Origin of the sequence: Mucilaginibacter sp. (assembly GCF_041660805.1) — a bacterium.
In the GTDB taxonomy this organism is placed as follows: Bacteria; Bacteroidota; Bacteroidia; order Sphingobacteriales; family Sphingobacteriaceae; genus Mucilaginibacter.
On record NZ_JBAZVP010000010.1, the window covers coordinates 1 to 57,671 of the forward strand.

Below are 57,671 nucleotides of genomic sequence, written 5' to 3' on the forward strand. Positions count from 1 at the left end.
TCCGTTCGGTGTTAAATAACGAACTACGGCGTTTTATACCATGAATTTCGTATCCTTTTAATAATAATAAATCGGCAAGATATGCTCCATCCTGTCCGGTTATACCTGTTATTAGTGCTACTTTTTTGCTCATTTAAAGATTGTGATATGTAAACGATAAACTTTTCACAGCTTGTGAAATTACCAGCTTATGAATATTAATTAATTATTGTATTATGAATAAAGTCTATTAAAAAGCATTCTTATCACCTACCAGTGTTTTCCAAAATGTAAGGAATATAATCCTCAAATCTAATAAAAATGTCCAATTTTCGATATACCAAATATCATAATTCACTCTGCTTTTCATCATTGACGGTTCCGAAGTTTCCCCTCTAAAACCATTAACCTGAGCCCAACCAGTGATACCCGGTTTAACCAAATGCCTTACAAGGTAATTCTCTATTATTTCCTTTGATTCAATATTTAGTGGTGTGGGGTGTGGCCTTGGCCCAACTACAGACATGTTCCCGATAAATACATTTGCAAATTGTGGGAATTCATCAAGACTTGATTTACGTAAAAAGGCGCCTACTTTAGTTATTCTTGCGTCTGATTTTTTAGCTTGCTGATATTTGCCGTTGTTTAAATTAATATCCTTTGAATTCGTATACATAGAACGGAATTTAAAGCATCTTATCTTTTGGTTCTTTCTCCCCCATCGTTCTTGCACAAAAAACACAGGACCGTCAGATGTAAGTTTAATAAGTATAGCAATGATTGGAAATAACCATGAACATATAAATAATAAAACAAATGTGCTAAAGATAATGTCGAACAGCCTTTTAATAGTTCTTAAATGAATATCGTCTAATGGTTCATTTCTAATGGTTATCATGGGAAAACCATTATAAACACCGATATTATATTGTGAACTGATTAGATCATGATAGGCCGGTATAATACGCAGCTTTACGGCATGGTTTCCTACAATATTTGCAATGTGTTTTATTTTATGATGTGCAGTATTTGGAAGGGCAATTACAACTTCATCTACATCCGACATATTATTAGTTATATAATCGTCTATGTGGTCAATTTTACCAAGATATTGTCCATTTAAAGCAGCCTTTTTTTCATCATCTAAAAAACCAACTATTTCGTAACCAAGATGGATATTTTTTTTAATTACGTCTGAAAATTCTAAGCCAATTTTACCAGCACCAACAATTAAGATCTTTTTTTTGTGAACACCGGTATTGTGTAAAAAGAGCATTAGTTTTTTATACAGTATTTTTTCTAATGGTATAAATATTGACAGTAAACCTATATATATAACTAAGAACCGCCTTGTATTATAGGTTTGATGCGCCGAAAAAAAGAATAGTACAACTAGGCAAAACTGAATAAATATACCGTTAGCAGTTTTATATAGGCTCGCTAGGAAAGTTCTTGTATCGAAGTTGTCACTATGATTGCCACTTGATGAAAAATACCAACCAATGATCAAAATAGGTAGCATCCATAAATTAAATAATGCCAGATGAGACTTATAAATGTACTCGAGAATTACACAAGCTAGTCCAAAACTTAATGTTAAAACAAAGGCTTCATTGAAAAATCTGAAAAAATTAAATTGCTTTTTATGCCGTAAATTCATACATAAATACAGAAAATATAAATTTTATGATTTTCATTATAATAGGATAAAGTTACTTATTATTTTAATAAAAAGCACAAGACGTTGACATAATTTTAATTTTTTCGTGTGATATGGCGTCTTTGTCAAATAGTTGTCTAAGTTTATACCCAACAAACGGCTATGATGATCAGATACATTAAGTACATGTAAAATTAATGTTCAAATAAATACTTATTTCTATTGCTAGTATACGATTTACTATATTTGTTTTTGATAGGAAGGATTATATACACGTTTTATTTGCAAGTAATTATTATGAACAACACATTAACACATAAAATTGATATTGCCGGAATTGGAATTAGTAATTTATATTTCAACGAGGCTATTCATGTATTAAACAGTGCAATAAAAGAAAGTAGTAAGATTCGAGTGTGTGTAACACCTGTCAATTGTTTGGTATGGGCACAGGATGATCAAAAGTTAAAAGACCTATATAATACTGCTGATATTGCTTTTTGTGATGGTGTACCTTTGATCTGGATGTCGAAATTTTTGAGTACTCCAATAAAAGAAAGAATTACAGGACTTGACCTTTTGCCTAAGTTTGCTGAAAAGTGTGCAGAAGAAGGCCACTCAATGTTTTTACTTGGGGCAAAGGAGGGGGTAGCAGAAATTCTTAGATCAAAGTTTGAAACAGACTACCCGAGAATCAAAATTGTAGGTGTATATTCTCCGCCTTTTGCTGAAAGATTTTCTGATGAAGAGAATTTAAAGATGATTAATATGATCAATACTGCAAAGCCTAATGTACTTTGGGTTAGCCTTACCGCACCAAAGCAAGATTTTTGGATATTTGAACATTTAGATAAGCTCGATGTTAATATTGCAATAGGCGTGGGTGGAGCATTTGAGGTTTCTGCTGGTTTAATTAGTAGAGCACCTGTTTGGATGCAAAAGCGTGGTTTGGAATGGCTATTTAGATTTATTAACGAACCTAAAAGACTTTTTAGAAGATATTTTATTGAGGCGCCCCTAATCTTTCCACACATTTTGTCACAAAAGTTAAGGTAATTAGAGAAGCACTACACTTCGTAGCATTTAATTTGCTATTTACGTTTTGCCCGTTTAAATAAAATATTCTTTGATCCTTTATCAAAAGAGTATTTATCCGCCCAATTTAACAGATCAAAACCTTTTTCTGAACTTTTCAATATTCGTGTCATTATGTATGTTTTTTTAACTCCGATTGGTTCGCTGTAAGAATTACTGTCTATTGATCCATAAAGTCCTATGTCATCTGCGGTACTTGAAAGTAATAAATTCATCTGCTTTTCTGAGGTTGAAGCCATAGTATTTTTTTTAACAATTATGTTACGAATAGTCCCCCCCGCGGGGTTGTTATCGTGATCCAATATCAATTGAACTTTATTATCATATAGAACATTGTTTGTTATTGTTATATCATGCGCATTATGTATTTTAATTCCATGCCCGGATATATTTGACACCACATTTCCAATAATACTTATAACTGACGTACTATCATCGGCGTAAATGCCCTCAGATGAAAAAGCTGTTTGACTATTTGTGCCGAGTGGAGCACCAACTCCATACGAAATAGTATTATTTATAACTTTTCTATCTTTAAATTGCGGTCTATCTAAATAGATACCTCCTCCATCATCCACCGTCATTGTAAAATAAGAAATGGTATTATTCTTAATCAGTGCATTATTTCCGTTTAATTTTATTCCGTCATATCCGCACTTAGTTATCTTGTTATCAGTGATAATGATGTTGTCACCGTAAAGCTCTACTGCTGAATATCTTGTCCCCATCCCAGGAATCAAACCTATGTTTGATATAATATTGTTTTTAAAAATTCCATTTGGGCAGTTTTTCCCATTTATTCCGATGTTATTGCAGTAGTTAATTTTATTGTTTCTAATCTCTATATGATTCCCATCTTCTATGATTCCATCCTTTCCGGAGTATTTAAGTTCATTACTTGCAATAATTACACTATTTGAATTGTCAATTTTTAAGATGGAAGTATTAGAGCCTTGTAAGGTTAAGTTTTTAATAACAATAAAGCTCCCCTTTACATTTACCAGTTCATCAGTTTCACTAACCTTAACAGCGTAATTTTTTGGATTGTTGATTCCGAAATACATTTGTATCTTCTTTTTAACGGGATTATAACTCCATTCGCCCAATTGATCGAGTGTGCGTGAGTCATTTTGAATGAAATAACCAAAACCATCTCTAAATGGATAATGAAAGAGTGTTGTATAAGTTAATTTATGAGATAATTGTGATAATATTGTTCCTCGATCAAGTATCCAATTTGTTCGTCTTACCACTATTTCGGCGCCCGTCCAGTTAATTGAGTCACTTAGTTCATTATCAATAATTGAATTATTTCCTGCATGCGATTCATAGGTTAAATATCCGCCATTTGCACTGTTTATGTTTGGGTAACGGCCTATAGCTTTTTGACGGTTGTTAACTAAAACCATATTTAATGTAGATCCAACCAAGGGACAGTCTGACTCCCATATACCATCTCCTAATTTTTTCCAATCTGAAATTGGAACGAAACCACTAATAATTGGATTTTTGCCAGATCCATAAGCGCTAAATGTTATGAAGTTATTTACATCCCCGTTAAGTTTGATATTTAAATGTCCATTAAAAGTTTCATTACGTTTAAATAATATTTTATCACCGGGCCTAAAACGGAAGCTATTTACTTTTTCCAGAGTTTTCCAAGGACTAGTTATGTTGTTCCCGCTATTTAAATCGTTACCTAAACTAGCATCTACATAATACGTTGAATTGGTTTGTGCTAACAGATTACAAGGAAAATATGTAATACAAAGAAGGAAAAGCAGGCAGGAAAGTATAATTTCATTACGATGATGAACTCTGCTTTTTTCATTGGTCTTGGCTTTCTTCTGGTCTTTACAAATTGTTTTCATAATAGAACTAACTAAAATGTACTGTTAGTATACAAACTATGAATGGACTTCAAAAATTGTCTTACTTACAATATTTTCGGTGAAATTTCTACAAACATTATTGTATACATCTATTGAAAAAGATGGCCATGATTTATCATTCCATATTTGGAGAACTTTTTTTGCATAAAGTTCAGGATCAAATCGTTCAACAATTAATTGTTTTTCTGAAATTACCGAACTGTTGAATCCAATATCGCTTGCAATAGGTACAACGCCTACACTCATAGCTTCTGTTAAAGAGTTGGAATGACCTTCCCTTTTTTCAACAGTTGGAAAAATAAAAAAATGCTTTTGTTTTAAAATTTCTACTAGTTGTTTGTGTGCAGTAGGGGGAGTGATCTTAATATAGTTTGCTAAATTATAGTTGTCAATTAACTTAATTAAAGAATTTCTATAACCAATTTCTCCGCCACCAATAATCTCTAATGAAAACCCTATATTCTTATTTCTTAATATGTGGCAAATTTCGATTATAAACTCAATATTTTTTGAAGGTGTGATTCTACCAAAATAAACTAATCTTATATCATTTTCCAACTCTCGCAAGTTTGAATTATAATTATCTAAGTCCTCATTTAAAACATAATTGGGATAATAATAGAATTTGTTGACAGTGAGCGTATTCAAAAACGACACATACTCTTTTCCCTGACATAACACCTTATTGGAATTTTTAATAGTAGCCTTAAAAAACATACGATATATGAATGTTCCGGATTTATAAGCTTCAATCATACCGCCAGCCCTTATCTCATATACAGGGTTAACCCGAAGACATCTGGAAAGAATTACCAATAGATATTCAAAATAAATAAGGTAGTTATAAAAGCCAATTATGTGTGAAGATTTTTTCCCCTTCGTTTTTATTAGTAATACGCAAAAGTGTATAATCGATAAAAAAAGTTGGAATGGATAAATTATGTTTCTTAAAACTGGTGTTTTTAAGGGATATGGTTTCTCAACTATTATTACATTAAATTGAAGTTCTTTTAAAATGGCTACTGTTTTCCTATTTCCGGATTCCCCACCACCAATAATATCCTTCTTTTTTGCTCCTATTGAACCATAAAAAATAACCGTGCCGTCATTTGTCTTTTCCAATTTGTTATTTAGTTAATATAAAAAGTAGTATTAATTAGTATTTATGACATTGTATTGATTACCCGAGCCGGATTGCCAACAACTATTGAATGAGGAGGGATATTTTTGACAACCACAGATCCTGCACCTATGGTAACGTAATCCCCTATAGTAATGTCACCTATAATGCACACATTAGCTCCAATCTCAACATTGTTCCCAATAGTGGGGCTTTTTCCATTTTTTTTTGCGTTGCCAATTGTTAAACATTGTCTCATTGTGCAATTGTAACCTATTATTGAATTTTTGTTAACGACAATTGATTGTCCATGATATACAATTAATCCGCTTCCAACTTTTGTATGCCAAGGCAACTCAATCCCTAACAGCCATTCAACAAAAAACCTATAAAAAAGTAGATATGGAAACAATATATATTTTAAGTATTTCTTTGAAGAGATGGTATGTGCTAATCGAAATAAAGAAGTAATAATTTTGCCTTTGGTATTGTTATTATTTCTTTTCCAATCTTGAAAGATATAAGACATATTATTTATTGTAAAATTATTATAACTATTTAGATAAAATTTCGCTAAAGAAGGTATGTATTCTGTTACCATAAATTTTATAATCAAAGTTGTTAATTGCAAATTTGGTGGTATTAGTACATATAGTTTTATATAGATGCACGTTAGTGCTTAAAAGTTTAATTTTTTCGCTTAAACTGTTAAAATCGTCTGGAGTATAATATAGTACGTTATAGTAATCCTCCAAAAGAGATCCAACTTCACCAATTTTAGAGGTCAGTATAGGCTTACCACAAAACATATATGAGGCAACCTTGGTAGGGAATCGAGATTGTGACCGTATGTCATCAGCCAAAGGGACAATATAAAAATGTGCATTTTTACATTGATTCATTAGTTCGTCTTCACTAATATAACCAAGTAAATTTATGTTCTGAAAAGGGTATCCAAATTCGGCAGCATTGTTGATAATTTTATTTAACGAATCTTGATTATAGGGGCCGGATATCGTAAAATTATAATTATAGCCATTTTTGTAGGCTAATCCAAGACCCTTAATTATAAAAAGAATGTCATGTAAATATCCATCAACGAGCCCCATCCAAAAGCAATATTGAGAGATGTTTTCTTTTACAGGTGTTAGCCTATTGAATTTTTCAGCATCTTCTAAAACTGGTATTAAAATAGTAGTATAGTTAGGAACAATGGCCTTAATAGTTCGATCAAGCTTATTAGAAATAACAATTGCGCCATCGGTCCACTTGATGAGGGGACCTTCGTTGATGATTTTTTCAATCTTACGATTTAAAACAACGTGATTCCATTCGTTTATCTCCTCTATAACTTTTATTCTATATAATTTCGATAATAATATCGTTATAACGTTAAAGATTTTGCCTTGGGCACAAATATATATTATATCAATTTTAGGATCAAGCTTGGAAATAACATGATGTAATCTAATAATTCCTTTTAGAAATAAAAGCAATTTCTTAAGGTTACTATTGATTTCTTCAGTATGGCCGTGCAGATATAAAAAGTCAATGCCCTCATATTGGCCTTTAGGTAGTGTATTATACTTGTTAAACAAAAAGCAATTTGTATAGACACAAAAATGATTACCTTGATTAATTAAAGCTTTAGCAATCATCTTAATTCTGTTTGCTGTTGCTGTCCCATGAGGAAAACCGGTAACGCTGGTTATTAAATTAATATTCATCTACTAACTAATCATTAATTGTTTTAATTATCGTGCAAGGATTACCAGCTGCTATTACATTTGAAGGAATGTTTTTAGTAACAACGCTATTTGCGCCAATTACGCTATTTGCACCAATTGTAACTCCTTTAAGTACTATAGCGTTAACACCAAGCCAAACATTATCTTCGATAACTACCTCTTTAATTAGGCCACTTCTTGGATCATCCAAATGCCAGTCAGAATCAGTAATTAAAGTATTGGCGCCGCACTTGACATTATTACCAATCTTAATGTTCTTAAATGATCCTATTACAGTGCCACTCAAACCACAGTTATCTCCAATTGAAATAATTGCCATAGGTGTTAAGGTTGCAAGGGTACATGGCCTATTAATTCCTATTAAATTATAAACCGGTTTAGAGATAAATTTGCAATTGTTTCCTATGCTTATTTGGCTCCCCGGTGTTCGCTTTATTTTTATAAATCCCCGGGTTTTTATATTCTCCCCAACCTTTATACCCCACCAAAATAAGTTCATTTTATTGATAATTGAACTAAACGCCATTTTCAATGATTGTAAAGCTTCATCTATCAAGTGAGGAAGGGCATCCCGATTAATTTTCCATTGCTTCATCTCAAATTATGCAATTATAAATTTTAACTAAATCATCAGTAATACCTATTGGATCATGCCGTTTAAGTGCTCTTGTCCTTGCATTAATGGACATTCTTATTGCGTTCTCATAATTGTCTTTGCATTCTAATATTGCACCAGCTAATGAATAATGATCCCCATCCTGTACTAAAATACCTTCTTTGTTATTTTCTATCAAACTATTTGTTCCGCCCGCAAAAGTTGCTATAATAGGCATACCCAAAATCATAGCTTCACATAAACTGTTTGGGCTATTTTCAATATGGCTTACCTGGCAATATAAATCAACATTTAAAAATGAACTTATAATCTCTGTTTCGTTTTTTTTACCGGCGAAAATTATGCCCGTCAACTTTAAATCTATCCTTAAACTTTTTTCCACTAGCTGCACTATCTTGCTATCTTTATTAACCCCCACTACAATCCACTCAAAAAGAAGGTTGGTGTGCTTTTTAAGCAGCATGCAAGTTTTAACAATTGTTTCAAACCCTTTGTATAGATTATCACCGGCAGTAGTTATTATTTTAAATGAATTATCGGAACGTTCAAGGTTATTTTTCCATGCAGCACTGTAAAATGAATCCCTCAATATTTCATTGTTGAAAAAATACTTACTACCAGGTGCTATTACTTTGCTTACTCTTCTATCCCAGTCTGTGCGGCCAATTAAATTCTTTGTTAGATGCATTATCTGCGTTTCTCTTTTTGCCTTAGCTAGAAAGTTCGCATATCTATAACTGTATGAATTCAATAATAATTTACTGGAAATTTTTTCGTTTTTATCCGTTGCTTGTTTTGAAATTCCTGAATAGTATTTTTCAATGTACGGATTAATTAAACCTTGAATAGATATCACAACAGGAACGGTGGTGATATCTTGTAATAATCCAAAGCATTCTTCAGTGCCATGTATATGTATTACATCTGGTTTAAATTGATTTATAATTGGAGTAATTTGCCGAAGTATAAATTCGTTATCTTCATAGTTAACTAGTCGTTTCCAAAATCTTGATATCTTTGAGCCGGTATTTTTTTGAAATATTGGATAAAATTCACATGAATCAAATGTGAATTTTTCAAGCTGTTCACTATGTAAAAAAGCAATTCCTAACTCTATATCGGGTTTAAGCTCTGTCAATTGTTTTTGTAAAGAAACTAACCAACCACCTACTGGTGACTTATTACCCAGTTTTTGACCAGCAGAGCATGGTGTATTTGTAAACCATAATACTTTCATAATTGCATTTCATTAATGTTACGCTAACCTTTTTTATATATAACCATACTGCTTTTACCACTGGCAATATTAATGATGGAATAATATAATGCGAGAAAAATAAGTATGATAAAAAAGTAATTGACATTACGGACAAATTGAATCTTATATTGGTTTAACATTAAAAAGAAGAAAAATAAATTGAAACCAAATAATAAGTCAGTCACTATACTAAACTTGGCCTTGGATTGCTTATAAACCCAAATGCCTTTAATTATACTGTAAAATATAGTAATTAATAATAAGGCCATCCCTACAGGCCCCCATATAACCATTAAACTTAAATACAAATTGTGATAATCCGGATAGGTGAATTTGGTATTGTCGAAATGAACTGCATGATATTCATTTCTTGTTGGATAATAGCCTTCACCTATAAGGGTAGATTTTTTAGAAATTTTATAAAAACCATATTCATACACAACAGCTCTGTTGGTCTCTTGTCCATTTAGGATTTTTTCAAGCGAAACATCTTCAATCTTAAAACTCGCTTTACGTTTAAATATATTGGCATTTAAAAATGAGGGAGGGTTGATAGCCAAAAAAATCAATAACGATACAATCGGTGCGATTATATAATAAAGCTTAATTTTTTTCCAGTAATTTAATGTAATTAGTACTATTATGAGCGGTAGTAATAAAATAGAAGATCTTGTACCAGACAGCGCAATTGCAATTAATGATATTAATATTGTTAAAATTGCTGCAAAATGCACCCCTTTACCAAGTTTTCTGATTGAACCGCTTAAAATGCCAGGCAGTAATAAAGCAATGATGGATAATGAATATTCGCCATAAGCTTCAAAATTAAGTAGTGTACCTGAGCTTCTAAATACACCTAATTCAAACGTTGCATTTTCTCTATAGGATGGTAATAACGCATTTCCTGGTATGAATGAATATTTTTGATTTATTGAAACAAGGAGCATATAAGAAGCACATATAAAAATGCATATGATCAATCTTTTTATATCGTAAGTGGTTAAAGAGATCTTACTGAAAAGATATACCAGTAACAGCATAAAAAAGAAACAGTAAGTTGCAATTATTTTAGGTATAATTTCAAAGTGTGCTTCACCTACAAACACGCACAGGCACTGAATAATAAAAAGAGAAATTAAAATAATGATTATGTTACGGCCCAAAGTGGAGCTTGGAAGGCTATAATCCTTAATTTTGGGTGTAAAGAAATAAAGTATAAGTGATAGCCCTCCTCCTAATATAAATATCCCTCCAACTTGTGAGCCATATGTAAAATGATTGCAAGCCAATAGTTGCAACAAGAAAGAAAAGAAGTCTCTTCTATATAAGCTGCTATACAGTATACCCACTATAGGAATAAGGAACGAAAGGCCGATCGTAGTTATAGCTTCAAAAGAAAACGAGCCACATATAATAAGTAATATAATTTTTATAATTATTAAACTTAAATTTTCGGGCTTATAGGTATTTATAATCATCCAAAATGTTTTAGGCTAGTTTTTCTTTGATTATTTTTTTGTATTCAAAAGGTGCTGCTATTAAACCATTGAAGTTCGCAATAATTAACCCCATGCTTATTCCAATTATCCCTAATTGCAATTTAACAGCTAATAGGTAAGTTATAGGAATGAATACTATCATAGTTATTATGGAAATATAAAATTGTGTTTTTAATTTGCCTAAACCATTTAAAATATGAACATATATCATCCCGTAAGTCATGGACGATATATATAACATAATACCTATACTCGTTACAAATGGGATTTTAACCACGTCATGTAGCCAAACTTTATATATTAAGGGAGAGATTATTAGAAGAGCAATAGAAAATACAAAAAAATATCCCCAGATTTTCAATAAGTTTTTTTCCGTGCTTTTAATCCATGAAAAGTCCTCTTTAATATTGGCTTCAGTAACAGCACTCCAAATTGGTGCCATAATAATTCCAAAAACCATCATTACAACGCTGAATAACTTATAAGCTATATTGTATTGTGTAACATTGGTAGGTGAGAAGTAGCGACTTATCAAAATATTGTCAGACTGATATTGAATAATTCCAGCAAGTTGTATGATGAAAAATTTGCCACCTATACTCATTATACTCTTTGAACTTTGAAACGAAACCTGCTTTAAGGATGGCATTAAAGCCTTATTTTTAAAAAAAAGATAAAAGTTAGCTCCTAATAATGAGATTAATGTTCCAGAAAAATAAGCAACGCCCAAATTTAATAAGCTACCGGTTGTAGTGTATTTAAAAATAATGATAAATACAAATGAAAGTATATTCCCTATTAAAAATGTTAGTGAGACATTTGCAGTTTTTTGAAATGCATAATTTATGGAATTTATGAGCTGAAGAACAAATTGTACGCTGAAAAAAATAACCAAAATATTCATTAGATTTCTAACGTCTATTCTATAAGCGCTCGAGATACCTAATATTTCATCATAATTAATAAAGTGATTGACAAACAAAAATACACCACAAATAATTGATGCAACAATTGTAAGTGATGCATAAGAAGTGCTAATTAATTTCTTTATAGTAATATTATCTTTTATGGCTATTGCTGCAGATAGTTGGTTCCGCAATCCATTCCCTAAACCAAAGTCAAAAAAATTGAACCACAGGATCATTGAACTAACTGTAAGCCAAATGCCGTATTTCTCCGGATTTACATAATTAATAGTAAATGGAACAATAATTAAGTTAATTATTATACTGATACCCTTAATTAATAGTGAAGAAATTACATTCTTTTTTGCTGTTAAGGTTCGTTCATGGCCCTTATTGAGGAACAATGATATTTTACTTTTAAGTGATTCAACCATAATTTGCATATATTAAAATCAAATCAATCATATGAACTTTAACGAGCAGGAAAAAATTACCCATAATATTCTTTGTACCATCTGATGAATTTTTCTATTCCTTCCTTTATGGAAGTTGTAGGTTTATAATTGAAATTGTTGATCAGATCATCAACGTTAGCCCAGGTTGATGTAACATCACCGGGCTGCATACCTTTATAATCAATTATAGCTTTTTCGCCCATGCTTTTCTCAATTTCACCAATAAAGCTCATCAGTTCAACAGGGTTGTTGTTGCCTATATTATATATACGATAAGGAGCAGTTGAACGTGACGGATCCGGATGCTTGGAATCCCAGTTTTGATCAGGTTGAGCCGGACTATTCATTACATTAATGATTCCACTTACAATATCATCTATATAGGTAAAGTCCCTTTTCATCTTACCATGATTGAATACCGGAATTGGCTCTTTCTTGGATATAGCTTCGGCAAATAAAAAGTATGCCATGTCAGGCCTTCCCCATGGCCCGTAAACAGTAAAAAATCGTAATCCCGAGGTTGGTATTTTATATAAGTGGCTGTATGTATGCGCCATTAACTCATTAGCTTTTTTACTGGCCGCATATAATGATACCGGGTGGTCAACATTGTCATGTACAGAAAAAGGCATAGTTGAATTTAACCCATATACACTTGATGAACTTGCATATACAAGATGCTTTACAGGATTGTGCCTGCTAACTTCTAATATATTTAAAAAGCTCACCAGGTTTGATTGCGCATATGCATCGGGGTTAAGTATGGAGTAACGGACACCGGCCTGTGCGGCCAGGTGTACTATTACATCAAACTGTTCCCTATGGCAAAGAGACATAAGTTCACCCTTACTCTCAATGTTCATACGAATGAAGCGATAGTTACTGTACTTGGTACTTGTAACTTCGCGATGCCAATTAACGTTAACTTTGTCTATTCCGCATTCTGCAAGCCGCGCATATTTTAGCTCAATATCGTAGTAGTCATTTATGTTATCGACACCAACAACAGAAATGTCTTGCTCAATTAATTTTTTAGCTAAATGAAAGCCTATAAAGCCAGCTGTTCCGGTAATGAGTACTTTCATAATGTTATTAAATGATAACGTTTACGATACTTTGTATTAAAATCTTTTTAAGAATCCTTTAATTTTGTCACCGATGCTTTCTTTGGTTTTGTCGGCATATGAATTGTAATAGCTGTTACCGTAGCTATTACCATAACCATAGCTATAACCATAGCTGTAACTGAAATTCTCTTTTTTGATACCATTGAATACCAGGCTATATTTAGGCAGCCTTTTTGATTCATCAATTTCATTAATGAAATCAAGTTCCTCTTTATGTGTAAAGCCCTGGCGTATCATATATAAAGATGCATCAACAACCCTTGCTATAATCAATGCGTCTGTTACAAGGTGTATCGGAGGGGAGTCGATTAAAATATCATCATAGCTCTTTTTGAGCTCGTTAATTAATTTATCAAGCGTATCTTTCTCAAGTAGCTCAGAAGGGTTAGGGAGAATTGGTCCGCAACCTAAAACATCAAGCCCGGTCATGCCAGAAGGCTGTATTAGTTTACTTAAATCCAATGTTTTTTCAGACAAATAATCGCTAATACCCGGGTGCTCCGGAGATAAATTAAACACACCAGATATTTTAGGCTTGCGAAGGTCCATTTCCAAGATAATGGTTTTTCTTTTTGCATAGGCAAGCGTTACAGCTAAGTTAGAACTAACAAAACTCTTTCCCTCGCCACTAATGCTGGATGTAAACAAGGTAACACGTCCGCTGTCATTATTGTCATGGAGATGGAACAAATTGGTTCTTAATACACGGAACTGTTCACCAATTGCAAATTTGCCTCTGCCCTCAGTAACCACTATTGGCGTGCTTGATTCCTGATAAGAGAGTTCACCAATAACTGGAACGCTTACAACATCTTCGATTTGTTTACGATGCATAATGCGTTCATTTAATGTTTCCCTAGTATAAATTAAACCAATTGCCCCCGCCATACCTAATATTAATGCTAAAGGATATATTATAGCAGGCTTTGGCCATTTAGCTTTGCCGGCATGGGCATCGTCCACAACTTCAGAATCTGAGATGGAAGATGCATACCTTAAAGCAACTTGCTCTTTCTTTTCTAACAGGAAAGTATAAATTCTTTCTTTACTTTCTTGTTCCCTTTTCATAGAGTTGTATTTTCTATCCTGATCCGGAATTTTTTTAAGTGATGTTTGTATACCATTATCAAATTTATTCATTTGACCCTGGGTCGCTATTAAAGAAGCTTTTATAGAGCGAATCTTCTCCTTAAAAGCATCGCGTAATGAAGCTATTTGTTTATTGATAGGATCAAACAAAGGATTTGTTTCTGGGGTAGTAGCCAATAACTGTTGGCGCTCTAACTGAAGCGTAGTAAGTTTGTCATACAAGCTCATAAGGCTGGGGTCTTGTAGATATGCACTTGTAGCAGGTAGCTTCTCGTCGTTTTGAGGTGAATTAGCCCATTTGTCTAATTCTTCAATTATTTTTAATTGTATAACAACGTCATTTTGAGCCTTAGTATTTGCTTGTTTAATATCTCTGAAACCTTGGGCTTGCGAAAATATGTCAGTCATTCCCTGGCTGCTTTTATATTGCTCAATATTAATTTCAGCGATACTTAAGCCTTTATTAATGGAATCAAGGCGGGAGTTGATAAAGTTAAGCGTGTTTTGTGCTTCTTTTCCTTTGTCAAGAATTGCATCCTTTTGGTAAAGGGCCATTAATGAATTAAGAATGTCTTTCCCCCGAGCGGGGATCTCATCTGAGGTTGATAAGTTTACAAATGGGGCATCTTTGTTTTCCAGTTCAACTTTAACCCTCGTTTGGTAACTATCAGAAACAAGATCAGGATCTTGAACTTTAATGTTTATTTTAGCTCCGATATAACTGTTTATATTTGCGGTAGGAAGTAATGTCCAGGTGCCAAAATCGCTTTTTATTGCGCTTGAAAATTTGTAATTTTTATCTCCATTATCTTGGTCTATAAGCGTAAAAGATTTTTGATCCTTTATTAGGATCGATAATTTTTCGCCCTGTCCATCAATGGAACCATCAGCTTTAATAAATTTGAATTTTATTGGGCTGTTTTTATAAAGCTCGACATTTTTACCAGACTTCTTTTCAGTGTACGAAGCCCATAATTCGAGATCATTAACTACTTGGTACATTAACTTTTTAGATTGCATTACTTCAATCTCATTCTCGACAATAATAGGTTTGTTTATTGGGTCAAGCTGTTGCTCACTGCCACTTTTATTTACAACAGTACCGTCTGAACTTGTCGGGGTTTTAAACTCAAGAGTCGCTAAAATTGGATAAGTAGGATTGGTGCGCTGTATATAGAAATATGCAGCCAATATTCCTAATGCACCACCTAAAATGAATAACGGCCAATGAAAAAGATATTTTTTAAGAAGTTTACTTGTGTCCGTTGATGAACCATCTGACGAAGGCAACGTAAAAGCAGTTACCTGAGTGTTGGTGTTTTTCTTGCTCATTGTGTATAAATTATCTTTGTAAAAGAATAGCTATTATTGACAAAACAGATACTATTAAACCTGCTCTTTGGAAAGTTGAACCATTATCTTCAGATCTTGCACGATTTGGTTTAACATACACAACATCATTGTTTTTTAAGTAGTAATAGGGCGATGTAACAAAACTCTTGGAGGTTAAGTCTATTGGTACGTAAGTTCTTTTTCCTTCAAATTCTCTGATCAAAAGTATGTTACGGATACCTGTGATATTTAGGTCGCCGGCGCGGCTCAATGCCTCAGTTAGCGAAATGCGCTCATTAATAATGGTATAGGTGCCTGGGTTTTTAACATCGCCCAGTACAGATATTTTAAAGTTTTGTATACGCACATTAACATTAGGCTCTTTCAGATAAACAAGTAATTTGGCCTTTAACATTTCTGCTATAGCGAAAGTAGTTAAACCAGTAACTTTTACAGTGCCAACACTCGGTAATGTAATCTTACCATCGGGATCTACTAAATAGCCTACAACAGCATTTTCTTCAGCTCTGTCCAAATTGCTATTGCCATATGGTCTTTCAAGGTTATAATTAAAGATAGCGGATGCCTCGTTATTTAAACTTGTTACATGTATGCCTAACAAGTCTCCGGGCTGAATAGTTAACTGAGAATAGTTTTCAATATTTTCTGTTGTTATGCTATCCCTGCTAATGTTTTGAAAATAGGGTATGTTTTTATAACTGGTACATGAAGAGTTTGTAAAAACAAAAACTATTAATGATAAGAATAATAAATGCTTTATGTTCATATTTGGAAATTTGAAAATATATTGGTGAGATTTTTTGACATGATCATATATGGTGAATTCATTTTAAATGAATGTCATTTTTAACTATTAGTTACTTTAAGTTGAGTGAATTCAATGAAATATTAGCGGCGTAGAGCAGGGTGATGATTCTGAAATGATTATTGTTATTTGAAAAAGAAAATGGCATTTTAATCGTTCGCATAGCTCTCAATAATATTTATATTGTGCGAAAATAGGGAAATAAATGTGAAAATAGTGTGAAATTTATGTTTTTTTTAACATTTAAATTTAATGTAGCGCTTATATTTACGAAATTTTTATTTTTCATTATTGCTTGATATTACGTAAATCTTTAATCATAAATTAATATGCCTATACCCGGTAATGTATTAGCAAATGCTGATGACCTTGGCTTAAATGCATCTGTTAATAAGGCTATACTACATTGTTTTGAAGAAGGATATATTAATAGTGCTTCGGTTTTAACTAATACAATAGGGTTTCAAGAAAGCGTGCAACTTATACATACAAGCTCATGCATGCATAATTTAGGTGTACACGTAAACCTTGCCGAGGGTAGGCCGCTTACAAATATTAATAGACGTTATTTAGATGCCGAGGGCAATTTTGACATAGTTAAAACAGGTAAAAAACTTAACTTTTTTAATAATGAAGATAAGCAGGGCTTTATAAAAGAAATACATGCTCAAATAAACCTGGCAATTGCAAATAAATTACCCGTTATCCATCTTGATTCTCATTATCATTTACATACCTTGCCTGGGTTTTATAAATTATTTATAAAGACTGCCCGACATTTTAATTTAAAATTACGTTTAGCACAAACTTATAAAGAAAATAGCTACGTTAAATTTTTATATCGGCAATATATTAACCGTATTATAGTTAATAACAAACTTGGCTATTCGACTTATTTTGAAACAGTCGACAAGTTTTTAGCAAAACAGAATGGTCACCAAAATAACTTTGTTGAAATTATGCTACACCCTGATTTTGATTTAGAAGGAAATATAACTGACCATTTTGACAAAGACTCGATGCTAAATTGGATTAATTTTGTAAAACGGCAGGAATAGTATGAAGGTGTTGGCTTTTACGATGCCTGCCTTTAGTTACAGAACGGATTTTTAAATTGGATCAAGATAACTTCTGTTGAAGTTCATTATTTATTTAAAGTGTAAAAAACCTACTAAATTGTCTATGTTTTTATAAATTATTAGAACAAGATTAATTTTATCTATAAAATTTATAATTTTAACCCTTGTTATATAATTTTGAATTGATGGTTTATTAAGTAACACAGTTATGAAATCATAAATCAGATTTAGTTTAAATTTCGTAATTTGAATTTTTGATTAACATTGGCTATTAATAAAAATTATTTATAGCTTAAAACAGTAACTTGTATTTATATAAATGTATTATATTATCATATCCCGGGCACAAGCTATTACTATTTCATAAAAATGAATAGATACGAAACGTTAAGATTATTTGACTATTCAATTTTTACCTCAAGCTTAGATCAATTTGATCAAATTAATCAGGAGTCGAAATGTGTTATCAATACGCTTAACCAATATTCTTATATAATTGCCGAAAAGGACGATACCTTTAAAAGGGTACTAATGGAATCTGATATGCTTTTGCCTGATGGCATTGGTATAGTTGGTGCAGCTAAAATTTTAAAAGGAAAAAAAATAAAAAAAATAGCAGGAGCCGACCTGCATAAGCATATATTAAAAAAGTTAAGCACTACAGGTGGTAGCTGTTTTTACCTTGGGTCATCTGAAGAAACTTTAGATGGGATAAAAAAGCGCCTGGCCATTGAATACCCCGAAATTAAAGTCGGTACACATTCTCCGCCATTTAAAACCGAGTTTAACGATGCTGATAATTCGCTTATGGTAGCCTCCATAAATTCTTTTAAGCCGGATGTTTTATTTGTTGGAATGACCGCCCCTAAACAAGAAAAGTGGGTTTTTATCAATAAAAATAAATTGGATGCCAATGTTATATGTTCTGTTGGCGCTGTTTTTGATTTTTATTCGGGCACTGTAAAACGGCCAAGTAAATTTTGGATAAATTTAGGTTTAGAATGGTTTATTCGCCTTGTAAATGAGCCTAATCATTTATGGCGAAGATATTTGTTATATGGGCCTGTATTTGTTTACCTGGTACTTAAAGAGAAGCTTATTCTGCTGTCTAATAAAAAAAGATATATTGACGAATCTCATTAATATTGTTGCTTATTATTGAGTCCGAATCTTCATTTCGTTATCTTTCTGTTGTTTTAACCGCTGAAATAATAAAATGACTATCAGCAAAAAAATCACTTACCTTATTATACTTGTTTTTTTAGGTGTATCTGCTTATGGTGCTTTAAAATTTTTGGCTGATGCCAGTAAGATTAATCACAAAGTATCATATACGGTATCAAAGCCAATTAATATAGAAGGGGTACACGATAAAGTTATCAGCGGCCTTGATATAACTGGTTCTGGCAAAGATTGTATAAAACTAACCCATTGTTATAACATTACCATAAAAAATTGCCGTATCCGCTTTTCAAAAGCAAATGGGGTAAATATTTTGTTCAGTAAAAATGTTACAATTACTAATTGCTATTTTGAAAATACAGCCGCAGGTGTTTATGCGTATAAAAGTGAGGGAATCAAAGTAATTAACAGTCAGTTTAAGAATATGCAGGGCCCTTTCCCAAAAGGACAAATAGTGCAGTTTGATGAGGTGCATGGTAATGGTAACAGGGTTAATTTTAACAAATGTCAAAATATATTGGGTTTAAGCCATCCAGAGGATGCTATTAATATGTATAAAACTAATGGCACTCCAAATGATCCTGTGCAAATTATTGGTAACCAGATACGTGGAGGTGGGCCAAGTAAGATAGGTGGCGGCATTATGCTGGGCGACAACGGCGGATCTTATATGTTAGCTAAAGACAATATCCTGGTTGATCCTGGCCAATATGGTATGGCCATTGCCGGAGGGACTAATATACGTATCATCAATAATAAAATATTCGGCAGGCAACAATCCTTTACCAATGTTGGTATATACGTATGGAACCAGCATAAATCAGTTTGTGCTTTAAATACCGTAAGTAATAATAAGATACGATGGACAGATTCAACCGGTAAGGCAAATGATAGCTGGAATAATGGCAATTGTGGTAAAGTTATCGGCTGGGAAACTAACATTTGGGCAGCAAATATTAATGCCAATATCCTTCCTGTTAACATCATTAACCAACAATAGTTATTGTTAACGCTTTATATAAATTTGTAATTTACCAATAAGCATGAATCCCTATCTGTTGTTTATGAAAAGCCTAATCAATAATTAAAAATGGTATCCTTTATAAAAAATAAAGTGCAAACCTTTTTGAACGTTGGTCATGAGCGTACTTTAAAAATAAAACGGAACATTATTTATACTTTTTTAATAAAAGGTATAAGTGTGCTCATTAGTTTTATGCTGATACCCTTAACAATTAACTATCTTAATAATACCCAATACGGTATATACATCACCATTGCTTCCTTAGTTGGATGGATAAGTACCTTTGATATAGGTTTAAGTAACGGCTTACGTAACAAACTGGCACACGCCTTAGCATTAGATGATTATGATGATATGGTTAAAGATATCAGCACTACCTATGCGCTGTTGGTTTTGATCGCATCGGTAATATTTATCGTATTTTTCATTGCCAGCACATTCTTTAACTGGAATGATCTGCTTAAGGCACCGTCATCTGTTAATTTCAGTATATGGCCTATACTAATTATTACACTGACAGCCTTCTGTATTCAATTTGTATTACAGCCTATCAACAGTATATTAATTGCTATACATCAGCCATTTAAATCGTCTTTAATTCTATTGATTGGGCAGGTGTTAACTTACATACTTACCTACGGTTTAACACTGTATACTACCAGTAACCTGTATTTATTGGTTTTGGTAGTAACCGGGGCACCGGTTTTAGTCCTGTTGTTGGCCAACATTTTTTTATTTAGTACAAGCCTGAAAGCGTTTGTTCCAAGGTTTAAGGCAATCTATTTGAAACAGGCAAAAAACCTGCTGAATATTGGCGGGGCCTTTTTCTTTATACAGATGGGGGCATTGGTAATTTATGAAACAGACAACATTGTAATTACCCGGTTACTTGGTCCACATGAAGTTACTACCTTTAATATCCCATTTAAGTATTTTTCAATTATCACCATTATCTTCACAATAATAATAACACCATACTGGAGCGCATTTACCGATGCTTATGCTCGTGATGATTTCGATTGGATAAAGCGATCTGTCAAAAAAATGAGAATGCTCTGGCTGGGCTTTGCGTTGCTTGCTATTATTCTTTACCTTTTTTCAGGAATATTTTATAAGCTTTGGATTAAAGAAATGGTTACAATACCTGATGCACTTTCACTGGCCATAGCTATGTATACCATTGTTCAAACCTGGATGGTTATACATATTTACCTACTTAATGGAGTTGGCAAATTACGTGTTCAGTTAATATTGGTTTTATCTACAAGCATTATTAATATACCGCTTTCTATACTTTTAATTAAGGGGATTGGTTTGCCTGGGTTGGTGATCGCCAACATTCTGGTAATCTTTATAATGAACATTTTTATTACGTGGCAATGTAAACTGATCATAGAAAAGCGGGCTGCTGGCATCTGGAATAGGTAATAAGTTTATTTATGGCTGCTTACCGCATTAGGCGATAGTGTTGACTAAGCTATTTAAGGATTACTGCCACCATCATATTACCTAAAAAGTTAAAAGGCAAGAGTAAGCCATAAATAATTTTAGCTGCAGTTAACTGCATAGATTTAGGGAGTTTGCCAGCAATTTTAAAAACCATCATGCTGTGATCCCAAAATCTCAGCACCTTAATTAATTTATAATCTTTAAGCAGAAAACTATTAACAGCTTTGGTAATGCTCTTTTTATTCCAGCGGTAAACAAAATTTAATGCGCCTTCGTGTTCCTCCCATTTGGTGCCAATAAGGTTACCTATTAAACTTTCGTAGGGTTCTATAACAATTACCGCCTTTTTGGCCACTCTCAGCATCTCGGTAAACCCCGTAACGGGTCTTGGGAGGTGATGCAATCCATCCTGAACTACTACCAGATCATAAGAGTTATCAGGGACATCCAGGTTTTCACCATTAAGTATTAACGTGGTTATCTCTGGATCGAACTGGTTGCAAATTTTTAGTGAATTTTCAGAAATATCAGATACCGTAACCGATTTAAAACCATATTTTTTTAAAAAGAGCCCTTCGCCACCTACTCCTCCGCAGGTGATTAAAACGTTCCAGCTTAAAATGTTTGCATGATGCTTTTTTAAAACGTCGAGGCCTTTTAACAACCTACGATCTCTTATATAACGAGTTAGCGGATCCTTAGTTATATGAAAATTGAACTCGGATTTCTGTTCAGGTGCATAAAATTTTTCAAAAGCATTTTGTTGCTGTTTAACCTGTTCAATCATTTCCATTCACTATTATTTCAGGTTACAAGGTATAAATTATTTGGCCAATTCAAAAAAGCGAAATACGTAACCGGGTAATAGGAGCGGATTTTTTGAGTTGATGGAACATTTTGCATAATTTATTATTCCTCGCTTTTTTAAACATTAACAAAGACCATAGCCAATCAGTAATCTATTTTTAACATGACTAAAAATGATTTACTATCTTGCCACCCATCTATTATTGCTGCCATGAAAAAATTATTGCTATTTATACCCATTTTGTTTGTATTGTCATGCAAACAAAATGTTGCTGATAGCCCCGAGACCAAAAAACTTAATGGACTTGCCCGTGATTATGTAACATTAGGCCTTACAATCGGCCAATATGATAAAGATTTTGTTGATGCCTATTATGGCCCCGATTCTTTGAAACCTGCAAAACCTGCCGGTGAAGTTTTCCCGAAGGATAGCCTGCTGGCATCAGTGAACAGTTTAATGAATGATTTAAAGGTGGTAGCTGGCTCGGGCAGTATTGATTCAAACCGGATGCGTGCCAACTGGATGTATAATCAACTACTGGCCTTTGGCCGCCGAATTAGGATCTATACAGAAGAATATAGGTCATTTGATGAAGAATCTAGAGAGCTATTTGGTGTAGCAGCACCAGTATTTGCAGAAGAACACTATCAGGTCGAAGTGGATAAACTGGATAGCCTTTTACCTGGCAAAGGTAAAGTGAATGATAGGTTCCAGAAATTGGCTAACAAGTTTGTTATTCCTAAAGAGAAACTGGATGTAGTAATGAAAGCTGCCATTGCCGAAGCCCGTAAACGCACACTTGCTCATTATAAATTGCCGGCAAAAGAGAATTTTTCGCTTGAATATGTAACCGATAAACCCTGGAGTGGCTATAACTGGTATAAAGGAAATTACACAAGTGTAGTCCAGATCAACACGGATACCAAAATATTTATTGACCGGGCTATTGATGTAGGTAGTCATGAAAGTTACCCCGGCCATCATGTATACAATACATTGCTGGAAGAAAAGCTGTATCATGATAGGGGGTATGTTGAAGTATCGCTTTATCCATTGTTTAGTCCGCAATCGTTAATTGCGGAGGGGAGTGCCAATTATGGAATTGAGATTGCTTTCCCGGGAGATGAAAAGGTAAAGTTTGCTAAAGACATATTGCTCCCGCTTGCCGGCTTAGATACTACTGGTATAGCGTTGTATTTTAAAGCGTTGGCCATTAAAGGCGAACTTAACTATGCACGAAACGATGCTGCAAGGGGTATTATAAATGAAACCATGTCATGTGGTAAGGCGTTGACATGGCTCAAAAAATATTGCTTAATGAATGATGAAACTGCCGAAAAATCGCTCAGCTTTATTAAAAAATACCGCAGTTACGTTATTAATTATAACTACGGCCAGGATCTTGTAAAAAGCTATATAGAACGTAATGGCGGCACCGCAAAGGCTCCCGAAAAACGTTGGGAATTATTTGGCCATCTGTTAAGTAATGAAATGAACCCGGCCGACCTTGAAAAAAAGTAAGCAGTTAGATCTACAATAATTTATTTTGCCCTGTTTTACCAAAACGGTAGCTGAGGCTCACCTCGTTGGTGGCATTATTAAAGCCCCCAAAGTTATTTGACGATGTGCCAAACTCATAGCTGTAACCTACTTTAAAGTTGCTTACGTTTACGGAAAGGATACCTGCCAGCTGTTTTTTGGTATTATAGTTAGCGCCTACGCCAAAAGTGTTTTTGAGATAGAAGGTCCCCGAAAAATTAAATATGGCTTTTGATCCGCTCAATGCAGATACCAGCGTGGCCGGCTTAAAGTTAATGTCATCGTTTATTTTACTAATAAACGCGGCCGAGAAATAGTAATGACTTCTCAGATAATTGGCCTGTAACACAGATGCCGTACCCAGGTTGCGAAAGCTTAACTCCGGTACTGATACACCGATGTAGTAATTTTCGCCGTAAAACATTACCCCAAAACCTATATTAGGCTTGGTCTCTCGTACATCGTTGCTAAAAGTTGGATCTGACGGATCAAGTGTAGAATAATTGGCTACATAGTTTCTGATACCCGCGTTAATAGATACCGACAAATAGGTTTCGCCTGTTAACTGTATTGCTTTGGCAAAAAAAGCGTTTATTTCGGTTTGGTTCTCCACAGCAAATTTGTCATTCACAACAAATACACCTGCCGATGCATTAATAGATTCTATGGGTAAGCTAAGGCTCATCAGTAAACTTGTTGGGGCTCCCTGTATACCTACAAACTGCCTTCTTCCCAAAACATTAATACTGCCCGCCTTGTCCAGTAAGGAATAGGCCGGATTTACGGGTGTAAGATTATCAGCATATTGGTTATAGTTGAACGTGTTTTGCTGAGCCATAACACTGCTGCCGGTAGTTACCAACAGTAGGGTTAAGCTTATCAGAAAGATGATTGGTTTTATTAGAGTGTATTTGTTATTCATTATTCGCTCTGCTATTTCTAGTCGTTTTCATTTATACACACCGTCCCTCCGGTGAGAACCGGAGGGCGATGTGGTGTATGGTATTTTGTGTCTTTTATTTTTCTTCTAATACTTAATGACAATGTAGCCTGTTTTGCGTTTAGCTTCCTTGCCTTGTTTGTAATCGAGCGAGTAGAAGTAAGTACCCGGTAATTGTAACTTGCCGTTTGAAGCATGCCCATCAAACACTACCGAAGAGTTGTTATAACCCTTTGCAGTATAGATCACTTCCCCGCTGCGGTTCATCACCATTACCTGGTTATCCTGGTATTGGCCAATGCCTTCAATGTTCAGGAAGTCGTTGATGCCGTCACCGTTTGGTGAAAGGCCCTGGTGTATTACAACGGCTTGTACTTCAATTGGGGTATTAAAGCTTTCAGGGTTCAATTTTTGTATCTTGTTACTTGCAAAACTGATTGTACCCATCGAGGCGCGAATTACAGTAATTAACAAGTTTCTTTTAGTAATTCCATCCTCGGCGTTGATTGATGCAGTAATGGTGTTCGGTCCAACACTTAAAGGGATTGTTCCGGATGTGTAGCCAGATGTTAAAGTTATGCCGTTTATAGTAATTGTAGAATTGACATCATTAGGTACAATTGTCATCTTTAAGTTGCTCACTGTATTACCTACTGAAGCTGTAAAATTATCAGTATTGCCTACCCGCACCAAAGGCCCCGAATTGATATTTACGGATTGCATACCGACATTATTTGATCCTATTCTGCTAACAGCTAAAGATACGTTTCGAGAAGTAATTCCGTCTTCTGCAATTATTTGCACATTGATATTAGTTGTACCTGCCTGTAGTAAAATAGGTGCTGATTCCGTTTGATTAGCAGTAACTACATCATTTACTTTTATTAGTGCATTAGGATCAATAGTTACAGCTGTTATCTTTATGCTGCTGGTCGTAGCACTTACAGAAGCTGTAAAGTTATCAGTATTACCTATCCGCGCTAAAGGCCCCGAATTAATGTGTAGTGATTGTATGCCAACATTATTTGATCCGGTTCTGCTCACAGATAAGGATACGGTTCGGGAAGTAATTCGGTCTTCCGCTATTATTTGCACGTTGATATTAGTTGTACCTACCTGAAGTGGAATAGGTGCTGATTCTGTTTGATTGGCTACAACAACTTCATTTATTTTTATTATTGCATTTGGATCAATCGTTATGGCTGTTACCTTTATGCTGCTGGTTGTAGCACTTACAGAAGCTGTAAAGTTATCAGTATTACCTACCCGCGTCAATGGCCCCGAATTGATATGTATTGATTCTATGCCAACATTAGTAGATTTAATTTTGCTAATAGCTAAAGATATTGTTCGGGAAGTAACACCGTCTGCAGCTATTATTTGTAGGTTAATGTTAGTTGTACCATCCTGAAGTGGAATAAGTGCTGATTCTGTTAGGTTGGCTACAACTACTCCATTAACCTTAATTATTGCATTGGGGTCAATTGTTGCAGCGGTTACCCTTATGCTGCTAATTGTAGAGTTTACGGAAGCTGTAAAGTTATCAGTGTTACCTACCCGCACCAAAGGCGCTGAACTGATATTGACTGACTGTATACCGACATTACTCGATGGTGGCCTATTAACGACTACTGTATAAGTTTTGGTAATTAGGCCATCCTGTGAAGTTACCACGGTGGATAACGTATTGGCCCCAACATTTAATGGGATTGCTCCTGATGCCGCTCCGCTGGCTATTGCATCTCCATTGATTGTAATCGTAGCAGTGGCATCTGTAGTTACAGGTGTTAGCGTTAGGCTGGTGGTTGCGTTACTTACAGTTGCGGCATACGCAAAAACATCTTCATCAAACGCGGGGCTTAAAGTACCTGCACTTAAGGTAAGGCTGGCCAATGTAGGTTGCGGTGCTAAACGCGTTACATTAACAGTATAAGTTTTAGTATTAATACCGTCGGCGGCTGTAACAACTGTTCTTATCCTGGTTGGAGGGCCCCCTAATAAATTTATAGTAGCTGTTGGGTGTGCTGCATCAACAGCAATATTGTTTACCGTTATTGTAACGCCCGATACGGTGGCTACAGGGGTAACATTTATAGTACTTATGCTATTTTTTACAGATGCTGTATAAGAAGTAGTAGCCGATGTAAAGTTCGGGGTTAATGTGCCTTTGTTTAACGCCAAAGAAGCGAGGGTAACATCAGCAAAAGGCAACCTGTTTACATGTACCGCATAAGTTTTTGTATGTACACCATCTTGAGATGTTACCAATACTGTGAACAAATTATCACCTACCGATATTGGCAACAGATCTGTAGAAGTGTCATATGGCAAAGTAACCCCGTTAACAGTTACGGTAGACACTGCATTTTCTGAAACTGCAAATACACGTATTGATGCAATGTTGTTAGGGGCGTAAATTGTTGTAAGTTCTTCTCCGATGGTAAAGTTGAAGTTTTTAGAGAAAGTCGACCCCGAGGAAACGTTCAATGCAAACAGGTTAGCAACCGGCGATAGTAAAGGCGGCGCCTGGCCTGCACGGGTTAATACCAGTGTATAAGTTTTGGTAGCGCTTCCATCCTGCGAGGTAACTACTATATTAAAGGTGTTTTCACCGCCGTGAATGGCCATGATATAATTTTGGAAACGTGGTACTACTGTTCCGTTTATTTTTACCACGGCGTTTTCATCTGCAGACGTTGCCGTTAACGGCAGGCCTGTTAACGTAGAATCGGTAACGGTTGCGGTGTAGGCATAAGTGTTTGGATCAAAAGGTTCGTTTATGGTAGTTTCGAAAGGGGTATTCAAAACCGTAAGCGTTGCATCTGCAGATTTAACGCGGGTAATAGCTACAGTATAAATTATGTGACCTGTACCATCCTCAGAGGTTACATCTATAGTAAGTGCGTTGTCGCTGAAACCTATTGCCATATAATTGCCCGAGAAAACGTTAAGTGGCTGCCCGTTTACGGTTACTGTTGCCCTGTCATTTGATGGCACCGGCATAAAATAAAGTGACGATACATTGGTTGGTACCGTAGCGGTATAACTATGTGTGCCTGCAACAAATGGTGTGTTTAAAGTAAGTTGACTATTGCCCAGCGATGACAGCGTAGCATCAGACGATTGTGCGCGTGTTACTGTAACTATATATACCCTGTCAGTACCGTTTTGGGCCTTTGATAATATACTAATAGGGTTTTCGCCAACTCCAAGGCTTATATTCGCCGGGCTGGCAGTGGTTGCAGGACTGCCGTTTACGGTAACAGTCGCTGTATTATCAACCGGCACACCGTAAATATCAGTTGAAGTAACCAGGTTACTTACCGAAGCTGTGTAGTTTAATGTATTGGTATTAAATACCGGGCTTATTGTAATGCCACTTAAGCTAATGCTGCTTAAAAGATTATTAGCTGAGTAAGCACGGTTAATGCCTAACCTATATGCCTTGGTTGTTGCATCCTGGGCGGTTACTATTATATTAAATTCATTGTAACCGGGGATCAGGGTATATGTTTTTGTACTGCCTGATGTAAATGCCTGGCCGTTTACCTCCATGGTTGCGTAAGTGCTGTTAGCGGTGGCCGACAGGTCAAATGATGTAACTTCATTTGCCACATTAAAAGAATAGTTTATTTCGTTACTGCTGAAAGCCGGGTTTATGCTACCCTGTGTAGCAGTTAAACCGGAAAGTGTAGCATCTGCCGATGCGACAATAGTTAAAGCAGTACTGTTTGATGCATCCTGCACAAAATTGTAATTCGCCGCGTTTAAGCCAGATCCGGTAATATCATAACTGCCCTGTGCGCTGGCTATTGTGGCTGTCGATGTAAAACTTAAAGAACCTGTTGTGGCCGATGCTATGTTATCGCCGTTTGCAAAACCGGTAACGTTACCTGTAAAAGTTGGGTTAGCAGTTTGGAATTGACGTGTAACATGGTCTGCAACATAAGTTAGGGTGCCCTTGCTTATAGATAAATTGGCACCTGTGTAATTTAAGGTATAATTTGTACTTGCAGCCAATGTGCCTTGTATAATAGCATAAGTACCGAAGTCGTTGCCCGGCTCCCTGCTTAATTCGCCGCTAAATGTATCTCCTCCTGACAGTGCGTCGGCTGTATAGGTTAATACGGGGTCGGTATCGCCATAGGTTTTGCTTTGGGCCTGAGCGGTCACGTTAATGCTTTTTTTGCTGATAGACAAATCGGCACCTGTGTAATTTAAGGTATAGTTATTATTCAAAGCAAGTGTTCCCTGTGTAATAGGATATGTGCCAAAAACTTCACCTGCTGTCCGGGTTATTTGGCCTGTAAAGCTTTCGCCATTTGGCAGAGCATCGGCCGTGAAAGTTAATGCAGGATCAGTATCACCAAAAGTTTTACTTTTTGCATTCGCTGTTACGTTAACAGGTCTTTTATTAATGGTAAACACAGCCCCGATAAAAGTATAGCTATAATTGCTATTTAGCGCAATTGTACCCTGTGTAATGGCATAAGTGCCGGCATTTTCGCCTGCTTCCCTAACCAATGACCCGGTAAGCGCATCGCCACCTACTAAAGATCCGCTTATAAATGTTGTAAGCTGAGGGTCGATATCGCCATAGTTTTTAGATCTGGCATTTGAAAAAATGCTTACTACCTTAGGGGTAATCGTTAAATTATCACTTATAAAGGAAATGTCATAATTCTGATCGGTGAAAACCCCTGTACTGGCATTTACAGGTTTTTTTGTGCCCAATGTTAAAGCATAAGTTCCAACACTTTCACCGGGTGCCCTGCCAAAAGTACCCGTCATACCTTCGGCTGGCGCTACAGAACCTGTAACAAACCGATAAGGAAAACCAGGGTCTACGCTGCCATATATTTTTGTTGCGGGTTCTGGTTTAAGTACTATTACCCTTTTGGTAATAGTAAGATTGGTAGGCACAAAGGTTATATCGTAATTATTATTAACAATTTCATTGCCATTAGTAGGATCAATTATCTTTTTGTTACCAAATGAAAGTGCGTAAACACCAACAGTTTCACCTGGTTCCCGGGTAAATAAGTCTCCTGTAACATTCCCTGCGGCTAACGTACCTACAATTGAAAAGGGATACCCTGGTTCAGCATCACCATAAACCTTGGTTGCCGGCAAAGGTGCAAAAGTAATAGGCCTTTTAGTGATAGTAAGATTGGCACTAACAAAGCTAAGGGTATAGTTATTGTTTAAACTTAAAGTATTTTGTATAATAGCGTATATACCGATGTTTTTACCTGCATCCCTGCTTAATGCACCGGTGAATGCATCACCTGCTACAAGTGCACCGCTTGTTATAGTATAGGTAAATGTAGGGTCAGCCTCACCGTAAATCTTTGTTTGGGCAGTTGCCGTAACTGTTACAGCCGCTTTGTTTACAGTTAGGGTTTGGGTAGCGTTGGTTGCCGCTAAATAATTGGCATCCCCCCCCTGTGAGGCAGTGATAGTTGTAGTACCAACACCTGTTAAATGGATCTGGCCGCCTACAATAGTTGCAACAGCGCTATTGCTGCTGGCATAGCTAACACCAAGGCTGCTGCTTGCGCTTGCGCCCGGTGTAAAATCGGCATTGCCATAGTTTTTTGCAGGGAGGGCGTTAAAGGTGATGGTTTGCGCCGCTTTATCCCTGGTTACGGTAGTGGTATATGTTTTGGTAGTGGTACCGTCTTGCGCGGTTACTATGGTGGTAATGGTATTGCTGCCAACATTTAAACCTATTGAGCCCGATGCTGTGCCAGATGTTACTGCAACGTTATTTACTTTTATACTTGCATTAGCATTATTTTTTGTTGGTGTAACCGTAATAGTTGAATTTGAATTCGCTACAGATGCCGTATAAGAAATTGTACCTGCAGAAAACGATGGCGTTAATGTACCTGCGCTTATTGTAAAGGCGGAAAGATTAGCATCGTTTGAAGGTGTTGTGAAAGAAATAACCGCACCATAAGCTGTTCCTGCACCGCTGGTTGCGTAAGATCGTACATAGTATGTTGTTGAACCACTAAGGCCGGATATACTTTGGGAGAAAATACCTGTACCCGTACCATTAGCAGCTTTAGTGCCATTGCCTATAACAGGGGTTGTATTTGTACTACTGTAAACAACGCCACGTTCACTTACGCTAATATCGCTTTTTGTTACATTGCCGCCCAAGGTTGCAGCAGCAGATGTTATACCTGATGCACTTGCAGTTGATAATACGGGTATTAGGGGTACCGCCATTGATTTCACTGTTACTCCAGCCGTAAGTGAGCTCAGTGAAATTATAGTAGATACATCGCCGGTTGTAAGGTTTACCGCTTTAATAGCCCTGTTTGCTGTTACACCCTCGTAAATATACGCGCGGTTGTTACCGGCATCCAATATCATTGACTGTGATGGTGATGCTGTAACTGCTGCTTTGATTACTGTAGTGGTGCTTCCTCCCGGTTGTACCTTATTTAAAGCATCTGTAGCTGCTGTTGATGTAGCTATATCATCAGAGGTAAGGTAGTAAAGGTAGTCGGTAAGCGGGTCATAAGCTATATCCTTTACAGTACCTGAATTAATTGTTGCAGTTTGGGTAAAAGTATTTGAAGTTAAACTATATGTTTTAATACCTCTGCTGCTTCCCCCAGTAGATTCGTATACAAATACCCTGTTATTTGGAATATCAAGTGCAAGGTATAAGGGAGACGGAGTTATAGATGACTTTATTAGCGTTGGTGTGCTATCAGTAGATTTAACCTTGTAGAGCGCATCAGATACGTCGGTTGAAATTGCACTGTTAGTGGTAATGAAATAGATGTAGTCTGTAGCCGCATCATATCTCATAGAGTTAAGTGTATAGGGGACCGGTATACTTCCTGTAATTGCCCCGGTACTTGCAGTAACTATTTTTATAGATTTTGTTGCCGATACCGCGTCATATATGAACAATCTGTTGTTGGCTAAATCCTGTGCTATAGCAACCGGCGAGTTTGAAAATGACGGCACCATTACTGTATTTGATGAACCATCATAATTCATACGGTTTAATGCATCTGTTGTCGCGTTAGTACCAACAGTTTCGTCAGATGTAAGGTAATAAACCTGTGCCTGGGTACTCCCGCTTATGCTGATAAGCACCAAAACAAATAAAGCTGCGAAAAAAGAACGAATGTCCTTTGTTAGCAGATTTTTTAATAAGGGTAAAAGTTTTTTCATGATGAGGTTTTAAGCGTTCGGTTTGTATTTTGACGGCTACGCCGTTATGTTTTACTAATAAAAGTTTGCCCTGTTTTTAAACTATAAAAACCTGCATACCGGGCCGGTATGCAAGTGTTATTTATATTGAAAAAGTTAATGTTTAAGCTTCTGCCGTTTTTGCAGGCCACATTAAACTTATTGTTTGCTATGTTAATTGTACCGGGTGAATTATTTGTTTTTTCAAAAGCTATTTCGGCATCCAGTATTTTTAATTCGTAACCATTTATTAAAGTGCTAACACCATTATTCCATGATGTACAAGCTTTTATCAGATCGAGTATTTCTTTTACTTCCATTTTATCCCAGTTCACCATTACATCGGCCAGTTGAGGCTTGTTGTAATACCTGGCTTGGGTTTCGTTCTGTATCCGGTTATTCAGTGTTTGTTTTCTGTTTAGTTTATCAAGTATCTCCAATACTCCTTTAACCTGCAGTTCGCTAAATGCCAGGTTTGTATAGTTGTATGTAAAAAAATCCTCGTTTTTAATGCTTTGCTCCCAAACAACTGCCCCGCTATCCAGCTTGTTAGTTAATTGGTGTATAGCTAATCCTAATTGCGCTTCTCCATTTTTTAACTGCCAAAAAACCGGCGATGGCCCCCTGTATTGTGGCAGCTTACCAAAGTGTATGTTGTATATTCCTTTTGGCACACCACTTAACTCCTCAATAGCAATTTTATGAGCGTATCCGGTTATAAAAATCACGTCCGGCTCGTTCAGTTGTTGCCAGTTGTAAAGCTCTTGTTTATCACCTTCTGCATGAAACTGTATATGGTTTATCCTGCAAAAGCCGGCCAGATCGTACACGCTGATATCAGCATGGGCCGATTTGCCGAAGTATAACATAACCCCTACTTTATTACTGCTTAAGTAAGAAAGCAGGGGTATGCATATTTTTGAATTTGATACGATACCGATTTTCATCAGTAGCTGCCAAAATCATTACAAATGAGATTCATTTAACAGTTATGGTCTGGAAGGCCAAATGCCCTGCCATGCTATGATATAGTTTATAGCCAAATATGGCGGCAATATCTTAATTGGCTGATTGCTTCCCGATGGATTAATAGCACCCGCGTTTAATGTAGCCCCCGCGGTTGCAGTAGCCGAGTAAAAAGGTAATGCATCACCGGTTTCAGCATTTGCGTTATAACCTAAATAGGCATTAGATGCCAACCCTACAGTTGGCGCCTCGGTATTGATGCTCATGGTGTGTGAGTGTGAAGGCATCTGCAGTGTATTTAAGGTAACAGTTTCGGCACCACCCATATCACCTAAATTATAGTAAGATACGCCCTGTCCTGCCTGTATAGGTACACGGCCTTGAAGGTTTGGTAACCTAAAGTTTGATACGCCATCGCCGCCATAGGTTGTGCCCAGGAGCGAGAAAAACGCCGAATATTGGTTAATTGGTAATAATGCGCCGTTGCATAAAAACCAGCCGTTTGGTGCAAAGTTGCCGGCAAACATTTTAATTTCTCCGATAAGAGGTTCCATAATTTTAAATCGTGATAAGGTTTAGGTTTAATATTGTAAAGGTATTTATATTTAAAGGTTTAGCAATTGTTTTTGTATTTTATATCCTGAAAATCAGTAATTTAACTAGTAAGGTTTATTATTAACCAAGTATTAAATCTGGTTGCCATTATATTTTTTTGAAACATGATATTATCATTATTTCGATTTTGAATGCATCATGTGAAATAAATATAACCTGCAATTAATTACAGGTTGTGGTTATGATTATTGTTCTATTAACATAATTGCTTTTCCAAAGCTCAATTAAAAAATGAAACTGTAACAGGGTGAAATCAGCTTTTTTTAAGGATTATTTTAGGGTAATAAAAGGGTAATACACATATTGTATATATATTTATAAATATTCACCTTCGATAACCTTAATTACAATACATCATGACAATTAAAAGAACGCTCTTTTTACTAACTGTGGCAGCCATAGGTTTAACCTCATGCCAAACCAAACCGGCCGAAACAAAGGGCGGGCCAAGCGCCTTTGAAGCCGATACTTTAAGCTACAAAATAGCTAAAGCCTACGTTAAAAACTATGAAAAACACGCGGGTACTGTAGATTCTATCGATACAAGCCCTGGGTCTAACAAAGTGGTTAAACTGCCAAATACGCGTGCTATATGGTTTAGCGCCGGCAGGTTAGATTCCCTTATTTCCAAGATCAAGAAAGAAAAAGGCGATGGTATCCGTTTTTACCTGGCTACTTATGATGCCGGTTATAAGGAAGATGTTAATACCCGCATGCCCGATAAAAAATACTGGGGTTATAACACATTGGTTATGGTATCAACCAAAGATAGCCTTGGTAAATACCATCAGGATTATTACAAAAATACATCTGCTAACGGGCCGGCATCAGGTTTTATAGTAGGGGCAACTCCAGAAAACCGTGGCGAAATGTGCCCGCCGCCACGCGATTGCACCGGCGCTACCCTGTTACCTTAATAGTAAATGATATTTATTACTTATAATACCGTATCGGCTTTTTTATGCTTTTTGGCGGCCCTTATCTTTTTAGTTAAAGATAAGGACCCCGCCTGGCGGCTGCTCATCCTTTTTCTGCTCGCATCATGCGCTGCAGAAGTGCTGGGTGTGTACATGCGCAGAGTAATGCATACAAATTTGGCGGTTTACAATATTTATTTACTGGTGGAGTGTGGCTTCACCAGTTATTTTTATTATCACTTATATAACAACTATAAGCATAAGCTAAGATGGCTGCTTATATGGCTGGGCGCTTTTTCGGTAATGTACATTACCGAACTAATGCTTAATCATTTTAGCGATTTTGCATCGGTTTCGGCAACAGTTATGTCGGTAGTGTTTGTGCTGGCCAGTTTGTTATATTATTTTTTAAAACTGCAGGACGACCGCTTTGAGCCATTGCTAACTTCCGCGCCTTTTTGGTGGGTGAGCGGAGCGCTTTTCTTTTACTTTGGCAGTACGGCCTGTAACCTGTTCTTTGATTTTTTAAAAGAACATGATTATTCGGGTTACAGCCGGTCGGTAAGATATTCGGTATTTATCTTACTAAATATTATCCTTTATACGTGTTGGTTATTTTCATTCATATGCAGGTATCGTCAACGGAAATTATCTACCTGATAGGGTTATGTTCCATTATATTTTTAATAGCACCGGTATTTCTGATCATATATGTTTTATTATATAACCGGAGGAAGAGGAAACACGCCGAAGAAAAAGTTGCCATGCAGATAAACTACGAGAACGAGTTGCTAAGAACCCAGATGGAAGTGCAGGAGCAAACCTTTAAAACCATTGCTTATAACCTGCATGATAACATTGGGCAGCTATTGAGTTTGATCACCATTACCCTGAGTTCGGTAAACGTGAATGACAGCTATAAAACTGCCGAAAAGATCTCGATCATTGAGGATCTCACCAAACGGTCAATGAAAGAGGTAAAGGCATTATCGCGCCTGCTGCATGGTGAAGAGCTGCTGGGAAAAGGCCTCACCGCCGCCATTGAAGCCGAACTTGACTTTCTGCAGCGCAGCGATCGCTATAAAATTAACTTTACCAAACACGCCGATATTGTTTTTGATGACAGCAGTAAGGCCATCATTGTTTTCCGCTTGTTTCAGGAGATAATTAACAATATAATACAGCATGCCAGGGCAACAGAAATATTTATAACGTTAGAGCAGGTTGCCGGTATGTACAAAATAATTATGCGCGATAATGGCGTTGGGTTTGACGTTGACCAAACCATGACCACCAAAACCGGCATGGGGCTACTAAATATTACCAAACGCGCTGCCATGATAAAAGGCACGGCCTACATAAGTTCGGTGCCTGAGCACGGTACTGTCATCATTTTAAACATTCCCATAACAGATTAAATGCAAGATCCAAAAGTTGCCATAGCCATTGTAGATGACCATACGCTGTTTAGGCAGGGGCTGGCCCACCTGCTTACCGAATCAGGAGAAATAGAAATATTGTTTGATGCCGGTAACGGTGCCGAACTTATGAAAAAGATAACCCTGCATCCGTTGCCCGAGGTGATACTGATGGATATAAACATGCCGGTAATGGATGGCTACGAAACCACTAAGTGGGTAAAAGAAAATTACCCGGAGGTAAAGGTGCTTGCCCTAAGCATGTTTGATGAGGATAAACCCATTATACAGATGCTAAAGAGCGGCGCGGGTGGTTATATGCTCAAAGAATCAAAGGCTACAGATCTGGTGAATGCTATAAAAGGCATAGCCAAAAACAACTTTTTTATTAATGAGCTGGTATCAGAAAAACTGATGCGCAACATACAGTTAAACAACCAGGCACAAAAAGCTGCCAGCATAGTGCTCAATGCCAATGAGTTGAAGTTTCTGGAGCTATGCTGCTCTGATCTTACCTACAAACAAATAGCAGACAAGATGAACCTCAGCTCGCATACTATTGATAACTACCGCGAATCGTTGTTTCAAAAGTTCGAGATCAAATCAAGAACGGGTTTGGTGATATCAGCGCTAAAGAACGAGATGATCAAGCTTTAGTAGCTCAATGTTCCGCTGTTCCGTTCCGCAAAAAGCGGAACAAACCGGAACAGAGCCTGGCAACAGTGAACAGATTGTTGGGTTAGGGGAGAAGCCGGGGAGTACAAGGTCATTCCACCTTATGCAAGGCATCTAAAAATAACACTCCGTTATAACCATCCACTACAAACTAAACGGTGACTATTTTAGTATACGCCAGGATACGGATTCATGTCGTTTTTTGAAAATTAATGCCTTTTTCGTGCAGTTTTTACTTTGGCATTATTATTAATATATAGTAAGCATATCACAAAAACTGACTTATGAAAACTTCTATCAAAACCACCATTCTTTTAAAAGCTTTCGACATTGAATTGAAAAGGATCATAGATCAGGATCTTGAAAAATATAAGACAGAGCAACAACGCAAAAAGAACCTGGAGTTTGTTAAGCAACTGCTTGCCGCAGCTTAGTTAGTTGGCAACGGTTCATAAGGCTAATGTTGTTGCGATAGTGCGGTAATCTCGCCGCTACCGCAAGCGTCTCGCTTGTGGCCGCATGCTTAGTAAGCAATCTATTTATTACCATCCTAAATCCACAAGTGGGACGCTTGCGGTAGCAAAAGCACGTCAATTAATTGTTATTAGAACGGTTTTTATTATCCTGCATCAAAACATTGCATGACCTGTAACATAACGGCTAATTATAACGTCTATAAGTTATTGCCCAGATTAGGTGTTGCGATAAAAAACAACGGTATTGGCTGCCACATGCCTGCCAGGCCATCAAACCTGATACAGGTCAAGGCTAATGGCAGTAAGTTAAAGGTGCCTTATTTAGTGCGCACCCATCATATCGCCATCTATTTGGAAGAAACAAGAAAGATCCGGGCTTTTATTAACAGCCATAATTGAAGATAACAGGTCATTAGCCGGTCCCTTGAGAAAGGATCGACATGAGATTGACCTGATTTAGTTGATGCGCCCCGGGATGAGATCCGGGGCGTTTTTTTATTTGTGCAACTCCAAACAGCCCTTTACCCATTGTTTTTAAAATAGCTTATTTGGAAGCCGGTCAATAGCTTGTATTTTTATTTTCTTATAAAATACCTCAGCCCCTTCAGATTGTATTTGAATTTTCCCTTTGGTAAGCGGCAGCTCCTGCCCTTCATTCATTTGTTTGCTATGATACAAAACCATCATTACTTTACCATTTATAACATGTATACTGGTATCGCCATGGCAATAAAGGTCAAGCGTGTTCCACTGCCCTGGTGGGTTTTCGGCATCGCCACCCTTTATGCAATGGCGGCCCTGCACCTCGCCTTCTTTAAAAGTAATAAGTGTTCCCTGCCGGCTGTAAACATAATCCTTGCCCAATTTAACAACCGGTACATCAGCTATGCCCCCTGCAACGCCCCAGTAATCGCCGCTATTGCCTTCTTCTATTTGAAATTCCTGCGAACGCATCCAGGCACCGTAATCAGCACCATATTTGCCTACCGAATGGTATAGTAATCCGCTGTCTTTCTTTTTACCCTTCTTTTGTCCCCATGATAATGCACCCCATTTAAACTGTAATTGGAGGTGATAATTTTCATATTCCTTTTTGGTGGAGATAGCGCCCCAGTTTTCGCCGGATATACGGATAACATTGCTGCCATTATCTTTTACAATGCTAAAAACGTTGCGTGGGTCCTTATTTAAGCCAATAGGCGTCCCGGTTATAGGTTTACCGCTATCATCAAGATCAGGCCCTATATAAGTATCCCAGCCTGTAAGATCCTTCCCGTTAAACAGCTGTTCCCAGGGGGATTTTACGGGGCCTATAAAACCATATATAATTGCGCAAAATAACAGCAACAGTAATAGTTTAGGAGTTTTCATAACAGGTTAAATTGGTTATTTACCCAATATAATCATTATATAGGTTAGGCAGTAATACTCAGATACTTATTAATTAATTAGTGTCTTTTTATAAAGCGGGGCAATAAAAACAGGTAACAACAAAAAAGCAATAAGAGAATCACACGCCGGGGAATTAATGTAACTGCAAGAATGGTGTTTATGTAAAAACGCAAAGTCCGTCCTCTTTGGCTGGTATAAAAATCATATCATACCCGTTTTTCACGCATTAACAGTAAGGGGATCAGCGTATAAAAAGCAAGCTTTTTAGTTAAGCTGCCATGAAATAAGCGGTCGAAGAAAGTATGCTGCCGGGGTACAGCAATTACAAGCTGGATATCATGTTCTACAGTAAATTCAAGTATGCCCACGGCAATATCCTCATGAACGGCATAGTGATATTCCGGATCCTCCTTGTCCCAAAGCTGGTGCAGCACCATTTGTTCATTAATGGTATCGGGTGCAAAATTGGCCCTGTCTTCGGTATCTACATTCAATACCAGTAATTTAGCATCCAACGTATGAACCAGCGACCTGATCTCCCTGGCCGGGGTAGATGCAGAAACACTTTTAAGGTCACAGGCAAAAGCCACCCGACGGATCTTGTCATAGCGGGCTTCCGGTGGTACAAGTAACACCGGGATGATGCTTTCCTTAGCCATGATCATGGTATTGCTCCCAATCAATACCCGTTCCAGCCCGTTTTTCCCGGTAATACCCATAACAATCAGTTCTACCTGGTAACGGGTGGTTATATCTGTTACAGCCATCAGCAGTGGCCGTTCATCGTTAAGCGTATCAATCAGTGTCCGCTCGTTGATAAATGTCCGCAGTCTGTTTTTTAGTTCAGTGAGGCTGTCTGCACTTGTTTGATGAAGGGTTTCCATTTCCGATGGTCCGGGTAGGGGGACCTCGGCGGGCGCCTTAAATTCATAAGAATGATAAAGGATCAGCTGGTCCGTTTCCAATTGGTGCGTTAAACAGGCAGCATACAAAGCGGCATTATGGGCGGCCTCAGAAAAATCGGTAAGAACCAGAATTGCTTTCATAACGGCTGGCTTTAATGGATAAACAGACCCGTTTTAAATTATACATTCCGGGAAAGGAAAGGTTTGTTTTGCGGCAATGCATTTTTTCACAAATGTTTGATAATCTGCGTATATACATGGTTAAAATTCAAATCATCAACTATCTGGTAGGGATTACGGGCACAAAATTTGCAAATGTTATAACTAAAAACACAACCCAATATGAACGTAGTTGTTTTTGGATTGCCAGGCAGCGGAAAGACCTATTTTGCAAAAAAACTGGCTGCAAAGATCAAGGGTTTACATATTAGCAGCGATACCATCAGGCAGCAGTTGCAACAACAGAATAAATACCAGGAACAGGCAAAAATGGATGTTTATTATGAAATGCTGAGACTGATGGAAAAAGCCATCCACCACAAACAAAATACGGTGTTAGACGCCACCTTTTATAAAGCCATGATCAGGGACTTGTTTAAAGAAAAAGCCCGGCTGTTAAACAGCGCTATCTATTTTATTGAGATACAAGCCACCGAACCTGTTATTCAGGAAAGGGTGAGCAGGAAAAGAATGGACAGCGATGCTGATTTTAAAGTTTACCTTGAAATTAAACAACTGTTTGAGCCCTTAAAGGAAGATCATCTGATCCTGTATTCGGGCAGGGAGGGGGTGGATGACACGCTGCATAAAGCCCTGGCTTATATCAACTATCCCGATGAACAACTCCGAAATTGAGACGGCTGCGGGATATTGTTACCAAAAAGCTAATCCAATTTCTACATACATCGTTTTTAACTTAATTGTTCTACCGGCACATCCACAACGGTAGTCGCCTGGTTATAAAAATCTTTAGTTAGTATTTTTATGTTTTTTTTAAGTTTGCTATCCTGCTTTTTCAGGCCGGTAACCGCCGCTTTATCCTTTGCCTCATCACTGGAGAACAAGGCTATGGCCAGCACGTGATCATGCCAATCGCCAATGGCGGCTTGTACCTCATCCAAATAATGGTCATTAAATGCGGTATGCCGCACGGGTTTGGTTAATTTATGGTTATAGATTAAAATTTTAACCTGTTTACGGCATTGATGTAAGCGGTCATCAAATTTAAGTGCTGTAAGAGAACCTGCAATTTGTTCTAATTGGGTTTGATAAAACAAAGTGATATGCAGATCGCTGATCGGTTTTATTTTCTTTTTCAATAGCAGGTGTGTGCTTTTTAATTTTTCAAGAAACCGGGCCTTGTTTGATTTAAACTTCCTGGCCGCTTTTACCTGCAATTGGTGCTGGCTGTTCATAAATTCATTATGATGTATATGCTGCGCCTTTCCTAATTCCTGGTTCATATAAGCATTCCGTATCTCGCCGGCTTGTTTAAAAATATTTCTTACCGGCTTGAACAGTTTGGTTAATTTCTGATGATGGTCCACACTGCTTGATAAGATCAAAAATGCACGTAACTTTTTAACCTGGGTGCGAAAATGATGCAGGTCTTCCTGTTGTTCCTTTCTTAACCAGGACTGTAAACTGGTTTTCATCTCTGCCCATTCTTTATCAAAATATTTTCTTTCCTGTCTTTTTTTCATATAAGGCATGCCATAGTATAGCTAAAACATAACAATCGTTCTTTGAATGAGTTTACTTTATCAGCCCCAGCCTGTTCATAATAATTACAATTATGAATACGATCAGCCAGAATACTAAAGTAATACTCATCTCTCTTTTAAGAAATAAAGAGACCTCGGCCCATACTTTATGAATTAACCATTTATCTGTTTTCATCAGCGAATGCTGTTAGATAGATTATTACCTTGATATATGGGAGTATCAGAAAGGGGTATTAATTGAAGGCTTGAACGAAATGAAAACCAATAACGAAGAAAATTGTTCTACTTATAGTTAATGGAAGTAAGGGTAGTTAATGAAAGTAAGGGAATTAAAACTCATCGCTGTAAGGATAGCTAACCTGGCAAATGTTAATCGTTGTCGCTATGTTAAATGACAGTTTTATTAAGGTGGAAGTGGGCCTGTCCCAGGTTTAGTTTATTGAATATTTCTGCAAAAAAATACCTTTTAACAAATATTTGTAGCTAGGGTAAAAAATAAAAAATGACAAACTTGCCAAGTTCCTGATTGTTGTTTAAAAGCCGGGATGTTCCGGTAAAATAATGTTTAAGGAGGGAAATCATCATGACCTTAGTAAAATTCAATGAGGGAAAAAACAGGAGCCTTGCCCGCCCTGGGTTTGACGATATTTTTGAATCCATTTTCAATGATACTTTTTTGTCTGACCGGATGATATCACGGGTACCTGCGGTGAATATCTCGGAGACGGATAGTCATTACCATATTGAACTTGCCGCACCGGGACTGAATAAAGAAGATTTTAAAATTGATCTGGACCGGGATGTGCTCAGTATTTCTGCAGAAAAGCAATCAGAACAATCAGATAAGAAATATAATAAGTGCGAATATAGCTACAATTCATTTGTGCGTTCTTTTACCTTGCCAGATTCTGCGGATGATGCCAGTATTGAAGCGGTATATACCGACGGCGTGCTGAAAATCAATGTAACTAAAAAAGAGGAGGCCAAAACAGCCAGCCGCCGGATTGAGATCAAATAGAATTGGCTTAAAATCAGCAATTGTTTAACCAGGCGCTGTATTGCAGCGCCTTTATTTTTACAGCCATGTTAATTACAGAAAACAAAAGCAAAGAAAGAAGCAGGGGAGACCTTGTTTCAAACCTGGTAACAGAAGGGCCGCTTTGCGAAAAAGATGAACAGGCTATTGCCATTGAGCGTGCTAAACAGCTTCAGAAGGAAGCTCTGGAAAAATGGGAACGCTTAAGAAAGAAGGATATTAATTAAACTTTTTATTAGTAAAAGGTAAAGCGATGTGGTATGATCCAAATAATTATTATTGGGGCATGAACTGGATATGGTGGACAGTTTGGTTTATCCTGCTGGTATGGGTCTTTGCAACTCCTTATAATATTCCCGGCCAGCGGCATGCAAAAGAAAATGCGCTGGAAATTTTGAAAAGGCGTTTTGCTAACGGGGAAATAGATCATAAAGAATACGAGGAAAGAAAAGCGGTTATTGAAAAAAAATAAGAGTGCTATCAACCAGTTAGTATATTCTGCACAAACCAAATCTTTTGACCCCGGGAACGCTCAAACACAGTCCTCCGATCTTGGCAAAACGCTGCTGGATGATATGATTCCCAAAGGGATCATTAAATAAAAGGAAATGGATACATTCACTATGAAGTTTCAGATAGCCCAGGGACATCTGGAGATCGGCCTTATTATTACTCCTGTTGATATGCATCACCAGCAGTTTAAGGTGGAAAGGATGACCGGTGAAAATAATCCGGTTATTTTAACCCGCTCTGCTACGGGCCGGTGGCACGCGGAGAATCCCGGTAAATGGCCAATCACCGACCGGAAATTCCAGAAACTTGGAAAAATGATTGATGAGCATCTGCATAAAATTGAGCAGATGAAAAATATACTGGTGCTCACTGATTTTTCTGAGGCTTCCTTTAATGCCGCACGGTTTGCAGCAGAGCTGGCTCATCAGGTAGGGGTTTCCTGCATAGTGCTGTACCATTCTTATGAGTTTAATCCTATTGCTATGACCCTTACCTCACAAGTGCCTGCAGGGGTGGTAGATGTTCCTCATAAAAGTATAGAGCAGCTGGAGGGTCTGAAGAAAGACCTGGAGGTTTTAGCCAGCAAAAAAACCAAAATAGAGATTTATGCTGATGATCTCCCAATGGTCAGCGGGGTAAAGTCCGCTGCGAAACAACATCATGCAGGCCTGGTGGTTATGGGGATCACCGGCAAAAGTGAGCTGGAGAAGATACTGGTAGGCAGTAATACCATCTCGATGGCCAAAGTTTGCGCCATACCCTTGCTGGTTGTACCGCAGAAAGCAAAATTTAAAAAGATCCACCGGGTTTTATTTGCCTGTGATGTTAAAAAACTCTCCATTTCTACCCCGGTACAGGCAATAAAGTCAGTTGTACATAAACTGGATGCGAAATTGATTATTTTAAATGTAGGCCGTTCAGATGAAGACCAGTTTACCCCGGATAGGGTAACAGGCGAAACCCTCCTGCATGAAAAGATGGACGACGTAGGCCCCGAATATCATTACATTAATCATGAGGATATTGCCAGAGGTATCATGGAGTTTGCGGATAAGCATAATATACAGCTGGTGATAACGGTACCTGAAAAATATGACTTTTTTGAGAGCCTGTTTCACCGCAGCCTGACAAATAAGCTGGCATTCCATACCCATATTCCTTTATTATTATTGAAGGAAGCTATTTAGCGGATGATTTTTATAAAATGGATAAAGCCGGATGATATGCTGCACAAAGCCCTGCCATATAGCAATTAGTCTGATGATACAGTCTGAAATTGAAAAGCTGACAACCAGCGGCATTTTTCCGGGCCAGGGAAGCAAACTGCCGGTATCAAAAGAAACCCATATTTCCTGGGTTATCCTAACCGAAAAGTATGCCTATAAAATTAAAAAGCCATTAAAGTTCTCCTTTCTTGATTTTTCAACACTAAGCAAACGTAAGTACTATTGTGAAAGGGAAGTGGAGCTGAACAAACGCCTGGCCGGTGAAATGTATGTAAAAACCCTGCCCGTTTTTAATGATGAAGGCAACTATTCCTTTAATAAAGGAGCTGGCAAACTCATTGATTATGCCGTATTAATGAATAGGATGGATACTGCAAAGGAAATGAATAAGCTGCTGGAAAAAGATCGCGTAAGCTCTGCGGCAATCAAAAAATTAGCCAAACTGGTTGCCGCTTTTCATCAGAGCGCAGCGGTAATAAAACACAGGTTCAGGCTTAGCGATAATCAGCAAAGGTATAATGACCTGCTTACGGTTAAAGAATTTGCATCAGAACATTTAGGCAGTAGTTATTATGCAATTATTGTTGATGCAATTAAGAGATCAGATGTGTTTTTAAGCAAAAACCAAAGCTATTTAGAGGAACGGTCACTAGCCGGATTGACGAGGGATGTGCATGGAGACCTGCATTCCGGGAATATATTTTTATATAGAAAGCCTGTCATTTTTGATTGCATAGAATTTAATGACAGCCTGCGGCGGATAGATATTTTGGATGAGGTCGCCTTTTTTTGTATGGATCTGGAAGCTTTTCAACGCCATGATCTGAGTAAGATCTTTTATGAAAGCTATTTGCAATATTCCGGTATAAAGGAAACCCACCAGAGCAAACAGCTTTTTAATTATTATAAAAGCTACCGGGCAAATGTAAGGGCAAAGGTCAATGCTTTAAACGCCCTGCGATCTGCTGATCAGGAACAGCATTTAAAAAGTAAAAAGGATGCCAAAAAGTATTTAAAGTTACTGAGAAGCTACCTGCCGGAATTTTAAACAAAAGAGAGGGTTCATCAATCGGGTCTCTCTTTAACCAACAGCAAGGGAACTGAAATTTCAAAAGTCAGTTTTTTAGTCATACTCGAATGAAACAGGCTTTCAAAAAAGCCATATTGTTTAGGCACCGCAATCACTAATTGAACATCGTGTTTAAGAGCAAATTGTGTAATGCCTTTTGCAATATTGTCCGCGTTGGTATAATGGTATTCCGGCCTTTCTTTATCCCAGAGCTGATGGAGCACTGTTTGTTCAGTTATGGTATCTGGTGTAAAATGTTCCTGATCTTCTGTATCAACATTTAATACAAGTAATTTGGCATCCAGTTGATGGAGGAGGGAACTGATTTGTTTTACCGGGGTGGATGTAGATACTTTTTTGAGGTCGCAGGCAAAAACAATTCTGCGGATCTTCTCAAAACGGACTTCCCGGGGCACAAGTAACACCGGGATAGTGCTTTCTTTTGCCACAGTGATGGTATTGCTGCCAATCAGTACTTGTTCCAGTCTGCTTTTCCCGGTTACACCCATTACTAATAAACCCACCTGCTGCTGCGCACCTATAGACTCCGACGCAATAATGAGGTGCCTGTCATCTGCCAGGGTTTCAATAACGGTACGCTCGTTTGTAAAAGAGCGTAACTTGTCTTTTAATAAAGCCAGGTTTTCCATACTATCCTTATAAAATCTTTCCACATCGGCGGGTTCCAGCACTGGTACTGCTGTTTGCACGGGAGGTTTCAATTCATAAGAATGATAAAGGATAAGCCTGGAAATTTCCAGGTGATGGGTAAGTGCGGCAGCATAAAGGGCGGCGTTCGTGGCGGCATCCGAAAAATCGGTAAGCACAAGGATCGTTTTCATAAGATAACTGTTTAAAGAGCATCTCCGGTTAAAAACTGCCGGCTTTATAAATCTTTAAGTAGTAGTACAATAAGGATACCAATTTGTATGATATTACTATTTGATTGCCTGTTTGAATGGATTTCCTTATTATTTGCCTCTTAAACGGCCCTTAATTAAGTGCACTTTTATTTTAGCGTTCATTTTAAATCAATGATGCTGATGTTCCTGCTCTGCCTTCTTCAATAGATCCATTAACGCTTCATCCGGAAAATCGCCAAAGGTTTCATAAGCTTGCCCTACGGCATAAAAATCACGCGGTTGCACCAGCACCTCAATCTTATCTGCCTCCTGTAAATGTGCATCAAACTGGAGGCCCGAAACCGGAACGGCTATAACGATGAGAGCGGCTTCCCTTTTGCGGCAAAGCCTTACAACCGGTACCAGCGTAACTCCCGTAGCAATGCCATCATCCACCAGGATAACAGTTCTTCCCTTCAGATCAGGCAGCGCTTTTCCATGCCTGTATTTTTGCACCCGGCGGTTAATTTCAATGGCTTGTTTTTCAATGATGTTTTCAATAACCCCGGGTGCAAGGGCATTTTCGCCATGCGGGGAAACGTAAACAATATGATCTTCAGCTATTGCACCAATCCCATACTCTTCCTGCCCCGGAAAGGGCAGTTTTTTAGCCACTGCCAGGGATAACTCCGCATCCAGTTGTTTGGACACATAGTAGGCAACCTCAACCCCTCCGCGTGGGATTCCTAATACCAGCGGATTTTGATGCATATATTTAGGTTTAAGAAATAAACCTAATTCTTCTCCCGCCTGCTGCCTGTTTTTAAAAGCGCGACTCATTATCTAAAGAATTTTATTAATTTTTGATAGCTGTCAAATAAGTGAATCATTATAACCTTCGGTCCGGCATCCAATCTATTTCAGTGTCAGTGACAGGCTGCTTAATTGTAATTTTACGATAGTTAAATAATTAATAATGAGCTTTATCCCCGGGGTTCGCGGCTTGCCTGATAATTGACATTGTTTTCAGCAATCTGTGTTAATAAGATGTCAGCTTCCTTTTCTTCGGCCAATGTTTGGCCCAAAACTTCTGCGGCATCATTATAGCCCATGGTTTTGGCCAGTGTTACCAGCCCTCCGTAAGTGGCTATTTCGTAATGTTCAGCTTTCTGCCCTGCAAAGATCAGCCCGGCATCCCTTTGTGCGGTACCATTCTCGGTATCGTCAATGATATTCTCGCCTTCATCTATAATACCAGCCATTGCCGGGCACTTGCTGGTATCTGCCTTTTCGTTAATCATGCCAAATACCTGCTGCAGGCGATCAATATGTGTATATGTTTGATGACAATGATTTCCAAAAGCGTTCTTCAATTCCGGCGTTGTGGCGGCTTCCTGCAATTTAGGGAGCGCTTTTACCAGTTTCTTTTCGGCCCAGTAAATGTCCTTTAACTGATCAACAAAAAACTCCTTGAGCTTAGAATTTGTTGCTTGCATTGTTTGCGTTTCCATAATCATATTATTGAAAGTTTATATAATTAAAATCACATTGGTTTAGGGCTTTGATAATGAACAGCTTCAGTTAGATAAACTGGCTGGTTTGTCATTAATATCAGAAAGGAATTATAACTTAAGGTTAATAAATTAACACTCGCGTATTATTAATGTTTAAATAATTTGAAAAGAATTGAATAGACAAGTAGCCGCTTATAAGCTGGAATTGGGCATCATAAAGAGAATAGTTTAAATCAAAAATAATTGCACAGTTTGCAATTGTTTAATTTAAAGTTAAAGCATGGAGGTCGTTAATTTATTTAGCTATGAAGGCAGCAGTAACAGAAACCATGCGGGGAAGTGGCAGAATAATTAGCTTTAATTATAGTGGTACTTCACTCTTTAAATATTTGCCAAACCAGCCTAAAGCATAATCAGTTACTTCTTCCAGTTTCCCTGGTTCTTCAAACAAATGCGAAGCATCATGAACGATGGCCAGTTCGCTGATCGATTCGATCTCATCAAATGCTTTTTCATTCAGCTCACGCACAACATCATCTAGTCCGCCTACAATCAGCAGCACCGCGGCCTGCACTTTGTTTAAAGCATTAGGTGCCAGGTCTGGGCGCCCGCCTCTGGATACCACCGCCAATACTTTATCTGGTAATTCGGCTGCGGCAATCAGGGCTGCTGCCGCACCTGTACTGGCGCCAAAATAACCGATAGCCATATTAGCGGTCAGTATTTCGGCAGTTACCCATTCTGTTACTTTAATAAGCCTTTTTGCAAGCAGGTTAATCTGAAAACGATTAAAATATTCGTGGCTTTCCTGCGCCGTTAAAAGATCAAACAAAAGTGTGGCATATCCTTTTTTCCGAAGTTTTTCAGCAATGTATTGATTACGCGGGCTTAGCCTGCTGCTGCCACTGCCATGTGCAAACACGACAATTGCTGTTGAATTTTTTGGAATGGCAAGATCTCCCGGCAAAAGGACCCCGTTTACAGGAAGTTCAATCTCTTCATTAAATTCATATTCTATCATATGCCTTATTTGGTTATCAAAAAAAAGCACTTTAATTAATTTACAATTTGGTAGGGAATAAGTTTTTTAATTCTGGCTCTGGTTTACATGGCCAGCAGTACGGCCACATAATGACAAATAGCAGCTGCAAGGATAAAAGAGTGCCATATTGCATGGTTATACAGCCATTTACCCCATAGGTAAAAAACAACACCTATGGAATATAAACCTGTTCCAATAAAGATCATGATGATGATCTCCCCCGGTAACGATTCAAAGAACCGGCTGCCACCTACAATCATGATCCAGCCCATAAGCACATAGATGATAACCGATATGATCTCAAAACGCCCGGTAAACCAGGCTTTGAAAAATACACCAATGATTGTAAGCCCCCATAATACAGCTAACAGGGTAATGCCAAAAGCATTATTAATATATACCAGCAGAAAGGGGGTGTAGGTTCCGGCGATGAGGAAATAAATACTGATATGATCAAAGATCTCAAAGAGCCGTTTAACAGCAGGTTCTTTTGCCAGATGATAAACCATTGAACAGGTGAACAGCAATAAGAAAGAAAAGCCATAAATGCCTGCCCCGATAATACCAGGCGTGTTGTTGTGAGAAACAGCTATACCTGTTAACACAGGAAGGCCGCTTACACCGAAAACTATGCCTATGCCATGTATCAGGCCAAAGATCAATTCTTGTTTACGTGAATAGTTATAAGTATCCATAGGTGCACGCTTATCACTCTATTAACGAAATTGATCCACAATGGTTTATGCACTAAACAATAGGCGTTTAATTAATAATTGCTTTAATAATTATTGTTTTGAATGCTTTTTGCTGTCATGAAATGCGTGGATATAAGCATCAGCTAATACCTGCTGATCAAATAATGTATATAGGTTATCGCCAGATGGACTGGTGGATAAAACCACCAGTGTCTTTTTTTTATCGGTGGATTTAAGAGCCATCATTGAAGATGACTGATGTAATTTTATTGAAGTGTTCATAAACTAAATAATGAGCATGACTATAAAAAGCTATGCGAATAGGATGCGATTTTAACGGCGCAACCGGGTTGTATTATAGGCTACCTGTTAACATCATTTTTGATGAAACCTGGTACCTGATCTGTAAAAGCGTGGAGGTCAAGAAGGGCCTATTGGCCTGGTTTCTGCATCGGGAGCAATGCAATAGATATATGATCGCGTTTTCTATGATATTAAACGAGTAAACGATTTTGCTTTTGCCAAAAGCTATGGTTGCTGTTTAGTATTTACTCAATATTTGTCTTAATTACAATATTTATTGCCCGGGCCCGGTTCAGCGGATTAAGCTGTTTCCGAATTTTTAACGGAACCTTGTGGTTGTACAGAAGTAAGTTCGCCAAACTCATTTACATAAGCCATCATATGATCCAGCCCGCCGCCGGTTGCATATTCCCTTCGTTCCTGTTTACGTACTGCTTTATTTTCTTTTTTCTTTTGGCGGTCTTTTTCCCGCTGCTTCTTCATGAAGGTTGCCTGTGATTTTGCCATAATTTTAATTTTTGGAATTTTGTTAAAAAAAAACACCCGCCGGTAAAGGCAGGTGCTTTACGCATAATTTATTTTTTACTTAGATAATTTTTACATTTACCGCGTTAAGGCCTTTTCTGCCTTCTTCCACATCAAACTTTACCTTATCGTTTTCACGAATCGGGTCGATGAGGCCATTCGAGTGAACAAAAACATCATTCCTGTTTTCACTCTGTGAGATGAATCCGAAACCTTTTATGGTGTCGAAAAACTTTACTGTTCCTTCTTTTTGCATTATATTATTGTTCTAATAGCTACAAGGTAAGCATTTTTTAGCGGAATATTTCTTTTGAGTTGTTGTATATTAACAATATGTTAAATGTATGACATCCGGCCTGAAGTATCCTGAGTGCTGTTGATTTCTGCAACTCTCTACGTGTTTTAGATCAACTTAAGGGAATAAACAATTGAAATCACTTAAGTGCCCATCTAATTTTAATCGTTAATGGAGTTGTCATAATGCCGGTGAAAATCATTTTCGTACTTTTCAGGAATAGGTACTGACGGATCATATTCCGGGCTGTTTTTTACCGCATTTACTGTTATATCTACATAAACTGAAGAATCTTCCCATTTTACTTTGCTGATCCATTTGGGAGCTATCAAAACTTTCTTTCCGGGAAACCAGTGCCCGGTATCTACAACAAGGAAGTACACTTTCCAGGTTTTATCATCAATAATAAAGTCCACTACGTCGCCTATTTCACCATCAGTTGCATGGATCCGGTATCCCGTAACCTCACTAATACTACGCAGGTGCGGATCGGCCGGCTCCTTTTTGCTCGCTCTTGCCAATATACTCTCTTCAAACGGAACCCTTGATTCGATCATGCCTGACAAACCCATCCCGCCATAAAACCCTGACCCGGAGATACCATAATATGGCCAGTCATAATGGCTGTAAAGTTCAATTTCCTGTTGGCGGGAAACGGTTCTTTCTGTATCTATATCCGGGCTTTTTTTTATTTGTTCTTTAGTAAGGTTAACCGGGAAGGCTTTGTTTTGCCAGTTTGGTTCTTTTAAAGCAGCAGGAGAAATAAGCACCTTGCGGCCAAACAGCCAGCTGCCCGCTTTTACAATAAGATAACGTATGGTCCAGGTTTCGTCATCAAAATAAAACTCATCTACTTTTCCAAATTCACCGTCAGTGGCCCCCATACTGAAGCCAACTAAACTTTTTGCACTCCGTTTCATAATACTTCTGCTTAATAGTCCGTTTTTTCTAATCTCTTTATTATATAAATCGGTTATTTAGCGAAGATCAAATGTTTATACCAGAGGGTTGTCCTGTCTGAAAATGACGCCCGCAATAGCCGCAATAATTAATATGACCATCAATACCCAAAAGAAGATACCGATTACCGCGACTGTTGCCGCCGTTTCTTCTTCATGGATCTTTTCTATAGTCGTGTTTTTTGTCGTTTTGCCATTGTTAAATCTGCGCGAGGCGGGAGATATAGGTGATGCTACTGCCGCAAGTAACAAGGCAAATACAATAGCTGCAATCAAACCAGGCACCCAATAATAACCCCATGCTACAGGCCCTGCCGGTACCGCCCATTGACCTGCGCCTAAGGAAACGAAAAAAAGAAGAAAGAAAAATATCCAGAAACCACCCCAGGGGCCTGTATTCCTGAAGACAAGGCTAAAGATTGCTGTTAATATAACAGCATAAAAAAGTGCGAATAAAATACCGGCGAATGACATGAGTAATAAGTTAAATGGTTACCAATGAGGCCTGTACGCTTATATTTACAACAAATAATTATAGAAAGTGTTCCATTTGTTTCTGCATTATTAAAATTAAATAATATTTATAGAACCGGCTAATGTTCTCCACAAAACAACATGTGCCGAACCAACTAACGCCGCGGCCTTACAGTTTTAAAAAATATAATTTTTAGCTAAGTTGTATTTCCTTACATACTCAGATCAGTTCATTACCGGAGGACTGTTCTGGTTACTTTCTCTCCAGCATGTATCGCCATACAACTGCACTTAGGATGCTGCCCAAAATAGGTGCTGCAATAAACAACCACAGTTGACTAATAGCAGCTCCGCCAACCAGCAGGCCCGGGCCTATGCTCCTTGCCGGGTTTACAGATACGCCGGTAACCGGTATCCCTACAATATGAATAAGCACTAAACTTAAACCTATAGATATACCTGCAAAACCGCCGTGTATATTTTTTGTAGAGGTTGATCCGAAAATAACAAACAGGAATATAAATGTAAAAACCGTTTCGGCAATAAAACCTGCCTGCAAGTTGTAATGTGCCGGCGAAGAAGCAGCATAGCCATTTTGCCCCAAACCATTAATAGCAATATCATACCCTTCTTTACCGGATGCAATAAGCAATAGGATACCTGCCCCCGCAATGGCCCCTAATATTTGGGCAATAATGTAAACTATGGCCTCACTTACCTTCATTCGGCCGGCCACAACCATGCCGATAGAAATAGCCGGATTAATGTGACAGCCTGAAATGTGCCCGATGGCATATGCCATTGCTACCACTGATAAGCCAAAGGCGAAAGAAATGCCCAGCAGGCCTACACCTGTTGTGCCATTTGCACCGGCTATTACAGCACTGCCGCAGCCCATTAAAACAAGAACAAGTGTGCCAAAGAACTCGGCAGCCAATTTAGAGGATGTGTTTGTTTCCATGTTAGGTTTTAAATTAAGTGAAAAGTATGGTTGACTATTGGTTATACAGGTGTATTGGGGTAGGGATACTATGTAAATATAAGAACCAGGTTTAAATGCAGGTTATACTTGTTATCAACAAATACTGAATTAATAACATTCATTGCTTTAAAATTAAATTAGTCACATGAAAAGAAACGCCATCGTTATAATAACGATCATGATTTTTTTGGCAATATCAGCCAACTGAAACCAGTTTAATTACCTGGTGGCTTTTCTATTTTAATTTATTGCCATCAGTTTCTGCTAAAGTTGGTAAGTTTACAACTGCTGGTTTGAGAACAAAATATCCGGCCGACATCTAATTACTATAGCGATCTATTGCTATCCTGCGGAAGATTGCTGATTTATTTAACCTGTGAATATGAAATGCTTTTCAACAAATTGTAAATCTTTAATAATGAAAAGAGTACTTGTACTGCTTTGCTTGTTCCATACTGTTTTAACGGTTGCTTTCTCTCAGTCTGCTCAAAAGACGGTGTGGAGCATTGGAAAAGCAGACAACACTGCAAACGAATTTGCACTGGCCCCAAACGGGTTCAAAAACTTTGTAGGACATGATTTTGGTTACGAGGATAAGTTTTTCCTGATAGGCTATTCAACAGAAAAGAAAGATTTTCCATATGTACTTCCAGGCCCTGTTGATACCTGGGGCGGCACATGGTCAACCGCCGGGTGGCGAACCAGCCAGGTAAATATTTTGTTTGACATTAAAACTTTACCAGACAAAGCAAACTGCAAACTGGTGATCAGGTTATCAGATTATGCTAAAAAATTTCTGCCTTTAATTAAAATAAGCATTAATGATCAGGACAAACGCATTCAGTTAACAGCCGCGGGTTACGACGTAGATAAGCAAGCGCGTCCTAATATGAATGAGCCGAATACTGACACTATTGCATTAAACGGCAACCTGGCAACGGCCACTCCAAAAACAATTGAAATCCCTATCAGGCCCGATATACTTAAAAAAGGAGGTAATAGCATTATTATTACGGTACTACAAGGCTCATGGCTCATGTTTGACCAGATAAGTTTAGAAGGGCCCTCAAAAACAATTTTGCAGGCACCGGGACAGTTGTTTGTTGACCACGTTAAAGCGGCAAACTATGAACTGGCTAACAACGGAAAACGCATGCAGCCTTTAATAGTTAGTGCCCGTTATTTAACAGGTTCCCCAAAATTGAGTGTTGAACTGGATGGCAAACCAATTTTTGCAGAGCAACTGGAAAAGGGTGCCTATGAGTTTGAGGCTTTAATGCCTGCTGTATTGTCATCAAAACAAAGTAGTTACAGAATACTGGAAAATAACAAAGTTGTTGAAGAGGGAATTGTAAACAGATCACCGAAAAAATTGCAAACCCTTGCTGGTTATGTAGATACACGTATGGGTACCGCCCACTCGCGGTGGATGATTGCCCCCGGGCCGTGGATGCCGTTCAGCATGGTAAAGATGAGTCCTGACAATCAAAGCCCCGGCTGGCAGGCGGGCTATGAGCCGGCATTTGAAAGTATTGGTACATTTAGTCACGTTCATGAATGGACCATGGGCGGATTAGGCATTTTTGCGACCAACGGAAAACTAAAAACAAACATTGGCGATGAGTTGAAGCCCGGCTCAGGCTACCGCTCGGGTATAAATAAAAGAACTGAGGAAGCGCCGATTGGCTATTACAAGGCAGATCTTTCAGACTATAATATCAAAGCCGAAGTTACGGCCACCACGCGCTGTGGTATTGAACGCTTTACCTTTCCAAAAGACCGGGACAGTGCCCGGATATTGATCGACCTGCATATCCCGGCAGAATATAGTTATCAGCTAAAAGAAATAAAGCTTAAAAAAGTGAGCGATTATCGGATAGAGGGGTCTTCTCATCAACTTAGTCCAAAAGTATGGGGTAATGATGCCGACCAGGATTATACCATTTATTTTGTTGTAGAATTTGATAAGCCAATAAAAAGCATAGGTGGCTGGATAAATGATAAACTTAAGCAAGGTGATACATTTGAAGCGAAGGACATTAAGGATGCCGGTTTATTTGTACAATTTGACGCGGAAAAAAATCCGGTTGTGCAGGTTCGTTCGGCCATTTCATTAGTAAGCCTTAACAATGCCGGCCAGAATTTAGAAACAGAAATTACCAAACCATTTGGCTGGAATTTTAATGCGGTAAGACAAAACCAGTTAAATACCTGGAACGATATTTTTAACCGTGTAAAGATCAGTACTACTAACAGACTGGAAAAAATGCGCTTTTATAATGCGCTGTACAGGTCTATATGCAGCCGCAATACCTGGAGCGATGTAAATGGCCAGTGGCGCGGAACTGATGGCAAGGTGCAGCAATTTAAAAATAAAGGTGATGTGGCCCTGGGCTGTGATGCCTTCTGGAATACCTTTTGGAACCTCAACCAGCTTTGGAACCTGGTAACACCAGAATGGAGCAGCCACTGGGTGAAATCGCAGCTGGCCATGTATGATGCCTATGGCTGGCTGGCCAAAGGGCCGGCCGGTATGAATTATGTGCCGGTTATGGTTGCTGAGCACGAAATACCGCAAATGGTATCGGCATGGCAAATGGGTATCAGAGATTTTGACGCTGATAAAGTGTTAGCAGCAGCTGTAAAAATGCAAACCACACCAGCACAAAAAATATTTACCGGCTTTGTTGGGAACACTGATCTGCCTGAATATGAAAAACATCATTACGTACCATCAGATAAGGGCCGTTTTTCAAATTCAATGGAGTACTCTTTTGATGACTGGACGGTAGGGCAGTTAGCCAGATCTTTAGGTAAAAAAGATATCTATAACAAATTTAATGACAGGGGTTATTGGTGGAAAAACGCTATTGACAGTGCCGGTTATAGCCATATGAAACTTAGCAATGGCAAGTGGGTAAAAGATTTTGACCCCTTTAAAAGCGGCGCTAATGAAGAATATGTGGAAGGCAATGCCTGGCAGTTAACTTTCTTCGTACCTCAGGATGTACCGGCATTAATAAGTTTGGTAGGTAAGAATAAGTTTGTTGACCGGCTGGAATGGGGCTTTAAGCAAAGTGAACCCTGGCGTTACAACGGTATGAACGATCAATATTGGGACTATCCTGTAGTGCAGGGGAACCAGCAATCTATGCATTTTGCATTTTTGTTTAACTGGGCCGGCAAACCGTGGTCTACCCAAAAGTGGAGCCGCTCTATACTGGATCGGTTTTATGGGTACAATACGGCCAATGCCTATTTGGGAGACGAAGATCAGGGCCAGATGAGTGCGTGGCTGGTAATGGTTGCCATGGGCTTGTTCCAAACGGATGGTGGCAGCAGTGTTAATCCGGTCTATGAAATAGGCAGCCCACTCTTTAAAAAGACAGAAATAGATCTGGGGCAAAGGTTTGGTCGCGGTAAAAAGTTTACCATTATTGCCAAAGGCGCTTCACGTAATAACATGTATGTGCAAAAAGCAATTTTAAATGGCCGGGTATTAAATTCATTTAATTTTCCGGCTTCGGAGTTGTTAAAAGGCGGTTCACTAATGCTTGAAATGGGGCCGAAACCAAATAAGCAATGGGGAATTAAATAAAATTGCGATACGCATAAGCAATTAATGTTTCCATATGCTATCTGATACGCTGTTATTAAACAGAAGTGAAGTAAATAATGGTCGTAAATATAACAAATTGAATAACAGTTAATTGAGATATATTGCATTGGAGATGTTTGCTTCTTTTTCTCCTGTGTTTTTAATAGATCCTTAAAAAGATGCCTTAATCACGTTAAATCACGAGATATTCGTTTGTTTGCTTTTGTAACAACTGAAATAAATACCGGCTATATTTTTTAGTGGTGCGGTTATTGCATTATATTGATTTTCAGATACCTAATCTTAAACATATGTGCAAGCTGGTAATGATTGATGATAACCCGATGGAACATCTGATAATGCAGAGAATGTTTGATCGCTATGAATTGTTTCACGATGCCTCCCATGCTTTGGACGGACGGCTTATTATAGACTTTTTAAAGGAAAACCGGACGAATGAAGCAGAGCTCCCCGATATTATATTTCTGGACCTCCATATGCCGGAGTGCAGTGGCTGGGATTTCCTGGAGCAATTTGAAAGGCTGTGCCTGTCTTTAGGGAAACCTATCAGCATTTATATCATATCTTCCTCCGTTTGCCCCGAGGACAGGTTAAGAGCAAAGCAATACCCATTTGTAAAGGATTTTATAACAAAGCCCATAAAGAAAGACCGGCTGGAATTGTTATATGCCATCTATTTAAAAGTTAACCGGAAAGCAGGTTAATATATCCCTATTTCATTACCGAGGTTCACAAGCGTATTACAATCAAAACTGATAAAACCAGATGGCTATGATTTTTTATTTTTTAAAATAACCAGAGGGTTAATTCATTAACTTCGTGAGAAGTAACTTATATGAGTTTGTATGCCTGAAAGTAAATACTTCCTTTTTTTTGTAGGTGCTTTAGGAGCTTTTAATGGCCTGATGCTGGGTATTTACTTTTTGTGCTTTGTTAAGAAGAAGAATCTCTCCAGTTTTTTTCTGGGCTGCCTGCTGGCGGCGCTGAGCATCAGGATCGGTAAATCAGTTTTCGTGTACTTTGATCCTGCTTTGCCAAAAATATATTTGCAGATCGGTCTGTCGGCTTGCTTGCTGATCGGCCCCGCATTGTTTTTCTTTATAAAATCTGCGATAGAACAACCTGCCAGCCTGCCACGCAACTGGAAGCTACAGATCATTGCTTTAATTGCAGTGATGCTTATTGCAGGTATTCTGTTTCCTTATGCTATCTATCCTAAGTTGTGGAATTTATATTTCATCAAAATGATTTACACGGCATGGCTGGTTTATGTTATTGCTGCCGGGTTAAAACTAAAAAATATATTTGCCCGGCTGGGCAGTGATCCGGCTTCTGTAAAAACAGCCGAAAAATGGTTGGCGGCTATCTTTTCCACTAACGCTGTTATCCTTGCTTTTTTCCTGATGGCAGCGCTCTTTCGTAATGTTTTCGAAACCTATTATGGCGGCGCCGTCATCTTTTCGTTTGTGCTTTATGGTATGATCTTCGTTCACCTGTACAAAGCAAAAACAACAGATCAGTTTTACCTCATCCCCGGTAAACCCAATAAAAAAACAAACAATGTAAACACTTCTCTTTTACTTAGGTCGCTGGAACAGGCAATGACCGTGGATGTATTATTTAAGAACCCTAACCTTATGCTCAGCGAA

The 57,671-nt window shown here is 37.7% G+C and carries 56 protein-coding genes (1 of these 56 running past the window's edge); 23 read left to right on the forward strand and 33 right to left on the reverse strand.

The annotated features are described in order from the left end of the window. The coding region (locus tag WC743_RS14110) for a GDP-mannose 4,6-dehydratase (RefSeq protein ID WP_373013049.1) at positions 1-133 on the reverse strand (133 nt) is incomplete at its 3' end. A 96-nt stretch (positions 134-229) separates the two neighbouring features. After that, positions 230-1,639, reverse strand: a complete 1,410-nt coding sequence (locus tag WC743_RS14115; protein ID WP_373012734.1) for an undecaprenyl-phosphate glucose phosphotransferase — start codon at positions 1,637-1,639, stop codon at positions 230-232. Positions 1,640-1,936: 297 nt separating this feature from the next. On the opposite strand from WC743_RS14115, the gene WC743_RS14120 reads away from it, so the two are divergent. Next, a complete protein-coding gene (locus WC743_RS14120) occupies positions 1,937-2,695 on the forward strand; it encodes a WecB/TagA/CpsF family glycosyltransferase (RefSeq protein ID WP_373012736.1) in 759 nt (252 codons plus the stop codon). Between the two features lie 35 nt (positions 2,696-2,730). Here the strand turns inward: WC743_RS14120 and WC743_RS14125 are convergent, their stop codons facing one another. From WC743_RS14125 to WC743_RS14175, 11 genes are read right to left on the reverse strand one after another with little or no spacing between them, the layout of a single operon-like run. Next, a complete protein-coding gene (locus WC743_RS14125; protein ID WP_373012738.1) occupies positions 2,731-4,605 on the reverse strand; it encodes a right-handed parallel beta-helix repeat-containing protein in 1,875 nt (624 codons plus the stop codon). 36 nt (positions 4,606-4,641) lie between these two features. Further along, a complete protein-coding gene (locus tag WC743_RS14130) occupies positions 4,642-5,748 on the reverse strand; it encodes a glycosyltransferase family 4 protein (protein ID WP_373012740.1) in 1,107 nt (368 codons plus the stop codon). A 41-nt stretch (positions 5,749-5,789) separates the two neighbouring features. After that, positions 5,790-6,347, reverse strand: coding sequence for a serine acetyltransferase (locus WC743_RS14135; RefSeq protein WP_373012742.1), 558 nt, complete (start codon positions 6,345-6,347; stop codon positions 5,790-5,792). Then, on the reverse strand, positions 6,301-7,473 hold the full coding sequence (locus WC743_RS14140; RefSeq protein ID WP_373012744.1) for a glycosyltransferase: 1,173 nt from the start codon (positions 7,471-7,473) through the stop codon (positions 6,301-6,303). The genes WC743_RS14135 and WC743_RS14140 overlap by 47 nt, the downstream gene beginning before the upstream one ends. Positions 7,474-7,480: 7 nt before the next feature. Continuing rightward, entirely contained in the window at positions 7,481-8,089 is a 609-nt protein-coding gene (locus WC743_RS14145) for a DapH/DapD/GlmU-related protein (RefSeq protein ID WP_373012746.1), read from the reverse strand. A gap of 1 nt (position 8,090) precedes the next feature. Next, positions 8,091-9,347 carry a glycosyltransferase family 4 protein gene (locus WC743_RS14150; RefSeq protein ID WP_373012748.1) on the reverse strand — a complete coding sequence of 419 codons (1,257 nt, stop codon included), beginning with the start codon at positions 9,345-9,347 and terminating at the stop codon, positions 8,091-8,093. A 23-nt stretch (positions 9,348-9,370) separates the two neighbouring features. Then, a complete protein-coding gene (locus WC743_RS14155; RefSeq protein WP_373012750.1) occupies positions 9,371-10,846 on the reverse strand; it encodes an O-antigen ligase family protein in 1,476 nt (491 codons plus the stop codon). Between the two features lie 10 nt (positions 10,847-10,856). Next, on the reverse strand, positions 10,857-12,206 hold the full coding sequence (locus tag WC743_RS14160; RefSeq protein ID WP_373012752.1) for an MATE family efflux transporter: 1,350 nt from the start codon (positions 12,204-12,206) through the stop codon (positions 10,857-10,859). Positions 12,207-12,262: 56 nt separating this feature from the next. Next, positions 12,263-13,312, reverse strand: a complete 1,050-nt coding sequence (locus WC743_RS14165) for an NAD-dependent epimerase (RefSeq protein ID WP_373012754.1) — start codon at positions 13,310-13,312, stop codon at positions 12,263-12,265. Between the two features lie 36 nt (positions 13,313-13,348). Further along, a complete protein-coding gene (locus WC743_RS14170) occupies positions 13,349-15,775 on the reverse strand; it encodes a GumC family protein (RefSeq protein WP_373012756.1) in 2,427 nt (808 codons plus the stop codon). A 10-nt stretch (positions 15,776-15,785) separates the two neighbouring features. Then, positions 15,786-16,562 carry a polysaccharide biosynthesis/export family protein gene (locus WC743_RS14175; RefSeq protein ID WP_373012757.1) on the reverse strand — a complete coding sequence of 259 codons (777 nt, stop codon included), beginning with the start codon at positions 16,560-16,562 and terminating at the stop codon, positions 15,786-15,788. Positions 16,563-16,930: 368 nt separating this feature from the next. Here WC743_RS14175 and WC743_RS14180 point away from each other — a divergent pair, with 368 nt between their 5' ends. The 4 genes from WC743_RS14180 to WC743_RS14195 all read left to right on the forward strand — a co-directional run bounded on the left by WC743_RS14180 (position 16,931) and on the right by WC743_RS14195 (position 21,314). Further along, positions 16,931-17,659 (forward strand): ChbG/HpnK family deacetylase, encoded by a 729-nt coding sequence (locus tag WC743_RS14180; RefSeq protein ID WP_373012759.1) that lies wholly within the window; start codon positions 16,931-16,933, stop codon positions 17,657-17,659. A gap of 390 nt (positions 17,660-18,049) precedes the next feature. Further along, positions 18,050-18,823, forward strand: coding sequence for a WecB/TagA/CpsF family glycosyltransferase (locus tag WC743_RS14185; RefSeq protein ID WP_373012761.1), 774 nt, complete (start codon positions 18,050-18,052; stop codon positions 18,821-18,823). 73 nt (positions 18,824-18,896) lie between these two features. Further along, entirely contained in the window at positions 18,897-19,862 is a 966-nt protein-coding gene (locus WC743_RS14190; RefSeq protein ID WP_373012763.1) for a right-handed parallel beta-helix repeat-containing protein, read from the forward strand. A 90-nt stretch (positions 19,863-19,952) separates the two neighbouring features. Next, positions 19,953-21,314, forward strand: coding sequence for an oligosaccharide flippase family protein (locus WC743_RS14195; RefSeq protein ID WP_373012764.1), 1,362 nt, complete (start codon positions 19,953-19,955; stop codon positions 21,312-21,314). Positions 21,315-21,363: 49 nt separating this feature from the next. Here WC743_RS14195 and WC743_RS14200 read toward each other — a convergent pair whose 3' ends face one another. Next, positions 21,364-22,128: a class I SAM-dependent methyltransferase gene (locus WC743_RS14200; RefSeq protein WP_373012766.1), complete on the reverse strand. Its 765-nt coding sequence runs from the start codon at positions 22,126-22,128 to the stop codon at positions 21,364-21,366. A 225-nt stretch (positions 22,129-22,353) separates the two neighbouring features. Between WC743_RS14200 and WC743_RS14205 the strand changes: the two genes are divergently transcribed. Next, positions 22,354-23,664, forward strand: a complete 1,311-nt coding sequence (locus WC743_RS14205; RefSeq protein ID WP_373012768.1) for a hypothetical protein — start codon at positions 22,354-22,356, stop codon at positions 23,662-23,664. Positions 23,665-23,674: 10 nt separating this feature from the next. Here WC743_RS14205 and WC743_RS14210 read toward each other — a convergent pair whose 3' ends face one another. The 4 genes from WC743_RS14210 to WC743_RS14225 all read right to left on the reverse strand — a co-directional run bounded on the left by WC743_RS14210 (position 23,675) and on the right by WC743_RS14225 (position 33,360). Next, positions 23,675-24,604 carry a PorP/SprF family type IX secretion system membrane protein gene (locus tag WC743_RS14210; protein ID WP_373012769.1) on the reverse strand — a complete coding sequence of 310 codons (930 nt, stop codon included), beginning with the start codon at positions 24,602-24,604 and terminating at the stop codon, positions 23,675-23,677. A 105-nt stretch (positions 24,605-24,709) separates the two neighbouring features. Beyond that, on the reverse strand, positions 24,710-31,822 hold the full coding sequence (locus tag WC743_RS14215) for a cadherin-like beta sandwich domain-containing protein (protein ID WP_373012770.1): 7,113 nt from the start codon (positions 31,820-31,822) through the stop codon (positions 24,710-24,712). Between the two features lie 44 nt (positions 31,823-31,866). Continuing rightward, a complete protein-coding gene (locus tag WC743_RS14220) occupies positions 31,867-32,787 on the reverse strand; it encodes a methionyl-tRNA formyltransferase (RefSeq protein WP_373012772.1) in 921 nt (306 codons plus the stop codon). 42 nt (positions 32,788-32,829) lie between these two features. Beyond that, on the reverse strand, positions 32,830-33,360 hold the full coding sequence (locus tag WC743_RS14225; protein ID WP_373012774.1) for a phage tail protein: 531 nt from the start codon (positions 33,358-33,360) through the stop codon (positions 32,830-32,832). A 417-nt stretch (positions 33,361-33,777) separates the two neighbouring features. Here WC743_RS14225 and WC743_RS14230 point away from each other — a divergent pair, with 417 nt between their 5' ends. The 6 genes from WC743_RS14230 to WC743_RS14255 all read left to right on the forward strand — a co-directional run bounded on the left by WC743_RS14230 (position 33,778) and on the right by WC743_RS14255 (position 37,306). Further along, positions 33,778-34,338, forward strand: a complete 561-nt coding sequence (locus WC743_RS14230; protein WP_373012775.1) for a hypothetical protein — start codon at positions 33,778-33,780, stop codon at positions 34,336-34,338. A gap of 6 nt (positions 34,339-34,344) precedes the next feature. Then, complete coding sequence (locus WC743_RS14235; protein ID WP_373012777.1) at positions 34,345-34,998, forward strand: hypothetical protein; 654 nt, start codon at positions 34,345-34,347, stop codon at positions 34,996-34,998. Continuing rightward, entirely contained in the window at positions 34,965-35,756 is a 792-nt protein-coding gene (locus tag WC743_RS14240) for a sensor histidine kinase (protein ID WP_373012779.1), read from the forward strand. The genes WC743_RS14235 and WC743_RS14240 overlap by 34 nt, the downstream gene beginning before the upstream one ends. Further along, the gene (locus WC743_RS14245; RefSeq protein ID WP_373012781.1) at positions 35,757-36,413 is read left to right on the forward strand and encodes a response regulator; all 657 of its coding nucleotides are present in this window, start codon (positions 35,757-35,759) and stop codon (positions 36,411-36,413) included. Positions 36,414-36,715: 302 nt separating this feature from the next. Beyond that, the gene (locus WC743_RS14250) at positions 36,716-36,865 is read left to right on the forward strand and encodes a hypothetical protein (RefSeq protein WP_373012783.1); all 150 of its coding nucleotides are present in this window, start codon (positions 36,716-36,718) and stop codon (positions 36,863-36,865) included. Between the two features lie 207 nt (positions 36,866-37,072). Beyond that, positions 37,073-37,306: a hypothetical protein gene (locus tag WC743_RS14255; protein ID WP_373012784.1), complete on the forward strand. Its 234-nt coding sequence runs from the start codon at positions 37,073-37,075 to the stop codon at positions 37,304-37,306. Between the two features lie 135 nt (positions 37,307-37,441). Here WC743_RS14255 and WC743_RS14260 read toward each other — a convergent pair whose 3' ends face one another. Next, the gene (locus WC743_RS14260; RefSeq protein WP_373012786.1) at positions 37,442-38,278 is read right to left on the reverse strand and encodes a DUF1080 domain-containing protein; all 837 of its coding nucleotides are present in this window, start codon (positions 38,276-38,278) and stop codon (positions 37,442-37,444) included. 227 nt (positions 38,279-38,505) lie between these two features. Next, complete coding sequence (locus tag WC743_RS14265; RefSeq protein WP_373012788.1) at positions 38,506-39,345, reverse strand: universal stress protein; 840 nt, start codon at positions 39,343-39,345, stop codon at positions 38,506-38,508. Between the two features lie 201 nt (positions 39,346-39,546). On the opposite strand from WC743_RS14265, the gene WC743_RS14270 reads away from it, so the two are divergent. Next, entirely contained in the window at positions 39,547-40,059 is a 513-nt protein-coding gene (locus tag WC743_RS14270; RefSeq protein ID WP_373012790.1) for an AAA family ATPase, read from the forward strand. Between the two features lie 56 nt (positions 40,060-40,115). On the opposite strand, the gene WC743_RS14275 is transcribed toward WC743_RS14270, so the two are convergent. Beyond that, on the reverse strand, positions 40,116-40,907 hold the full coding sequence (locus WC743_RS14275; RefSeq protein ID WP_373012791.1) for a CHAD domain-containing protein: 792 nt from the start codon (positions 40,905-40,907) through the stop codon (positions 40,116-40,118). Positions 40,908-40,959: 52 nt separating this feature from the next. After that, entirely contained in the window at positions 40,960-41,103 is a 144-nt protein-coding gene (locus WC743_RS14280; protein ID WP_373012793.1) for a hypothetical protein, read from the reverse strand. 408 nt (positions 41,104-41,511) lie between these two features. Between WC743_RS14280 and WC743_RS14285 the strand changes: the two genes are divergently transcribed. From WC743_RS14285 to WC743_RS14310, 6 genes are all read left to right on the forward strand, one after another. Next, entirely contained in the window at positions 41,512-41,946 is a 435-nt protein-coding gene (locus WC743_RS14285; protein WP_373012795.1) for an Hsp20/alpha crystallin family protein, read from the forward strand. A gap of 65 nt (positions 41,947-42,011) precedes the next feature. Continuing rightward, positions 42,012-42,191: a hypothetical protein gene (locus WC743_RS14290; protein ID WP_373012797.1), complete on the forward strand. Its 180-nt coding sequence runs from the start codon at positions 42,012-42,014 to the stop codon at positions 42,189-42,191. Between the two features lie 59 nt (positions 42,192-42,250). Beyond that, positions 42,251-42,436 (forward strand): SHOCT domain-containing protein, encoded by a 186-nt coding sequence (locus WC743_RS14295; RefSeq protein ID WP_373012799.1) that lies wholly within the window; start codon positions 42,251-42,253, stop codon positions 42,434-42,436. After that, positions 42,423-42,566 (forward strand): hypothetical protein, encoded by a 144-nt coding sequence (locus WC743_RS14300; protein ID WP_373012800.1) that lies wholly within the window; start codon positions 42,423-42,425, stop codon positions 42,564-42,566. Before WC743_RS14295 ends, WC743_RS14300 begins: the two co-directional genes overlap by 14 nt. A gap of 6 nt (positions 42,567-42,572) precedes the next feature. Further along, a complete protein-coding gene (locus WC743_RS14305) occupies positions 42,573-43,664 on the forward strand; it encodes a universal stress protein (protein ID WP_373012801.1) in 1,092 nt (363 codons plus the stop codon). 73 nt (positions 43,665-43,737) lie between these two features. Further along, complete coding sequence (locus WC743_RS14310) at positions 43,738-44,751, forward strand: hypothetical protein (protein WP_373012803.1); 1,014 nt, start codon at positions 43,738-43,740, stop codon at positions 44,749-44,751. A 17-nt stretch (positions 44,752-44,768) separates the two neighbouring features. Here the strand turns inward: WC743_RS14310 and WC743_RS14315 are convergent, their stop codons facing one another. The 6 genes from WC743_RS14315 to WC743_RS14340 all read right to left on the reverse strand — a co-directional run bounded on the left by WC743_RS14315 (position 44,769) and on the right by WC743_RS14340 (position 49,111). Further along, positions 44,769-45,614, reverse strand: a complete 846-nt coding sequence (locus WC743_RS14315; RefSeq protein WP_373012805.1) for a universal stress protein — start codon at positions 45,612-45,614, stop codon at positions 44,769-44,771. A 189-nt stretch (positions 45,615-45,803) separates the two neighbouring features. Then, entirely contained in the window at positions 45,804-46,454 is a 651-nt protein-coding gene (locus tag WC743_RS14320; RefSeq protein WP_373012806.1) for a phosphoribosyltransferase, read from the reverse strand. Between the two features lie 143 nt (positions 46,455-46,597). After that, complete coding sequence (locus tag WC743_RS14325; protein WP_373012808.1) at positions 46,598-47,125, reverse strand: ferritin-like domain-containing protein; 528 nt, start codon at positions 47,123-47,125, stop codon at positions 46,598-46,600. A gap of 364 nt (positions 47,126-47,489) precedes the next feature. After that, entirely contained in the window at positions 47,490-48,149 is a 660-nt protein-coding gene (locus tag WC743_RS14330) for a dienelactone hydrolase family protein (RefSeq protein ID WP_373012810.1), read from the reverse strand. 83 nt (positions 48,150-48,232) lie between these two features. Further along, on the reverse strand, positions 48,233-48,865 hold the full coding sequence (locus WC743_RS14335; protein ID WP_373012811.1) for a hemolysin III family protein: 633 nt from the start codon (positions 48,863-48,865) through the stop codon (positions 48,233-48,235). Between the two features lie 90 nt (positions 48,866-48,955). Further along, positions 48,956-49,111 carry a hypothetical protein gene (locus WC743_RS14340; protein WP_373012812.1) on the reverse strand — a complete coding sequence of 52 codons (156 nt, stop codon included), beginning with the start codon at positions 49,109-49,111 and terminating at the stop codon, positions 48,956-48,958. A 68-nt stretch (positions 49,112-49,179) separates the two neighbouring features. On the opposite strand from WC743_RS14340, the gene WC743_RS14345 reads away from it, so the two are divergent. Then, positions 49,180-49,371, forward strand: a complete 192-nt coding sequence (locus tag WC743_RS14345; RefSeq protein ID WP_373012814.1) for a hypothetical protein — start codon at positions 49,180-49,182, stop codon at positions 49,369-49,371. A gap of 97 nt (positions 49,372-49,468) precedes the next feature. On the opposite strand, the gene WC743_RS14350 is transcribed toward WC743_RS14345, so the two are convergent. The 5 genes from WC743_RS14350 to aqpZ form a co-directional block, all read right to left on the reverse strand. After that, positions 49,469-49,675, reverse strand: coding sequence for a hypothetical protein (locus WC743_RS14350; RefSeq protein WP_373012816.1), 207 nt, complete (start codon positions 49,673-49,675; stop codon positions 49,469-49,471). Between the two features lie 79 nt (positions 49,676-49,754). Continuing rightward, positions 49,755-49,949 carry a cold-shock protein gene (locus WC743_RS14355; RefSeq protein WP_373012817.1) on the reverse strand — a complete coding sequence of 65 codons (195 nt, stop codon included), beginning with the start codon at positions 49,947-49,949 and terminating at the stop codon, positions 49,755-49,757. 200 nt (positions 49,950-50,149) lie between these two features. After that, positions 50,150-50,908, reverse strand: a complete 759-nt coding sequence (locus WC743_RS14360) for a PRC-barrel domain-containing protein (protein ID WP_373012819.1) — start codon at positions 50,906-50,908, stop codon at positions 50,150-50,152. Positions 50,909-50,983: 75 nt separating this feature from the next. After that, a complete protein-coding gene (locus tag WC743_RS14365; RefSeq protein WP_373012821.1) occupies positions 50,984-51,421 on the reverse strand; it encodes a hypothetical protein in 438 nt (145 codons plus the stop codon). 253 nt (positions 51,422-51,674) lie between these two features. Then, on the reverse strand, positions 51,675-52,382 hold the full coding sequence (gene aqpZ, locus WC743_RS14370; RefSeq protein WP_373012823.1) for an aquaporin Z: 708 nt from the start codon (positions 52,380-52,382) through the stop codon (positions 51,675-51,677). A 439-nt stretch (positions 52,383-52,821) separates the two neighbouring features. Here aqpZ and WC743_RS14375 point away from each other — a divergent pair, with 439 nt between their 5' ends. The 3 genes from WC743_RS14375 to WC743_RS14385 all read left to right on the forward strand — a co-directional run. Continuing rightward, complete coding sequence (locus WC743_RS14375) at positions 52,822-56,001, forward strand: GH92 family glycosyl hydrolase (protein ID WP_373012825.1); 3,180 nt, start codon at positions 52,822-52,824, stop codon at positions 55,999-56,001. 311 nt (positions 56,002-56,312) lie between these two features. After that, positions 56,313-56,726, forward strand: coding sequence for a response regulator (locus WC743_RS14380; protein WP_373012827.1), 414 nt, complete (start codon positions 56,313-56,315; stop codon positions 56,724-56,726). A gap of 141 nt (positions 56,727-56,867) precedes the next feature. After that, positions 56,868-57,671 carry the 5' portion of a helix-turn-helix domain-containing protein gene (locus WC743_RS14385; protein WP_373012829.1) on the forward strand. Its footprint extends 291 nt past the window's final position, so 804 of the gene's 1,095 nt are visible here — the first part of the coding sequence; it begins with the start codon at positions 56,868-56,870; its stop codon lies off the right edge, out of view.

Excerpts from the sequence above, each read along its gene's own strand:
- WC743_RS14380 (WP_373012827.1), top strand. The coding sequence starts at position 56,313 with ATGTGCAAGCTGGTAATGATTGATGATAACCCGATGGAACATCTGATA.
- WC743_RS14295 (WP_373012799.1), top strand. The coding sequence starts at position 42,251 with ATGAACTGGATATGGTGGACAGTTTGGTTTATCCTGCTGGTATGGGTC.
- WC743_RS14375 (WP_373012825.1), top strand. The coding sequence starts at position 52,822 with ATGAAAAGAGTACTTGTACTGCTTTGCTTGTTCCATACTGTTTTAACG.
- WC743_RS14185 (WP_373012761.1), top strand. The coding sequence starts at position 18,050 with ATGAATAGATACGAAACGTTAAGATTATTTGACTATTCAATTTTTACC.
- WC743_RS14170 (WP_373012756.1), bottom strand. The coding sequence starts at position 15,775 with ATGAGCAAGAAAAACACCAACACTCAGGTAACTGCTTTTACGTTGCCT.
- WC743_RS14140 (WP_373012744.1), bottom strand. The coding sequence starts at position 7,473 with ATGAATATTAATTTAATAACCAGCGTTACCGGTTTTCCTCATGGGACA.
- WC743_RS14340 (WP_373012812.1), bottom strand. The coding sequence starts at position 49,111 with ATGATGGCTCTTAAATCCACCGATAAAAAAAAGACACTGGTGGTTTTA.
- WC743_RS14310 (WP_373012803.1), top strand. The coding sequence starts at position 43,738 with ATGATACAGTCTGAAATTGAAAAGCTGACAACCAGCGGCATTTTTCCG.
- WC743_RS14320 (WP_373012806.1), bottom strand. The coding sequence starts at position 46,454 with ATGAGTCGCGCTTTTAAAAACAGGCAGCAGGCGGGAGAAGAATTAGGT.
- WC743_RS14225 (WP_373012774.1), bottom strand. The coding sequence starts at position 33,360 with ATGGAACCTCTTATCGGAGAAATTAAAATGTTTGCCGGCAACTTTGCA.
- WC743_RS14235 (WP_373012777.1), top strand. The coding sequence starts at position 34,345 with ATGATATTTATTACTTATAATACCGTATCGGCTTTTTTATGCTTTTTG.
- WC743_RS14205 (WP_373012768.1), top strand. The coding sequence starts at position 22,354 with ATGAAAAAATTATTGCTATTTATACCCATTTTGTTTGTATTGTCATGC.
- WC743_RS14255 (WP_373012784.1), top strand. The coding sequence starts at position 37,073 with ATGACCTGTAACATAACGGCTAATTATAACGTCTATAAGTTATTGCCC.
- WC743_RS14115 (WP_373012734.1), bottom strand. The coding sequence starts at position 1,639 with ATGAATTTACGGCATAAAAAGCAATTTAATTTTTTCAGATTTTTCAAT.
- WC743_RS14145 (WP_373012746.1), bottom strand. The coding sequence starts at position 8,089 with ATGAAGCAATGGAAAATTAATCGGGATGCCCTTCCTCACTTGATAGAT.
- aqpZ (WP_373012823.1), bottom strand. The coding sequence starts at position 52,382 with ATGGAAACAAACACATCCTCTAAATTGGCTGCCGAGTTCTTTGGCACA.
- WC743_RS14175 (WP_373012757.1), bottom strand. The coding sequence starts at position 16,562 with ATGAACATAAAGCATTTATTATTCTTATCATTAATAGTTTTTGTTTTT.
- WC743_RS14245 (WP_373012781.1), top strand. The coding sequence starts at position 35,757 with ATGCAAGATCCAAAAGTTGCCATAGCCATTGTAGATGACCATACGCTG.
- WC743_RS14355 (WP_373012817.1), bottom strand. The coding sequence starts at position 49,949 with ATGCAAAAAGAAGGAACAGTAAAGTTTTTCGACACCATAAAAGGTTTC.
- WC743_RS14335 (WP_373012811.1), bottom strand. The coding sequence starts at position 48,865 with ATGGATACTTATAACTATTCACGTAAACAAGAATTGATCTTTGGCCTG.
- WC743_RS14220 (WP_373012772.1), bottom strand. The coding sequence starts at position 32,787 with ATGAAAATCGGTATCGTATCAAATTCAAAAATATGCATACCCCTGCTT.
- WC743_RS14250 (WP_373012783.1), top strand. The coding sequence starts at position 36,716 with ATGAAAACTTCTATCAAAACCACCATTCTTTTAAAAGCTTTCGACATT.
- WC743_RS14360 (WP_373012819.1), bottom strand. The coding sequence starts at position 50,908 with ATGAAACGGAGTGCAAAAAGTTTAGTTGGCTTCAGTATGGGGGCCACT.
- WC743_RS14200 (WP_373012766.1), bottom strand. The coding sequence starts at position 22,128 with ATGGAAATGATTGAACAGGTTAAACAGCAACAAAATGCTTTTGAAAAA.
- WC743_RS14365 (WP_373012821.1), bottom strand. The coding sequence starts at position 51,421 with ATGTCATTCGCCGGTATTTTATTCGCACTTTTTTATGCTGTTATATTA.
- WC743_RS14125 (WP_373012738.1), bottom strand. The coding sequence starts at position 4,605 with ATGAAAACAATTTGTAAAGACCAGAAGAAAGCCAAGACCAATGAAAAA.
- WC743_RS14190 (WP_373012763.1), top strand. The coding sequence starts at position 18,897 with ATGACTATCAGCAAAAAAATCACTTACCTTATTATACTTGTTTTTTTA.
- WC743_RS14315 (WP_373012805.1), bottom strand. The coding sequence starts at position 45,614 with ATGAAAACGATCCTTGTGCTTACCGATTTTTCGGATGCCGCCACGAAC.
- WC743_RS14155 (WP_373012750.1), bottom strand. The coding sequence starts at position 10,846 with ATGATTATAAATACCTATAAGCCCGAAAATTTAAGTTTAATAATTATA.
- WC743_RS14290 (WP_373012797.1), top strand. The coding sequence starts at position 42,012 with ATGTTAATTACAGAAAACAAAAGCAAAGAAAGAAGCAGGGGAGACCTT.
- WC743_RS14325 (WP_373012808.1), bottom strand. The coding sequence starts at position 47,125 with ATGGAAACGCAAACAATGCAAGCAACAAATTCTAAGCTCAAGGAGTTT.
- WC743_RS14135 (WP_373012742.1), bottom strand. The coding sequence starts at position 6,347 with ATGGTAACAGAATACATACCTTCTTTAGCGAAATTTTATCTAAATAGT.
- WC743_RS14195 (WP_373012764.1), top strand. The coding sequence starts at position 19,953 with ATGGTATCCTTTATAAAAAATAAAGTGCAAACCTTTTTGAACGTTGGT.
- WC743_RS14270 (WP_373012790.1), top strand. The coding sequence starts at position 39,547 with ATGAACGTAGTTGTTTTTGGATTGCCAGGCAGCGGAAAGACCTATTTT.
- WC743_RS14180 (WP_373012759.1), top strand. The coding sequence starts at position 16,931 with ATGCCTATACCCGGTAATGTATTAGCAAATGCTGATGACCTTGGCTTA.
- WC743_RS14150 (WP_373012748.1), bottom strand. The coding sequence starts at position 9,347 with ATGAAAGTATTATGGTTTACAAATACACCATGCTCTGCTGGTCAAAAA.
- WC743_RS14280 (WP_373012793.1), bottom strand. The coding sequence starts at position 41,103 with ATGAAAACAGATAAATGGTTAATTCATAAAGTATGGGCCGAGGTCTCT.
- WC743_RS14260 (WP_373012786.1), bottom strand. The coding sequence starts at position 38,278 with ATGAAAACTCCTAAACTATTACTGTTGCTGTTATTTTGCGCAATTATA.
- WC743_RS14345 (WP_373012814.1), top strand. The coding sequence starts at position 49,180 with ATGCGAATAGGATGCGATTTTAACGGCGCAACCGGGTTGTATTATAGG.
- WC743_RS14160 (WP_373012752.1), bottom strand. The coding sequence starts at position 12,206 with ATGGTTGAATCACTTAAAAGTAAAATATCATTGTTCCTCAATAAGGGC.
- WC743_RS14165 (WP_373012754.1), bottom strand. The coding sequence starts at position 13,312 with ATGAAAGTACTCATTACCGGAACAGCTGGCTTTATAGGCTTTCATTTA.
- WC743_RS14240 (WP_373012779.1), top strand. The coding sequence starts at position 34,965 with ATGCAGGTATCGTCAACGGAAATTATCTACCTGATAGGGTTATGTTCC.
- WC743_RS14305 (WP_373012801.1), top strand. The coding sequence starts at position 42,573 with ATGGATACATTCACTATGAAGTTTCAGATAGCCCAGGGACATCTGGAG.
- WC743_RS14285 (WP_373012795.1), top strand. The coding sequence starts at position 41,512 with ATGACCTTAGTAAAATTCAATGAGGGAAAAAACAGGAGCCTTGCCCGC.
- WC743_RS14210 (WP_373012769.1), bottom strand. The coding sequence starts at position 24,604 with ATGAATAACAAATACACTCTAATAAAACCAATCATCTTTCTGATAAGC.
- WC743_RS14120 (WP_373012736.1), top strand. The coding sequence starts at position 1,937 with ATGAACAACACATTAACACATAAAATTGATATTGCCGGAATTGGAATT.
- WC743_RS14215 (WP_373012770.1), bottom strand. The coding sequence starts at position 31,822 with ATGAAAAAACTTTTACCCTTATTAAAAAATCTGCTAACAAAGGACATT.
- WC743_RS14350 (WP_373012816.1), bottom strand. The coding sequence starts at position 49,675 with ATGGCAAAATCACAGGCAACCTTCATGAAGAAGCAGCGGGAAAAAGAC.
- WC743_RS14275 (WP_373012791.1), bottom strand. The coding sequence starts at position 40,907 with ATGAAAAAAAGACAGGAAAGAAAATATTTTGATAAAGAATGGGCAGAG.
- WC743_RS14230 (WP_373012775.1), top strand. The coding sequence starts at position 33,778 with ATGACAATTAAAAGAACGCTCTTTTTACTAACTGTGGCAGCCATAGGT.
- WC743_RS14330 (WP_373012810.1), bottom strand. The coding sequence starts at position 48,149 with ATGATAGAATATGAATTTAATGAAGAGATTGAACTTCCTGTAAACGGG.
- WC743_RS14265 (WP_373012788.1), bottom strand. The coding sequence starts at position 39,345 with ATGAAAGCAATTCTGGTTCTTACCGATTTTTCTGAGGCCGCCCATAAT.